Raw genomic sequence first — 57,671 nt, 5'->3', positions numbered from 1 at the left:
CTGAGGGTGTTTTGATCTTGGCTTCGATTTTTACATTGAACATAAAAACGAAACCAACAAGCAAAGGAAGAACCAAGCTGTATTTGTATAGAGATTTCTGGTTGGATGGTTTACTGTTCAGCATCATGATTCGTTTTTTTATGGTTGAAGTAAAAAATGGATTGGTGAATGAAAATTTTGGTGCATTTGTGCTGGTTTTGAGCAACAAATATTGATAGTCCTTTTTTGAATACTGCAGGGATGTCACATTTTGGTCGGCAATAAATTCCAGGTTTTGCTGTATGGCCATCTTATACCACCACATAAATGGATTGAACCATTGAAAAATTAATATTATTTGAGCCATTAATACATCCATAGAATGGAATTGTTTGACATGAACCTTTTCGTGATGAATGATGGACAAAAGGTCATCTTGCGAATAATGGTTTGGGTTATAAATGATATGCTGGAAGAATGAAAAAGGGGCAACATTTTCTTTGGACTCTACCAAACGGAACGGACCAATTTTTACGGATTTGTTTTTATCAATCAATTTTCGCAGGGAATATAGCTGAACTATAAATCTTAGGGTCATAAGCAATACCCCAGCCATATAGGTAGCAAACATAACAATGGACCAGTCGAAGCTTTTTTCTTTGGGAAAGTTGTTGAAAATTGGTTGACCGGTTTGAACTTCTGGATAGGAAAGGACCATTGGCTCTACCCAAACTGTTTTGGTGAAATAAAACAAGGGAGTGCAGAGTGCAAAAATCAATCCAGCCAGTAGAAACCAACGATTGATGACAAAAAAGGTCTCTTTTTTTAATAAGATTTGATAAAAAAACCAAAATAGGACTATTAGTCCAGAGGTTTTTAACAAGTAGATTGCAAATGCTTCCATCTATTTTTTCTTTTCTATGAGATCAATGATTTCCTTCAATTCTTCCACGGATATCTTTTCTTCCTTGGCAAAGAATGAGACAAGGCTTTTGTACGAATTGTCATAGTAATCGGCAATGGTGGAATTGATGAACTTTTTCCTATAACTCTCCTTGGTCACTATTGGAAAATAGCGATGGGTGTTCCCAAAGGCTTCATGCCCCACATAATTTTTTTCTTGAAGATTCCTGATGATGGTCGAAAGTGTATTGTAATGGGGTTTATCTCCTTTCATTTCGACCAAAACCTCTTTTACAAAAGCTTTTTTCAGTTTCCAGAGGATTTTCATGACCTCTTCCTCTTTGTTCGTTAGTTTTTGCATATCATTTTACCTTAAGATTTGAACTTTTCAAGTTTGGCCAAAAGTGAACCTTCCCCAAAACCACTCCATTTATCTATGATCTTACCCGAAGGATCAATAAGAAAGAAGGTTGGGAATCCGTTGACCCCATATTTTATGGCAGTCTTGCTATATCTGCCTTTTCCATCCCACAAACTGGGCCATGTAACACTATCTCTTTCCAAAGATTTTAACCAATCCTCTTTTTTGATGTCATTGGAAAAGCTAACAATGTTTAAAGAGTCGGAATGGGTCTGGTCAATTTCACGAAGTTCTTTGGCGGCCATAATACAAGGCCCACAGTTGTATGCGGTAAAATCCAACAAGATATATTTGCCTTTTCTTAATTCCGACAACTGAATACTATCATTCTCTTGACTTAGGGCGGTGAAGTCGTAATAATCATCGTTTTTTTCCAGAATCTTGTCCTCAAGGAAAATAGAGACAATTTTAGCGTATTTGCTCGCCTTGATTGTTGGTGTATAAGCATTGTAGAATTTTTCAACCGAGTCTTTGGGAATACTGTTTTTAAGATAGCCTAGGTTAATAATGCTAGAATGGGAGTCCGGGTTGTTTCGAATAAAATCAATTTTTATGGCCTTTGTGGTGCTGTCAATGGATTTCATTCTAGAAGATAGATTTTTCCACTTGTTTTCCCTTTGGTCATTGGGGAGCTTAAAGAAATTTCGAACCATGGTATCTCTTTCAATATCCAACTCCCTGGTTAAGCCTTGTAAAGCCATAAAGTCGTTGTGTAAATTAGACCCAGAAACATTCACGTTCCAAGGGAAATCCTTTATGTCTCCGGTGAGGGACATGTGGTCATTTCCCATAAATAAGTTGGTGTATACAAATTGTTGGTCTATCCTTGAGTGAAACCAAACCTGCAAAGGTATATCGGGCAATTCACCCTCGAATTTAAATGTATTGCCCATGACCATGGTACTGTCAAAATCGGAGTCAGTTTCCATATTTTTAAGATACACCATGGTGCTATCAGGAAATCCTGTTACCTGTCCTTCAATGCGATAACCTTGGTTCTCCTTTTTGCATGAAGCGATTATGCCAATAAATAGTAGTATGACAATTGGGATTGATTTTTTCATATTGGACAATCAAGCGATTATAATGTTAGGCCAAAGTATAACTAAATATCAAGTTAAACAACTATTTTTATAGTTAATTAACTATTTAGATAGTTATTTGGAATTTTGACCGATGCCTCCTACATCAAATCTTCTTCTATATTTGCACAAAATTTACCATTTGGGAAATCTACTTTTTATTGTTCTGGGATTGATTCTTCTAATTGTTGGAGGCAATTGGCTGTTAAAGGCAGCGGTCGCATTATCACTTAGACTGGCTATTCCTAAAATTGTTATTGGCATGACGGTGGTTTCCTTTGCCACATCGGCACCTGAGTTAATTGTTAGTATTAATGCTGCATTAGAAGGATTTCCCGACATAGCTCTGGGAAATGTTGTTGGATCTAATATTGCCAACTTGGGTTTGGTACTGGCCATTACGGTACTAATGGGCAACATAGATGTTAGAAAGAATTTTTACACCACAGATTGGCCGGTGATGATGGTTGCTTCATTACTTTTTGTGGGGTTCATCTATTTTGATGGGGTACTTCAGCAATATGAGGGGGTTATAATGGTGGTTTTTCTGTTTTTGTTCCTGGTCTACCTGCTACGCTTTCAAAAAACCGCCGTGGTGGATGAAATGCCCGAAGATGACGAGCTCCTTCCACTATATCAAACCGTGCTCTATCTCGGAATCGGCGGAACGGCACTTTGGGGCGGATCAGAACTACTGATTGATGGTGCAACCGGAATGGCAGAGGCTTTTGGAGTAAGCGATAGAGTTATTGCAATTACAGTTGTATCTGTCGGAACCAGCATTCCGGAAATGGCAGCTTCAATTATTGCGGTATTAAAAAAGGAAAAAGCCATCTCTCTGGGGAACCTGATCGGCTCCAATATATTTAATCTGTTGGCCGTATTGGGAATCACCTCGATAATTACTCCCATAAAGGTTGTTGACGAGGAACTACTTTCCAGTGATGTTTTCTGGATGTTGGGTATTTCGTTCTTGATTTTACCCTTGGTCTTTTTTCCAAAAGGATTGCGATTGGGATGGCGCGATGGTATTATCTTGCTGGCTTTCTATACCACTTTTGTCTATTTGACGCTGGCATAACAAAAAAACCGCCCAAAAAGGGCGGCTTAAACACTATCAACAATTAATTTGTACACTATACATCTGCAGACTTAACAGTTTTGATAATTCTAGCTGCAATTTTGTATGGGTCACCGTTTGATGCTGGTCTACGATCTTCCAACCATCCTTTCCATCCTTTTTCAACAGTAAGGATAGGAATACGGATAGAAGCACCACGGTCAGAAACTCCATAGCTAAAGTCATTGATGGAAGCGGTCTCGTGCAATCCAGTCAAACGTTGGTCATTGAATTCCCCATAAACCTCAATGTGTTCTTTGGCCACAGGTCTAAAGGCTTCACAAATTTTCTCATATGTCTCTTTAGAACCACAAGTTCTTAAAGTAGTGTTAGAGAAGTTGGCGTGCATACCTGAACCATTCCAATCTCCTTTAACAGGTTTTGGGTGGTATTCAATATAGTAACCGTAAGATTCGGTCAAACGATCTAATAAGTATCTGGCGATCCAAATTTCGTCTCCAGCTTTTTGAGCTCCCTTGGCAAACAATTGGAATTCCCATTGACCAGCTGCAACTTCTTGGTTTATACCTTCAAAGTTAAGTCCAGCTTCAATACATTGGTTAGCATGTTCTTCTACCAAATCTCTACCCCAAGTGTTTTTTCCACCTACAGAGCAGTAATATAGACCTTGAGGTCCAGGGTAACCACCAATAGGGAAACCTAGAGGAAGCTGTGTGTTTACATCCATGATAAAGTACTCTTGCTCAAAACCAAACCAGAAATCAGCATCTGGATCGTCAATAGTAGCTCTGGAATTTGATTCGTGTGGAGTTCCATCGGCATTCAAAACCTCTGTCATAACCAAGTATCCATTGATTCTTGCAGGATCTGGATAAATAGCAACAGGCTTTAAAAGACAGTCAGATGATCCGCCTTCCGCTTGTTGTGTTGAACTTCCATCAAAAGACCACATTGGGCAGTCCTCTAACTTACCACTAAAATCCTCTTCAATTTTAGTCTTGCTTCTCAGGTTCGCGGTTGGTGTATATCCATCCAACCAGATGTACTCTAATTTAGATTTGCTCATAATTCCGGTAGTTATTTGTTCTCAAATAATTCAACGACAAAAATATATTTTTCCAATGATAATATTGATTTATAAGGGTTAAAAACCCAAATTATGCATCATTTTTTTTATTACCCCTATTTTTTACGGGGTGAAATGAAAAAAAAGTAATTTTTCAACGATATATTATTAAATTGTTAATTGTAGATTTGTGTTTTAATTGGAAAAAGGATATCAATTATGAGATTTCAGGCCTTACAGGATAGCGGTAAAAGGACTCATATCGAAGTAGAGGAGACTGGAAGACGGTCTGAACTATTCGGTAAAAATGTGTTCAATGAAGAGCGAATGTTGCAATTTTTGACCAAAGAAGCATTCGAAAAAGTAAAATCGGCCATATTTCAAGGAACTAAAATTGATAGAAAGATTGCGGATCAAGTAGCCGAAGGAATGAAAGCATGGGCCTTGTCGGTCGGAGCTACACATTATACACATTGGTTTCAGCCCCTGACAGGAGCCACGGCGGAAAAACATGATGCTTTTTTTGATATTTTACCGGACGGAAGGGCAATGGAAAAATTTGGTGGAGCGCAGTTGGTGCAGCAAGAACCCGACGCTTCCAGTTTTCCAAGTGGAGGATTGCGCAACACTTTTGAAGCAAGGGGATACACTGCATGGGACCCAACTTCTCCTGCTTTTGTGTATAAAACCACTCTTTGTATCCCTACTATTTTTGTCGCTTATACCGGAGAAGCGTTGGACAACAAGGCTCCATTGCTTCGAGCGCTTCATGCGATTGACGAAGCGGCAACCGGAGTAGCACAATATTTCGATAAAAATGTTAGAAAAGTTTATGCCACACTCGGATGGGAGCAAGAATACTTTTTAATAGATAAGGCATTGGCCAAGTCTAGATTGGATATCGTAATGACGGGGCGTACCCTCGTTGGAGCATCAGCAGCAAAGGGACAGCAGTTGGATGACCATTATTTTGGGGTAATTCCAAGTAGGGTGCTTGCCTTTATGAGCGATTTGGAAAAACAGTGCACCAAATTAGGGATTCCTGTAAAAACGAGACATAACGAAGTGGCTCCAAACCAATTTGAATTGGCGCCCGTATATGAAGAAGCCAATCTATCCGTAGACCATAATTTATTGTTGATGGATGTTATGGAAGAGATTGCAGATAAGCATAACTTCATGGTGCTTTTTCATGAAAAACCTTTTGCTGGTGTCAACGGCTCAGGGAAACATAATAACTGGTCGTTGGAAACGGATACTGGGGTCAATTTGCTCAGCCCTGGGTCAACGCCCATGAAAAACCTTCAGTTTCTGACCTTTTTTGTAAACACCATTAAGGCTGTGGACACTTATGAGGAATTACTTCGCTCTTCCATTGCTTCTGCCAGCAATGATCATAGGTTAGGGGCCAACGAGGCACCTCCATCCATCCTTTCTATATTTATAGGGAAGCAATTGAGTGATGTGTTGGACGAATTGGAAGGAGTTTCCAAAGGAAAATTGTCTCCAGAGGAAAAAACAGAGCTCAAGCTGAATGTTGTTGGAAAGATTCCGGAGATTTTATTGGACAACACGGACAGAAACAGAACTTCTCCCTTCGCTTTTACGGGAAACAAGTTCGAAATGAGGGGGGTAGGGTCAAAAACTAACTGTGCTAAGCCAATGACCATTTTGAACACCATCGTGGCCAAGCAGCTTACTGACTTCAAAAAGGAAGTGGATGCGTTGATCGATAAGAAAAACTTGAAAAAGGATGAAGCGGTCTTCAATGTGCTTCGAGAATACATAAAAACCTCAAAGCGAATTCGTTTTGATGGTGATGGATATGGCCAGGAATGGAAGGATGAAGCCAGAAAAAGGAAGCTGAGCAACAACAAAAATACTCCCGAGGCACTTCAGATACTTACAGCCAAAGACAGTATAGCACTTTTCAAGGATATGGCGGTCATGAGCGAAGTGGAGCTCAAAGCCCATCAAGAAGTGGAGCTGGAGGCCTATGTTTTGCACTTGCAGATTGAAGGAAGGGTTTTGGAAGAGATGGTCTATGGGCATATTGTTCCTTCGGCCATTGCGTACCAAAATGTATTGCTTGAAAATGTGAACGGTTTAAGGGAAGTTTATGGCGCAGCCCATAAGAAATTTGCAGAAAGCCAATTGAACATCCTTGAGCAAATAGGGGAGCATATTGTAGCGATAAAAAAGCTTACGGATGAAATGACAATGGTGCGAAAACGAGCAAATGGCTTGTCTACGATAAATAAAAAAGCGCAGTCCTATTGCGACAATGTCAAACCTTATTTTGATACCATCCGCGAACAATCCGACACATTGGAAAAATTGATTTCAGATAACCTTTGGCCATTTACAAAGTATAGGGAGTTGCTATTTGCCAAGTAACGCCTATTTTTGCGCAAAACTCGCATAATGTCTTCAGACACTAGTAAAAGATATGCCCAAAGAGGGGTTTCCGCATCTAAGGAAGATGTCCATAACGCCATTAAGAATATTGATAAAGGGCTTTTTCCCAAAGCCTTTTGCAAAATAGTGCCAGATCATCTCACAGGCAGTGAAGATCATTGTCTGGTAATGCATGCTGACGGTGCCGGTACTAAATCTTCTTTGGCCTATATGTACTGGAAAGAAACTGGGGATGTCTCTGTTTGGAAAGGTATTGCCCAAGATGCGCTGATCATGAACGTTGATGACCTGATCTGTGTGGGTGCTACGGACAATATCATGCTGTCGTCTACAATTGGGAGGAATAAAAATTTGATTCCGGGCGAAGTTATCTCTGCTATTATCAATGGAACCGAAGAATTGATTTCAGATTTAAAAAAGCACGGCATTACCATTCATTCCACAGGAGGGGAAACAGCAGATGTTGGGGATTTGGTTCGCACTATCATAGTTGATTCTACAGTTACAGCAAGAGTCGAAAAGAGCAAGGTGATAGACAACGCAAATATTAAAGCTGGTGATGTTATTGTTGGGTTGGCTTCATTTGGTCAAGCTACTTACGAAACCGAATATAATGGTGGAATGGGAAGTAATGGCTTAACCTCTGCCCGACATGATGTTTTTGCAAAATATTTGGCTGAAAAGTATCCCGAAAGTTTTGATGCTTCAGTACCCGAAGAGCTCGTTTACTCAGGAAATACCAAACTAACGGATACTGTAGAAAATTCCCCTTTGGATGCGGGCAAACTGGTTTTATCTCCCACAAGAACCTATGCTCCTATCATAAAAAAGATTTTGGAAAAGTACTCCTCTAATGAGATTCACGGTATGGTACATTGCAGCGGAGGCGCTCAAACTAAAATTCTTCATTTTGTGGACAGTCTACATATTATTAAAAATAATATGTTCCCAATTCCTCCCTTGTTTAAGTTGATACAAGAACAATCCAGTACCGACTGGAAAGAAATGTATCAGGTTTTTAACTGTGGACATAGAATGGAGTTATATATTGATGAGGCAATTGCAGAAGAGATCATATCTATTTCTAAAAGCTTCGATGTAGATGCCAGAATCATTGGAAAAGTAGAGGCATCTGACCATAAAAAATTGACCATTCAAAGCGAATTTGGCAAGTTCGAGTATTAGTATACGAATCACTTTAAATTAACGTTCTTTCTATAAACCCCACACTATGGAAAGAAAAGATTTTCTGCGAAGTTTAGGAGCAAGTGCTGCATTTGCCTTAACATTCCCTTGTTTAAAAGGTTGCTCAAAAGATGCTGAAGGAGGTGACCGAATTGTGCCTTCGGGGGTTGATTTCACAGTCGATTTGTCCTCATCCTCTGCGGCGGCATTGGCCAGCAATGGAGGATTTATTGAAGTCGCATCTAATGTGGCCGAAAACGGATTGACAGATATTGTGGTCGCCCGTAATCTGGAAGGCAATTTGGTGGCTGCAAGTTTAATTTGCAGTCATAAAGGGTATGCCGAGGTAGAGTTTGTAAGCCAGGATAACGGAATTTTCTATTGTGACGTGCATGGTTCGCGTTTTGGTCAAGATGGAACTCCCTTAAATCAAGTTGATAGCAACCCTGCTAGAGCTTTGAAAGTGTTCAACACCGAACTCGATGGTACAACTCTAAGGGTTTTTGAATAACTTTTGCTTAAAACCTACTTGAGCTATGAAACCTTTATTGCTTATCGCATTCTTACTTATCTATGGTACACTTCAAGCGCAGTGGCAACAAAGCTTTGATGACGCTCTGGAGTTGGCCAATACAAATGAAAAGCCAATAGTTTTGGTATTTTCTGGTTCGGATTGGTGTGCTCCCTGCATTCGATTTAAACGAAATATTTTGGATTCCCAGGATTTTAAGAACTATGCGAAATCCAATTTTGTTCTATACAATGCCGATTTCCCAAGAAAGAAAAAAAACAAACTTCCTCTTGAATTGTCCAATTCAAACAAATCACTGGCTGAGCAATTCAATCCAAAGGGACACTTTCCCTTGGTTGTGGTATTGGATAAAGAAAAATCAGTTTTGGGCAAAACCGGTTTCAATAAAAAAAGCACTCCAATGGAGTTCATTTCACTCTTGAACAGTTTTGTGAAATGAAATTGGTCTGCTCCCTCTTTTCCTGCATTTTTTTATTGGCCACTTATGGCCAACAGAAAGATGTAATGGTAAAAAGAACCATGAAGCTCATGGGAACCCGGTTCGAAATAACGGTTGTGGCCCCAAACGAAGAAATTGGATATATCAATATTGATGAAGCGGCTTCCGAAATTAAGCGTATAGAGAAAATCATATCTTCTTGGGATGAAAATTCGGAAACGGCATCGATCAATAAAAATGCCGGGATCAAACCTATCAAAGTAAGTCCTGAACTTTATGGATTGATTGAGAGGGCCAAAAAGATTTCAGAAATTACGGATGGAGCTTTTGACATCTCATATGCTTCAATGGACAACATCTGGAAGTTTGATGGAACCATGAAGGGATTGCCTTCCGAAGGCGAGATAAAACGTTCCATTGCCAAAATTGGTCATAAAAAAATAATCTTGGATCCTGATGAACAAACGGTTTTTCTTAAAGAAAAGGGAATGCGTATAGGTTTTGGTGCCATAGGGAAGGGATATGCCGCTGATAAAGCTAAAGAACTGATGGTGTCCAAACAGGTAAAAGGAGGTATTATAAATGCATCTGGAGATCTCACCACCTGGGGGACAAAGGTAACAGGGGAGAAATGGCTGGTTGGAATTGCCAATCCTTTGAGCAAAGAAAAAGTGTTTAGTTGGTTGCCCGTGATTGAATCCTCAGTGGCAACTTCAGGGAATTATGAGAAATACATCATAATAAACGACAAAAAATATTCACATATCATTGATCCTCGAACTGGTTATCCTACATCCGGAATCAATAGTGTTTCAGTATTTGCGAAAAATGCGGAGCTGTGCGATGCCTTGGCAACGGCCATATTCATTATGGGAAAGGATATCGGGGTTCATCTCATAAACCAAATTGATGGGGTCGAAGTGGTAGTGGTGGATTCGAACAATAAAATCCACAAAAGCTCAGGGATCTTGTTTGAGAAAAATCAATAAATTTAAACAGACTCTAAGTGTGATTGAGCAAATACTAGGATTTATTGCAAATTGTTTCAATGGTGATTCGAAAGTTATTTATATTATGGCCGCAGTCTTTATCATTATACAGCTACTTGTTGTTATCATCATAAAGTTTAAATAAACGATTGTTGCCTAACTCGTTTTTAATGATTAACTTGAACCATTATTATTAATATTGGTTCAATATGGCAGTTATAAGAAAGTCCATAACATTTACGGAACAACAAGATGCATTTGTCAAAAGTCTTATAGAGCAAGGTTTTTACACCAATGACAGTGAGTATATAAGAGATATTATCCGTAAAGACCAAGAACGTAGAAAGCGAATTGTGGAATTAAACGATGCTTTGACACAGGGTATGGAAAGTGGCCCTACGGATGCAACGATTGATAGTATTTGGGAAGAGGCACTAAGCGAGCATAATGCCAAAAAATAACTATGTAATCAGTGCAAAGGCAAAACAAGATATAAAGTCCATTGCCAAATACACTATCGAGAACTTTGGAGAAACCCAATCTTTAAAATATGCCAGTGGTCTTAGAAAAGTAATGGAAGAACTTGTGCAAAAGCCAGAATTGGGAAGAAACTATGTCGCCGTCAAAAATAGAATGTTACTCCGATACCGCTTTAAATCGCATGTAATTTTTTATTACAAAAAAAAGAAAGATATTTTCATAGTGAGGGTCTTGGGAGGTAGAATGGACTTTCCTAAACATTTGAAATAAAGTTCAATAAAAGGATGCAAAAATTTATCTTTTTCATTGTTTTACTGGTTTTGAGCAGTTCGTGTGTTGCCGTTCGAGAATACGACAAAGTGTATCTCAATGACAGTGAAATGCAATTGGGGGCAAAAACTTCTGAGCGTTTTGAGACCAATTTCCAGATTTATAGAGAGGCGTCGGCAGGAGCAAATGGGGGAAAAACAGGAGGCGGATGTGGATGTAACTAATAAGTGAAAATGGAAAGTGAAAAATTAAAAGTTATAAATGCAAAATTGATAACATCCAACCATCTAATAATCCAACCATCCAATAATCCGAAGGTGTTGTTTTTCCTTTTTTATCTGACTACTTTTTACGGATTAGCCCAACAAACCAATACATCATATGCTAAAAGAGTGCTTGAAACCACCGAAATAGATATGTTGTTCAGTTATTACAGCCAAGATGGCCAAAATGCTGCCGTGACTGGAGGGGAAGGTACAGAGGAATTGACAGATGCCACGTCGACCATAGTGCTGAGAATGCCCATGAACGAAGATGATGTACTCACTGTCGATGTAGGGCTTTCGGCATATACTTCTGCTTCGTCAAGTAATGTCAATCCCTTGGATGGCAATATCAATCCCACACCTTTTGATGCTTCTTCAGGAGAATCCAGAAAAGATTTATTGGCATATATTAATCCAAGCTATCAGCATAGTTCAGAGGACCGAAATTCCATTTGGAGCGCCAATGCGTACTTTTCAGCAGAGTACGACTATTTCTCTATTGGATTTGGAGGCAGTTACTCACGACTTTTCAATGAAAAAAACACGGAACTTACTATTAGTACCAATGTCTTTTTGGATAAGTGGAATGCCATTTATCCTATAGAATTGCGTTCTGGATTCTTTGATAATCGAATTACAGGAAATGGCACCTACAGTCCAGGGTTCGAAGCCTTCGACAAGGAAAACAGAAATTCATATGCCGTATCCCTTAGCTTTTCACAGATTTTGACCAAAAAATTGCAAGGAGCTTTGTTTATGGATTTGGTTTCCCAGAACGGATTGCTGAGTACACCTTTTCAACGGGTATATTTTGGCGACACCGAAGATTTCTTTATTGACGATTTCCAATTGGCAGATGATGTAGAGCGATTGCCGGATTCTCGATTCAAGGTTCCAATTGGAGGGCGTTTGAACTATTATGCCACCGATTTTTTGATTTTACGCTCCTATTACCGCTTTTATTGGGATAATTGGGGTATCACCTCGCATACAGCCAGTATTGAAACTCCGCTTAAATTAACAGATAGATTCACTCTGTACCCTACGTATCGATACTATAACCAGTCTGCTGCAGATTATTTTTACCCCAAAGAAGGAGCTCTATCAACTTTTGAGTTTTATACTTCGGACTATGATTTGTCTAAATACAATGCGCATCAATATGGTGTAGGAATTCAGTACAAGGACATTTTTACCAGTGCTAAGATTTTAACTTTCGGGTTAAAAACAATTGACCTTCGATTTAGTCAATATGATCGCAGTGATGGGCTGAACGCTTTTATTGTGACCTTGGGAACTACTTTTGTTGGGAATTAAGAGGCATTTCCCAAACTTTCAATCCAATCAAAAATTGTAAATTCGCATCTTAACGCGGATGGACCTATGCTTGATAAACTCAATATCGTAAAACAACGTTTTGATGAGGTTTCCGACCTGATCATCCAACCAGATATTATTTCGGACCAAAAAAGATATATAAAGCTTAACAAGGAGTACAAAGATTTGAAAGTACTTGTTGATAAGCGAGGTGAATACATAACCCTTTCCAACAATATTGCCGAAGCAGAAGAAATCATTTCAGATGGAAGTGATGCCGAGATGCTGGAAATGGCAAAAATGCAGTTGGATGAGGCCAAAAGTGCCCTTCCGAAGTTAGAAGATGAGATTAAATTCTTGTTGATACCCAAAGACCCGGAGGATGAAAAGGATGTGGTCATGGAAATCAGGGCAGGAACTGGAGGGGATGAGGCAAGTATTTTTGCAGGCGATTTGTATCGAATGTATGCCAAATATTGCGAATCCAAAGGATGGAAGACCAATATCATGGACTTGAGCGAGGGAACTAGCGGAGGATACAAAGAAATCCATTTTGAAGTGTCTGGGGAGGACGTTTATGGCACATTAAAGTTTGAGGCAGGAGTGCACAGGGTACAACGAGTACCACAGACAGAAACCCAAGGAAGGGTGCATACTAGTGCGGCAACGGTAATGGTAATTCCGGAAGCTGAAGATTTTGATGTTCAGATTGAACCGAAAGATGTAAGAATTGATTATTTCTGTTCTTCAGGTCCAGGCGGGCAATCGGTCAACACTACATATTCAGCAGTCCGCTTAACCCACGTGCCTACCGGATTGGTGGCGCAGTGCCAAGACCAAAAGTCTCAACACAAGAACAAGGAAAAGGCCTTTAAGGTACTCCGTTCGCGATTGTATGATCTTGAACTGGCCAAAAAACAGGAGGAGGATGCGGCCAAGCGTAATTCCCAGGTAAGTAGCGGTGACCGCTCCGCCAAGATCAGAACGTACAATTACCCCCAAGGTAGAGTTACCGATCACAGAATTGGATTGACACTTTATGATCTACAAAACATAATCAACGGCGATATCCAAAAAATCATTGATGAATTGATGTTGGTGGAAAATACGGAGAAACTAAAAGAAGCCTCTGAAATTTTTTAGACTTCAGTTTAACAGAATTTAAAATATCAGTTCGAGCAGCTTGTGCTGAACGAAGTCGAAGTACAGTCGAGAACCGTAATATGAAAATAGAAGACCTAGTAGACCAAATCAAAAAGAAAAAATCCTTTCTCTGTGTTGGTCTCGATACTGATTTAGAAAAGATTCCAAAACACTTATTGGACGAAGATGATCCTATTTTTGCATTCAATAAAGCCATCATTGATGCAACGCATGAATTGTGTGTGGCCTATAAACCGAATATTGCTTTTTACGAAGCTTATGGATTGGATGGGTGGAAATCCTTGGAGAGAACCATGGATTATTTGAATGCGCATCATCCAGAAATTTTTACCATTGCAGATGCCAAAAGAGGAGACATAGGTAACACTTCGACTCGTTACGCCAAGGCATTTTTTGAAACCTTGAATTTTGATTCTATTACCATTGCACCATACATGGGAAAAGACTCTGTGGAGCCCTTTTTGGAATTTGAAGATAAGCATACGATATTGTTGGCTTTGACATCAAATCAAGGAGCGTTCGACTTTCAAACAAAGGAGATACATGGAAAGGAGTTGTATAAAGAAGTATTGGAAGTTTCAAAAACCTACAAGAATTCTGATAACTTGATGTACGTTGTCGGGGCGACCAAAGCCACTTTTTTGAGCGATATTAGGAAGATAGTTCCGAAGAGTTTTTTATTGGTGCCAGGGGTTGGCGCGCAGGGAGGGAGTTTACAAGAGGTCTGCAACTATGGGCTAACAGAAGACGTAGGATTATTGGTGAATTCCTCTCGAGGAATTCTTTATGCTTCACAACAATCCGATTTTGCCCAAAAGGCAGCAGAAAAGGCCGAGGAGATGCAAAGAGAAATGGAGGTTGAAATGGATAAGCTATTCAAGTAAGCTATCCCAAATTCTCAAGTGCTTTTTTAAAATTTTCGGCTTTTCTCTTGAAGAATTCTCCAAGATTGGTATCAATGTAGGTGGCATCCGCCGCCTTTTCGATAAAGTTTCTGTACCTGAATTCTAAGACAGCTACAGCTTCATTTCCGCTTGTAATCGGAGTTACTGCTCCAACTTTGCAATACTGATTTTTCATTTCAAAGATTTGTTATATCAAAGATACGTTGAAAATAGCCGTATAGATTATGAGCTTGTGGTGTATTCAGCTAGAAATCAGGTGTTTTATCTAAAAATTAACGAAATAGAAACATTTTCTTCAGAAAATGGGAAGCTGTTCGATAAAACCTTAGTTGAAATTGGATCTAAAAAAAACAACCCAGATAGCATAACAAAAACAGCCCAAAAGTGATATTGATTGACTAATTCAAATATGTACTTAATGAGACACCAAGCATTTTTCTATTGTCCCTTGGGCTGCTTTTATCATTAAATTAATTGAGGTAAGGATTTTATGAGCTAAGTCTTATCAACTTTTACCCTGCCGATGCAGAAATACCAATGTTTGCTAAATTCGTACTGCAGTTTTTTGGTACTGGGAAGGAGTGAGATTGGTGTCTTTCTTGAATGCTTTGTTAAAAGTAACCTTGTTATTGTAACCTACTTCATAAGCAACATTAATAATGTTAAGTCTTGGTGATTTATCCCTCAACAATAACTCTTTGGCCTCTCTTATACGATACATGTTTACAAATTCATGAAAACTTACATTGAAATGCTCATTTATGATTTGTGAGGCGTTGTGCCGAGTGGTGTCCAATCTTTTTGCTACCATATCAAGATTAATGCTATTTTCTTTATAAATTTTATCAGTCTCGAAAAGGTGGATTAGATTTTCCTTTAACTCATTCGATAAGCTTGGTGTCAATCCAGACTTTTCATACTTTGCAAAAAGCCTGTTTTTATAGGCATACACTCCGCTAAACACTTCAGGTTGAATATTGGCAGAATATCCCACAAAAAGTACCATCAAGGCCATAGCTGCTGTTGAGCTGTCATATATAAAACCAGAATTGATTTGATTTACCACCAAAATCCCATAGGTAGTATATGTTATTACATAAAGTATATGGATTTGGTAGACATTTTTATGCCAAATACGCTTCTTTGAGTCCAAGAGCTTTTCTTTCACGCTCTTTAAATAGACTTTTCGAATGAAATATCCATAAGTAGTAAGTGAAAGCACCTTTAATATGACCAATAACAACAGTTTGTTCGAATCTTGAGGATTCAGTCCACTTTGTATCCGGGATAACATTAAATGAATTTTCCCTTCAGCGGGAACGGCGTATACATTGAAGGTTAAATAACCAACAAGTAATATCGTTGGGATGGCATGCAATAAGTCTATCTTTCTAAACCTATATTTTTGTGAAGTAGTCTTTAGATAAAAATATAGCAATGGTCCATAAAGAAAAGAAGCCCAAGTGGACATTAAATAGGTGTGGGGAAATTCGAACATATAATGAGCCCTGTTGACACTTATGTTAAGAATGAATAGCGAATGGATAAATATGAAGGAGGCGATCAAGAGCCTTGATGCCATATGTATCTGTTTATTCGAAGCTATGATGAAAACCACATAAAAGCCTATAACTGCAACAAAAAAATAGATTAATGCCCAAGTTGAAATTTCAGGTACAATCCTTTCATATATATTCTTGAATTCTTTGGAATCACTAATGCCATCAAATCCCATGTTAAAAAGGAAATTTGGATTGAAATCCAAAGTCAGATAATCTAGAATATAGTTGGATGCCTCAGATGGATGACGAATCGCGGCTTCGCTTAAAGCTAATTTTTTCAGTACATAAACACTTTCAGATTCCTGATTTCCGAGTTCCTTTTTATACATCGAAATAGCTTTGTTGTACCTACCAATGTTATAATAGTAATCGGCCCATTGAAGAGAATCGCTGGAACTTGTTCTAGAGAATTCGTAAGAGTAGGGGTGAGGCCATGTGTTGGCACTGTTTGCCGAATAGCATAAAGAGCTACACATTGCAAAAAGAAGTGCATACAAGTAACATGACCGTCCCATGTTTATATAGATGAATTAGCCTAGTTTCAAATTAACAAGATTAACAGCTCGTAAATGTTAAAAAAAGCTTAAAGAGGTAATCCCCGATAATAATTTACCTAATAATATAAACAAATTTTTGACTTTTGATTTAATATTAAAAGTTTGGTAATTAAGGTGTTAGTAAAACGAAAAAACCGGTGCGAACACCGGTTTAAACTAACTAACTCAAAAAAATGCTAACTCAGATAATTTACTACAAAATTCTTTTATTGCTTTAAATTCAAGGTTAAGGCAACTTTAGGAATTTTTTATAATTACATCGTTCAATTGTCATAATAACGACATTAACCGTCAGATTATTGCTTTATCAATAAAAAAATGCTCTTAATCTTGCAAAGCAAATATTTTTCTTAACAAATCCGTAGTTCTTGAAGACAATTTGGTTCGTATTTCCTTTTCCTCGAGAGCAATCATTGTGAAAACACCATCCAAAGCCTCTTTGGTAGTATAATCGGTTAAGTCTGGATTTACATCATTTGTAAGGGGAAGATTGTTGTACTTTGTTATTATATTACTCCATATTTGATCTGCTCCAACTTTTTTGAAAGAGTTTTTAATAACGGGGTTAAATCGATTGTAAAGCTTTTTTCTGGTATTTTGTTCCAGATACGATGTGGCAGCACTATCGCTTCCAAGCAAAATTTGTTTGGCATCGGCAAATGAAATACCCTTTACCGCATCTACAAAAATCGGTGTAGCTTCCTTTACCGCATCTTCGGCCGCCCTATTAAGAATACGGAGCCCTTCATCAGCGAGTTTGCCCAAACCTACATCCCTTAAAGTTTTGTCAACTTTTTTTAGTTCATCTGGCAGTAAAATCTTCACAAGTTGATTTCTGAAAAAACCATCCTTAGCCGTTAACTTGCTTACTTGTTTTTCAATTCCAAAATTTAGAGCCTCGCGTAGCCCTCTCGCAATTTCTTCATTTCCTATTCCAACAGAGCCCTGCGGTAATTGATTAACTACCTGCTGCAGTTCAGCACACCCAAAGAACTGGAATGTCAAAAAACATAACAGTATTCGTTTCATAGTCATTGTAATTTGTGGTTAATGAGATATGAATTTACTGCTTAAGTCTTAGAACTAGACCAAGTAGTTGGATTATTAGGAAAAAATTACCGTTTTGTTATTGTAAACTATGGTTTTTCTTTCTACATGGAGTTGAACAGCCCGAGAAAGTACTATTTTTTCCAAATCTCGTCCTTTGGCAATAAAATCTTTTATCGAATGCGAATGGGACACAGTAGTCACATCTTGTTCTATTATTGGGCCCGCATCTAACTCAGCAGTTACATAGTGACTAGTGGCCCCGATGATTTTAACTCCTCTTTTAAAAGCAGCATGATACGGTTTAGCGCCCGCAAATGCTGGTAAAAAGGAATGATGGATATTGATGATCTTGTTTGGGAATGTATCAATCAACCCAGGCGAAATAATCTGCATATATCTGGCAAGCACAATAAAGTCAACATCGTGCTCTTTCAACAATTCTAGTTGCTTTTGCTCAGCAATTTCCCTTGAACCTTTAGAAATAGGAACATGATAATACGGAATTTGAAATTGTTCAGCTATGTACTTTAAATCAGGATGATTGCTTAAAATAAATGGAATGTCAACTAACAGTTCCCCAGACTTAAATCGACTTAGAAGATCATAAAGGCAATGATTATATTTAGAGACGAAAATTGCCATTTTGGGCTTTTTTTCATCCAAGTGCATATCCCAACTCATGCGATAGCGTTGGGCCAATGCATCATCAAATGCTTTTCTGAATTGAGAAATGGATATTCCATTGGTAAATTCGCTGGTCAATCGCATAAAAAACACACCAGCCTCTTTATCCACATGCTGATCCAGATACACAATGTTCCCTTGATTTGAATGTATAAACTGGGTAACTGAACTTATAATGCCCGGTTGATCTTGACAATGAATAAGTAAGGTTAATTCCATAATCGTTTTTAACAGGGTAAAATTAGGATAATCCAAAAGCTAACTCAATACAGCTTTTATTTTTATAATATCCTAACCAAAAATGGATATTTATTGCATTTTCTGTAAATTGCATAGCAAAATCACACTGTTTATTATCAATGGCACAAATTATTCCGTACAAACCAATAAACAAGATTCGCATTGTTACTGCGGCTTCACTTTTTGATGGTCATGATGCAGCCATCAACATAATGAGGCGAATTATCCAATCAACTGGAGTAGAGGTGATTCATTTAGGCCATGACCGCAGTGTAGCAGAGGTTGTAAACTGTGCCATTCAAGAAGATGCGAACGCCATCGCTATGACCTCGTACCAAGGTGGTCATAATGAATATTTTAAGTATATGTATGATTTACTCAGGGAAAATGGGGCAAGTCATATCAAGATTTTTGGAGGCGGAGGAGGTGTCATCCTTCCAGAGGAGATAAAAGAATTGATGGATTACGGCATTGAACGTATTTACTCTCCGGATGACGGCCGTGAAATGGGATTGCAAGGAATGATTAATGATTTGGTCAAACGATGTGACAATGAGGTTCCTAACCTCGACTTATCCAAAGGAGAAACATTGGAAACCTTATTGAAAAAGCGTAATGTCAATACCTTGGCAAGATTGATTTCTTTAGCTGAAAATAGGCACAAGGAGTTTGAGAGCCATTTCGCTTCAATTAAAAAAAATATTTCAGAGGTGCCGGTACTGGGTATTACAGGTACAGGAGGCGCTGGGAAGTCAAGTCTGGTTGATGAGCTGGTTCGAAGGTTCTTGGGAGATTTTCCTGATAAAAGTATTGGAATAATTTCTGTGGATCCTTCAAAACGAAAAACGGGAGGCGCATTATTAGGAGATCGTATTCGTATGAACGCTATAAACAACAAGCGGGTTTATATGCGTTCCCTTGCGACTCGACAGTCAAATTTGGCATTGTCCAAACATGTATCCGAGACAATACAGGTACTCAAAGCGGCTGATTTTGATTTAATAATCCTGGAAACTTCCGGTATTGGTCAATCTGATACTGAGATTTTGGAACATAGTGATGTTTCGCTATATGTAATGACACCAGAGTTTGGTGCGGCTACCCAGCTTGAAAAAATAGACATGCTCGACTTTGCCGATGTGGTTGCCATAAACAAGTTTGACAAACGAGGAGCCCAAGATGCCTTACGTGATGTAAAAAAACAATATATGCGAAATCATGGGCTTTGGGATGTTGACCAAAATGATCTCCCCATTTTTGGAACCATAGCTTCGCAATTTAATGATCCCGGTATGAATACTTTGTACAAAGTGACCATGGATACTTTGGTTTCAAAGTCAAACTCCACTTTGGTCTCCAACTTTGTGGTTGGAAAGGAAATGTCGGAAAAAGTATTTGTGATTCCACCCGCCCGAACTCGATATTTATCGGAAATAGCTGAAAACAATCGTGCCTACGACAAAAAGGCTACTGAACAAAGTAAGATTGCCCAACAACTTTATGGCATATTTTTGACCTTATCCTCTGTTTTAGATATTGGTGAGAAGGATTTGGCGTCGCAACTACTCTCAAAATCAGGATTGAATGAAGATAAAATTCAGTTGCTCTCTAAAAATGGAAAAGATAAAGACCTTCTTACTCTTTTGATCAAGGAATTCGATAAAAAGAAAATGAACCTCGATCCCCATCATTGGGATACCATTTTAAAATGGAGTGAAAAGAAAGAAATGTATCGAGCCGAACTTTATTCATTCAAGGTCAGGGGTAAGGAAATCAAAATTAAAACCCATTCAGAATCATTGTCCCATAGTCAAATCCCAAAAGTGGCCCTGCCGAGGTATGAAGCTTGGGGAGATGTGCTCAATTGGAGCCTACAAGAAAATGTGCCAGGTGAGTTTCCATATACTGCAGGATTGTACCCCTTTAAAAGGGAAGGGGAAGATCCTACCCGAATGTTTGCAGGAGAAGGTGGCCCCGAACGAACCAACAGGCGTTTTCACTATGTGAGTTTAAACATGCCTGCCAAGCGCCTTTCCACTGCGTTCGATTCCGTTACCCTTTATGGGAGCAACCCAGATGAAAGACCTGATATATATGGCAAAATTGGAAACGCGGGAGTGTCAGTTTGTTGTTTGGATGATGCCAAAAAGCTTTATTCAGGCTTCGATTTAAGTGACCCAATGACATCGGTGAGTATGACCATTAATGGTCCGGCACCAATGCTTTTGGCCTTCTATATGAATGCAGCGATTGACCAAAACTGTGAAAAGTACATTCTGCAAAATGGTCTTGAAAAAGAAGTTTCCAGAAAAATAGAAGAGATATTTAAGAGCAAAAAGGTTGAAAGACCCAAATACTCAGGGGAACTTCCAGAAGGTAACAATGGATTGGGGTTAATGCTTTTAGGGGTGACCGGAGATCAGGTTTTGCCAGAAGATGTTTATGAAAACATAAAAGAAGAAACCTTAAATCAAGTTCGTGGAACGGTCCAGGCAGATATTTTAAAGGAAGATCAAGCTCAAAATACCTGTATTTTTTCAACGGAATTTGCACTGAGGTTAATGGGAGATGTTCAAGAATACTTTATTGAGAATGAAGTACGCAACTTTTACTCTGTTTCCATTTCTGGTTACCATATCGCAGAAGCAGGAGCCAACCCCATTACGCAGCTGGCATTCACATTGTCCAATGGCTTTACATATGTAGAATATTACTTAAGCAGGGGGATGGACATCAATAAATTTGGGCCAAATCTTTCTTTCTTTTTCTCCAATGGAGTGGATCCTGAATATGCGGTTATTGGAAGGGTTGCACGTCGAATTTGGGCAAAAGCCCTGAAAGAAAAATATGAGGCGGGATCACGCGCTCAAATGCTCAAATATCATATTCAAACCTCTGGAAGAAGTTTGCATGCTCAGGAAATCGACTTTAATGATATTCGAACCACTCTTCAGGCGCTCTATGCCATCTACGACAACTGCAATTCATTGCATACCAATGCTTATGACGAGGCAATTACAACTCCAACCGAAGAATCTGTAAGAAGGGCTATGGCCATTCAGTTGATCATAAATAAGGAATTGGGCTTGGCAAAAAATGAAAACCCAATGCAAGGTTCTTTTATTATCGAAGAACTCACTGATTTGGTTGAAGAAGCTGTTTTGTTGGAATTTGATAGAATAACGGAACGAGGTGGGGTTTTGGGTGCTATGGAGACTATGTACCAGCGTTCCAAGATCCAAGAAGAGAGTTTGCATTATGAAACTTTGAAGCATTCCGGCGCCTACCCTATTATTGGAGTAAATACTTTTCTAAGTGCTAAAGGTTCACCTACTATATTACCTGCAGAGGTGATACGAGCTACGGAAGATGAAAAGAAAAATCAAATCAAGACCCTTCAAAATCTACATGAGCGAAACAAATCTGAAACTAAAAAACAATTGGAGACTCTACAGCAAACTGCTGTCAAAAATGAAAACCTCTTTGAAAAACTAATGGAGGTAACCAAGTATTGTTCCTTGGGTCAGATTACAAATGCCTTGTTTCAGGTTGGCGGACAGTATAGGCGAAATATGTAAAAAAAAGTGTGTGGGGAGGTAGTTAGTCGTTTCCGTTGTTGAACGACTTTCTCCATTTTTTAAAGGAAGACCTAAATCCTTTAATCTCTCTTCGAAGAAGATTCAGGTATTCTTTTTCTTTGACACCATCTTTCTCCAAGCCATTACAGTAAGCAAGAATGTTTCGAGTCATTATGTTGATGAAAGTCAAACTTTTCATTCGAACGGAATACGAATTGCTCAACGCCGCTTGCTCCACCTCTTTTGTGATCAACGAGGCGTCAATCATCAAAGATTTTGAAATATCATTTCTGAAATTGTCGATTTGACGAATGGACAACTTTTCCCTATTGTAAGAAAAATATTGTGCAATGGCTTCGCTCAAGTCACGTAAGGCCAATGATTTGCGATAAACACTTAGGGAATTTAAAGAACTCCTCTCCATTTTTTTTCATGCAATTTTCTACTATAAAATTACGGATGAAAAAGAATATCATAACTTTGCTTTATAAAGCGATAGTCGTAATTTGCTTTTAAATAGAAAATTATGTAATTAAAATTCCTTATTATGAAAATTGACGAATTGAATTGGGAAATTTTAACATATCTACAACAAAATGCACGTGAAACATTTGCCAATATTGGTCGTAAGGTAGGTCTTACCCCTCCGGCAGTTGCCGAGAGGGTAAAAAAGATGGAAGACCTTGGAGTTATAGCTAGTTACAATACCAATGTTTCGTACTCTCAAGCGGGCTATCAACTAAAGGCAATAATAATGCTAAGGGCCTTCATGGGAAAGTTGAAACCTTTTTTGAGTAAGGTCAAATCATACAAGGAAGTAATTAATTGCTATCGTATAACTGGGAATGAAAACATTATCATGGAAGTTGTGCTCAAGGATCAATCCCATTTGGAAAAATTTATTGATGAACTTATTACTTACGGGGAGTGTCGTACGCATATCGTCCTCTCTAATGTCGTTGCCAATGCACCAATTTCCGATGGTAAGGTTTAATGATAAAATTCGATTAATTTTAAATCAGGATAATGTGTAATCTTTTTGGCCGGATTTTTGTTGTGAAAAGAACTATGGGAAACAAATATGTACTGCTTTTTCTTGCCATTTTTGCCTCACAGCAGATATGGTCGCAACAAATGACCCTAAAAAAGGGAACTATTCTTCAAAACTTACCAGTTCACGATTCCATTTCAGATACTTTTTCATTGTATTTGCCAACATATTTTACAACTGAAGAGCAATGGCCGTTACTCATTGTTTGTGATTTAAAAGGCGAGGAGAAAAGAACGCTTTCCATGTTTCTCCATGCTGCAGAGGAAGAGGGTTATATTCTTGCAGCTCCTAAACTATCAGATACGTTGTCGTTATCAAGCAATGTGACTAAGACTGCAAACACAGTACAAGCTATTTCAGGGCTGCTGCCTATACATAAATCAGGTGTTTATACTGCTGGTCAGGGTTCGGGGGCACGTTTTGCCAATTTAGCACCCCTTTTTATAAAACGGGTCAAGGGTACATTATCCATTGGGGCATCTATAGCGAACATTGAATTATTAAGCCCGAAACGCCCATTTCATTTTATTGGCATTATGAACAAAAACGACTACAACTATTCCTCCATGAAACGTGTTAAGAGGGTTTTGGATAGGTTTAAATTTCCTAACCATCTTTTGTTGTATCAACAGACTACAGAATGGCCCGAAATTGGTTTTTTGAGTAAGGCGTTGCAATATTTTACCCTAATGTCAATGCGGCGAAACGAAATTCCTGCTGACTCGGTGTATATCCAAAAGGTTTATAAGGATGACCTTGAAAAAATCAATGATTTAAAGAGCACCAAAAGATTTTTAGCAACCGAACAGCATATTGATGGAATGATGGGTATTTACGGAGTTTATAAAAATTTGGACTCACTTCGAATGATTCAGAGGGAGCTACGAAAAGACCGAATCTTTAAGGGGATGAAAAGAGGTGAAAATGCAGCTGTTTTAAAAGAATCCTTGCTTAAGGAAGATTATGACTATTATCTGGAAGAGGATGTCATAACCCACAACTTCAATAATTTGGGATGGTGGAATTACCAGATGACCGAACTCAATAAATTCATAGCGGGTACAAATCCTTATGAAAAACAAATGGGGAATAGGTTGAAGGGTTATGTGAACGCCTTAGCAGAAGACAACATAGATATTGTAAAATCTGAGGATTTGATTGATGAGGATGCCTTGGCATTTTTATACATGCTAAAAACGGTGTTGGATCCTGAAAATTTTGATTTTTATTTAAAGATAATATCACTCAGTGCAAAGAACGAAGATTTTGGCACGGCCTTGTTCTATTTGGAAGAAGCCTTAAAAAATGGATTCAATGATGCTGACAAGTTGCATAATTTAGAACATACTGCCTTGCTTCGTATTGACCCAAAATTCAATGAGGTGGTTTCCAAATATCTAAAAGGAGCTCGATATCAGGTTAATGAGAAATAAACCTTGGCACCTCGTCAAGGTTCCAATCAATCACGAGTCCACCTGCCAAAGATTCGGCAATTTCCTTTCCATATAAATATTCACATAAATATAGAGCCGCTTCAAAACTTTTGGCTCCACCGGCAGATGTAATAAATTTTCCATCGTGTACAAAAAGTACACTGTCTTTGACATCCAAATGTGGAAACATTGACTTGTATTTAGGAATATCACTTGGAAAAGTAGTTGAGGCGACGTTGTCTAAAATTCCAGTCTTGGCAAGCACAAAAGCACCATCGCAGTGTGAGGTGACAAATAAGGCATCTTTGCTTGTTTTTTTTACGAAATTGAGCATAATGGTGTCTTTGAGGTCAGTATCCAGATGATGCTCAGCACTGGGTACCACTAAAATGTCTATGCGTGGAATGGAATCCTTGGTGTAATCAAAATCAGGGAGAATGCGAACCCCTTCAAACGACTTTATGGGTTTCAGTGTATTTGCAACCGTAAACGTATTCATTGTCCTGATGTTGTCTCGGTACTGGGTATGCTGAAAAATATCAAAAGGAGCGGTAAATTCAGTGTTGTAAACTCCATCCATGATTAAGAAAGCAACATTGTACCGGGTAGAATCCAGCACTGGGAACTCCCTTTTATCCTCTTTCCGTGCAGTTACGGGTTTTTTTTTCGGGGTACAGGAGGAAGTAAAAAATAGTACCACAAAAACAATTATATACTTCATTTTAAAAAGCTTGTTAAAGAGGGACTAAGGTAGTGCTAATAGTTCTAAAGTTCATTTCCACTATTTTTATGGCAAATTATGTTATCACGAATGAAGCGACTGATTTGTTTGATATTGGTTTTGACCGCTAGCTGTAAGTCGGATAAAAAATATCATGTTCAGCAGGAGGTTGAAACGACTTCAACCAGCGTCAAAGGGATTTTGGATTTTCAAAACGGGTTGAATGAAACGTTTAAAAATCCTGAAACTTCTCCGCTACCGGATAGGTTTCGAAAGAACTTTGAGGGATTGGATTTTTTTGAACCGGACACATCTTATATCGTAGTGGCAAAGTTTGAAAGAACGCCAAATGCCATTCCATTTTTCTTGGGCACCACTACGGGGGAAAAAACAGAGGAAGTGGTTTATGGAATTGCGCATTTTGAACTGAATGGCAAAAAGCACCAACTCGAGATATACCAGACTCCTTCGTTGCTTACCCAGGAAAAATACAAGGATTATCTCTTTCTGCCTTTTCTGGACGAAACCAATGGCGCAGAAACGTATGGTGGAGGAAGATATATTGATTTGACCATTCCTGAGGGCGAGACTATAGAAATAGACTTTAACAAGGCTTATAATCCGTATTGCGTCTATAATAAAAAGTACTCCTGCCCTCTTGTGCCAAGGCAAAATTATTTGAGAACCAATGTGAGAGCAGGAGCAAAAGATTTTATTAAACCATAAAGGCCCTATTCTAAGAATAGGGCCTTTGATTACGTTCTGTAAGTTATTTGAGTTAGAACGAATAAATAGCCGCAAAAAGTATAGAGGCCAAGCTTGAGGTCGGGTCGGAATCGTTATCGATGAAAGCATCCTCAGATGCACTGTCTAAACGAATTTCGGGCTTCAATATCAAGTCACCTATTGTTGCACTTCCTGTGAGGGTTAGAGCTAATACGCTGGAGTCTCCATCGGCATCTGAAGCGCCAATTGCTCCAAAGAAATCTCCCTCCATAAAATATTCACCTCTTAATCCAATGGTGAAGTTTTCGGAAGTGGCCAATTGCGGGTAGAGTGCAACTCCTGTAAAGCTTCCGCCATTGTCCTCTTGACTAAAGTGCGCCGCATTGACTCCCAAATAGAAATCTTCACTCACGTCGAATCCACCGGTATAGTCGATTTCAAACCCTCCTTGACTATAAAGAAAATTCAAGAATTGACCAGAATATCCTAGTTGTGCACCAACGGCATAATCTCCCGTTCCATTAAGTTCTGTTAAATCAGTAGGGTTCATGACGGCCAACATGGCACTCCAATCGCTTCCTAGGTCAAAATCAGCTTTTAAACCGGTGTGGCTGAATGGCCCATAAGAGAATAAATAGGAGGTACTATAGTTGAAGTTGGCTGCAGGTGAAATCACTTCGTACCCCAAAAAGGTGTTGAAATTACCAAAGGTTAGGGTCACATCTTCGCTCACATTCCAATACACATATAATTGGTTTATGATTTCTCCTGTGCCCCCTCCCGCAGAGTTAAGGTATTGTGGAGAATTGAAGGTAGCGTCTGAACCTCTTGGTCCAAACACCAAATCGGCAACAAAACCAACTTTTTCGCCTTCGTAACTGGCAATAACATTTGCCATGCCTAGAGAAAATCCATCCAAATTGGCAAAAGAAGAACCCGGGGCAATGGCATCCTCTTCATTGGGAGCGGTAAGGTTGGTCCTATAGTAGGCGTCAACGGTTCCGCTAAATTCGAACTTTGATTTGGCTTCTTCCTCCTCTTGTGCAATGACCGTTGCGGTAAGGCCCATCAAAGTAAAAAAAACCATTTTTTTTATATATTTTGCGCTAATAATCGTTTTCATAATCTTAAGCATTTAGGTGCTTCCATACAGAAGCGTTTAACTATGTTAATTAGAGATTTGTACAAGTGAAAAGGTTATTTGACGGAGCGTTCTGCCAAACGCTCCGTCTTCCTTTATTATAATTAATGTTGATTCATTCTGAAGTCTGCATAGGCGTCCATTCCATGTTCATGGATATCCAATCCTTGCAATTCTTCTTTTTCAGAAACTCGAAGCCCTGATACTTTTTTAATGGTGAACAATATGATGAAGGCTGTTAAAGAACAGAATGCTGCCACTGCACCTACACCTGCAAGTTGAACTAGGAACTGGTCAAAACCAGCTAGCTGACCAAAGATTCCAACCGCTAGGGTTCCCCAGATACCGCATATTAAGTGAACAGCCACGGCGCCAACGGGATCGTCCAATTTTAATCTGTCAATCAATGCGACACCGGCTACGATAATAATTCCAGCCAAAAGACCAATAATTACCGCTTCGTTAGGAGACATTTGATCTGCTCCAGCAGTGATGCCTACCAATCCACCCAAGATTCCGTTTAAGAACATAGTAAGGTCAAAGTTCTTATAGGCAACAAACGAGGTGATAAATGCTGATACCCCTCCTGCGGCCGCTGCCAATGAGGTTGTTACCAAAACCAAGGAAGTAGTTGCTGGGTCTGCGGAGAGCACAGAGCCTCCATTAAATCCAAACCAACCTAACCAAAGAATTAGTACCCCTGCGGCTGCTAAGGGTAAGTTGTGTCCTGGAATTGCTTTTGGTTTTCCATCTTCACCAAACTTACCGATTCTGGCTCCTAAAAGGTAAATTGCAATCAGGGCACCCCATCCACCAACAGAGTGTACAAGGGTAGAACCTGCAAAGTCGTAGAATCCTTCAGCTTCACCAAAAGAAAGTGTGGAAAGGAAACCACCGCCCCATTGCCATGAGCCAACAATTGGATAAATAAAACCAACGTATAAAACGGTGAATATCATGAATCCGCCTAATTTCACACGTTCTGCCACGGCTCCAGAAACAATGGTCGCTGCTGTTGCGGCAAACATTCCCTGAAACAGGAAGTCTGTCCACCAGGTATAACCGCCATCTGCGTATTCTGGGGTCATACCATTTTCAGGAGCTGCTATCCCTGGGTTAATACCAGCGATAAAACCATTAAAATCCCCTGGGTACATTAGGTTGAATCCGAAAGCATAATAAAGCAACAGTCCAACACATATTATAAATACATTCTTAAAAAGAATGTTCACTGTATTTTTTTGTCTGGTAAGGCCTATTTCCAAAAAGGAGAACCCTAGGTGCATAAAAAACACCAGTGCGGTACATACCATCATCCAAACGTTATTCGCTGTAAATAATCCTGCGTCCATAATCTTTAAATATTGTAGTTAATTTGGTGGTTAATTAATTCCGGCGCTTCCGCTTTCCTTGGTTCTGATCCGATAGGCCTCAATGACATCGGAGACGAAGATTTTACCATCTCCAACATTTCCTGTGGATGCAGATTCCAGTAAAGTATTTACCGTCCGCTCAAGAAAACTGTCAGATACCACGATGACCAAGTACCTTCGTTGTATATCTGAAGTACTGTAGGAGATCCCTCGATATACATGCCCTTGTTTTTCATTGCCAACTCCAGTTACATCCCAGTAACTGAAGAAGTTTACCTCGATTTCATGAAGTGCTTTCTTAACTTCATCAAACTTGGATTTTCTAATAATTGCCTCAACTTTTTTCATAATTAAGTAGTTAATTGATTCGTCAAATATATATTAATGGAATCCATGCCCATAAAAAATATAGGGGTAAATGATAATTTTTATGGTTATATAAAAAATACCCCTAAAATTTTAGGGGTATAATATTTTAAAACATGTTTTTTGAAAAATTAATGCCCTATTAATGCTGGGTAGGCACCAAAACATGGGATTCTTTGGTCAAAACATCGATAAGAATGAGTGATCTTTAGGTTTTCGGTTAAAAACCTTGAAAAAAATGATTTGGATTATTCCCCAAGTTTGGAAAGCCAAAGACCAATAGCTACCGCCAATACTCCAATGACTATGCTGGAAATGGTATAAATAGAGAAATGTAGAAGCTCACTATTTTTTAGCAAGCTATGCTTTTCATATGCAAAAGCGGAAAATGTGGTGAACCCACCGCAAAAACCCGTGGCAAGAAAAAGCACACCGTTTTCGGAAAGAAGGTTATTGCGCGCAGATAATCCTAAAAGGAGTCCTATTAGAAAGCACCCCAAAATATTCACTATAAAGGTGCCAAGGAAAAAATTTTGAAAGATAATGTTTAGCGGCTTGGAAATGAGATAACGAAGAGCGCTACCTAAACCACCACCTAAAAAAACCAGAAGAACCTGCTTCATACCCTAAAGGTACAAACTAAACGGCTTTTTTATATGCTGTTTCGGAGTGTTTGTGGGGGAAGGCTTTGGCAATTGATTTCTCCGAAATTTTAATAATAGTTCTTTTGTGCTTTTGTTTATTGCCATTAACGCTAAAAATCAATAAAACCGCATTAATCGCAATCAAAACAAAAAGGATGCTGAAAAATGTTGTCATTTTTTGGCTTGAGATTGTTAATGCAAAAGTACGTCTTTTCTTATAGTGCGCGTGATCCTCTCCAATTAAAGTTGTAAAGTCTCCAATTTTTGTGGTGAACGTAACAATCTTGTTAATTTTTAAGAAAAAACTTAATCAAAAACAGAATGGTTACAAATGTGACAAAGGATATCAAAATCCAGAGAACACCTTTATAGTTCTTTTTATGGAGCCTCTTGTCTTTTCTATATGCAATAACCATTACAAAGATAAAAGCAACTACAAAAAGTGCTGCGAAAATTAGTTGTCCTGTGCTGAACATATTTTCTATTTTTATGCAAAACTAAATCAAATCAAGTGCAATGGAAAGTAAAATAAAAGCGGTAGAACTTTTTCATAATTCTTTTGGATTGGGAGTTTCACAGAAACCCAAAGCCAATCTTGGCCAAGAAAAGAACAGATTGCGGTTCAACCTTATGGATGAGGAGAACCGAGAATATTTAGAAGCAGCAGGCAATGATGATTTGGTCGAGGTGGCTGATGCACTTGGAGATATGCTGTATATTTTATGTGGTACTATTTTGGAGCATGGAATGCAATACAAAATCGAAGAGGTTTTTGAAGAAATCCAACGAAGCAATATGAGTAAATTGGGTCAAGATGGAAAACCCATATATCGTGAGGACGGGAAAGTGCTTAAGGGCCCCAATTATTTTAAACCGGATATTCAGGCAATTTTAGATAAATAAAAAAGGCTCCTTTTGGAGCCTCTTTTATTATTGTACCTGATATCTCCAACCGAATTTATCTTCTGCTCGGTTGTATTGTATGTCTGTAATTCGCTTTTTAAGCCTTGTGGCATAGCTATTTTCAAGTTCTGGTAAATCGTAATCAGAATCCTTGTAGCCAAATGAAGCAATAGGTGATACCACCGCTGCTGTGCCTGCCCCGAACATTTCTTTAAGTTCTCCATTTTTGGCAGCTTCAACAACTTCACTTACCGAAATCTTGCGGACTTCTGTTGGAATTCCCTCATCTTTAGCAATGTCAAGAATGCTTTTGCGTGTAATTCCATCCAAAATACGGTCACTTGTTGGCCCTGTTATTAAAGTGTCACCGATACGAACAAAAATGTTCATGGCACCTGCTTCTTCAATGTATTCATGATTGTTGTCATCCGTCCAAATGACCTGTTGGTATCCTTTTGCAACAGCTAATTGGGTAGGATAAAATTGCCCAGCATAATTTCCTCCTGCCTTGGCGTATCCCACTCCACCGTTAGCGGCCCGAGAATAGTTTTCTTCAATAAGTACTTTTACTTTTCCAGAAAAATAGGCACCTGATGGCGCACAGCAAATAATAAACTTGTATTCATCGGCAGGGGAGGCGTGGAAGCCTTTTCCTGATGCCAACATGAATGGACGCACATATAATGAACTTCCAGGTGTTCGCGGAACCCAATCATTATCCACTTGCAATAATGTGGTCAACCCTTCCATGAAGTATTCCTCAGGAAGTTCGGGTATCGCCAATCTTTTTGCCGATTTGTTCAAGCGCTTAAAGTTTTCAAGAGGTCTGAACAACCAAGTTTTTCCAGCTTCGTCCTTGTATGCCTTCATGCCTTCAAAAATAGACTGTCCATAATGGAATATTTTAGCCGAAGGGTCCAGTGAAATAGGCTGATATGGAATGACCTTTGGTGCTTGCCATGCCCCATCCACATAATCGCAGACCAGCATGTGGTCGGTGTAAACACTTCCAAAGGATAAATTATTAAAATCAACCTGATGAATTTTGGAGCTTTTTGCCTTCTCTACAACCAAAGAATTTGTCATTGTTTCCATATTGAAAAGATTTGAACCGATAAAAGTAAACAATAAGCTAAAGCATTGCGTACTTTTAATTTAAAATTAATCAGTTTTGTGTTGAAATTTTAGGATTTTCCCATTCTTTGGGATTTTTAACATTTTTGATGCAACCTACTCAAAGACAAATGATTTCAATTGTTTAATTATCAGCTTTAAAATGATAAAATTGATTTGAAAAGAAGAATTATAACCACCGCGGATGGTTCAAAAACCATCCAAATAGAGGATTGGGATGAACAGTATCACTCCAAACACGGGGCAATTCAAGAGGCCTATCATGTTTTTATAAAACATGGACTTCGATTGTTTCAAAACGAAAAAATAGACCTCTTGGAAATTGGTTTTGGAACCGGTCTTAATGCGTTGATTACTTTTTTGGAAGGACAAAAACTAGGCTTGCAAATTGATTATGTTGGGGTGGAGGCTTACCCGGTTTCTATGGATGAGGTAATGCAGCTTGATTATTGTAAACAATTGGAGGTGGAAAATCAATATCAAACCTTTTTGGAAATGCATAAATCGCCATGGGAACAGAAAGTTGAAATTGGCGCTGACTTCATCTTGGAAAAGCAGCAAAAGGATTTTAAGGAGATAACCGATGAAAATTTGTTTAACCTCGTTTATTTTGATGCTTTTGGAGCAAGAGTACAACCAGAACTGTGGACAGAGGATGTATTTTCCATAATGTATCGGGCGATGAAATCATCGGGAGTGCTTGTCACCTATGCAGCGAAAGGTAGTGTGCGTAGGGCGATGCAGGCGGTCGGGTTCATGGTTGAAAGGCTCCCGGGTCCCCCGGGAAAGAGGGAAATGTTACGAGCCGTCAAATCATGAAGCGTTTACCAAAACTATGTTAAGTTTCCAAAGCGATATTATGATAAATTAATTTAAAGTTTGAACATTACTGTTAAACCTTATTAATGTTTTTAATATCGAGTACCTTAACCCTTAATTTTACACTAAAATGGTAACTATGAAGGTGTTGATGACCGGAGCAACGGGATTGATAGGCAGGGCTATAACAAAAGCTTTGCATAAGAGAGAAATTACCGTTCATTACCTTACCACGAACTCGAAAAAAATAGTTTGTGAGGAAAATCTTAAAGGTTTTTTGTGGAATCCGTCCAATGGCACCATAGATTTAGAGAGTTTTAATGGTGTAGACGCTATAATCAATTTGGCTGGGTCAAGCATTGCTCAAAGATGGTCTAAAGGAAATAAGGCAAAAATACTGTCCAGTAGGGTCGACAGTCTGAAAACACTTCACGCAGGGTTAAAAAAGGTAGATAGTTCCCAAATTCAATCAATGGTTTCGGCTTCGGCCATAGGAATCTATCCAAATTCTCTTTCCAATTTTTACGATGGGGGAAACACAGAAGTTGATAATAGTTTTTTGGGAGAGGTAGTTGAAAAATGGGAGCAGGAAGCAGATACATTTCGTGATTTCGATTTCAATGTGACTAAAGTAAGGATTGGTGTAGTGCTCTCAATTTCTGGTGGGGCTTTACCGCAAATGGCCCGACCTATTAAAAGTTTTATGGGCGCCGTTTTTGGTAAAGGGGACCAATGGCAATCTTGGATACATATTGATGATTTGGCCGAAATGTTTGCCTTTATAATTGAAAGTAAGTTGAAAGGTGTTTTTAATGGAGTTGCCCCAAATCCCGTTACCCATGAAAAAATGACCAAAGAATTAGCAAGAGTTTTGGGCTACCCTCTTATTCTGCCCAATATTCCGAACTGGTTTATGAAGTTGATTTTGGGAGAAATGTCCTATTTGCTCTTTGCATCACAACGCGTAAGTAGTAAACGAATTGAGAAAAAAGGATTTCAGTTCCAATATCCAAATATCGGAGGTGCTTTGGAACAATTGTATGGTTCAGAAATTAAGAATGGAGAGTCCTCTTTGGGGTCCTTAGAGGACGAATTAGCCTAAGCGTACCAACTTAGATAAAACGATATCCGCTTTTGGTGGATTTTTTTGTGTTTTGTTGTGACATTTTGACATTTTTGGACAATTGGCAGTACTTTTGCCAATTCAAAAAAGATAAAACGTACAAGCATATGAGCAAGAAAGGTAAGGTTGAGGAAATGAACGGTGAGTTAAATGACTCCCAAACAGTTGAAAATCCTGAGCTGAACGATGAAAATATAACAAACGAAGCTACCACCGAACAGGAGGAGGTCTCTGTTGAAGATCAATTGCGTAACGAATTGGCCAAAGAAAAGGACAAGTTTCTTAGGCTTTTTGCAGAATTTGAAAATTTCAAAAAAAGGACTTCCAAAGAACGAATGGACCTTTTTAAGACAGCAGGTCAAGAGGTAATAGTTTCCCTATTGCCCGTTTTGGATGATTTTGATAGGGCTTTGAAAGAGATTTCAAAATCTGATGACAAGGAAATGTTCAAGGGCGTGGAGCTTATCAACAATAAATTAAAGGAAACCCTTAAGGGAAAAGGTTTGGAGCGGATAGAAGTTGGTGAGGGAGATGTGTTTGATGCCGAGGTGCACGATGCTATTACCCAAATTCCTGCTCCCAATAAGAAATTAAAAGGAAAAATCATTGATGTGGTTGAAAAGGGCTTCAAACTTGGAGAGCGTATCATTCGACACCCAAAAGTGGTCGTTGGCAACTAAAAACTTATGAAGGAGGATTATTACGAAATACTAGGGGTTTCCAAAAGTGCTTCGGCAGCTGAAATTAAAAAAGCATACCGAAAAAAAGCCATTGAGTATCACCCTGATAAAAATCCGGGAGATCCCAAGGCCGAGGAGATGTTCAAAAAGGCGGCAGAGGCTTATGAGGTGTTGAGCGATGCAGATAAGCGTGCCAAATATGACCAATTTGGTCATGCAGCTTTTGAAGGTGGAGCCGGATTTGGTGGTGGAGGTATGAACATGGACGATATCTTCAGTCAATTTGGGGACATTTTTGGAAGTGCTTTTGGCGGAGGTGGCTTTGGTGGTTTTGGCGGATTTGGCGGTGGCCAACGCCGGGTAAAAGGCAGTAATCTTCGCATTAGGGTAAAACTTACCTTAGAAGAAGTGGCCAATGGTGTTGAGAAAAAAGTAAAAGTCCGAAGAAAAAAACAAGCTCCAGGAGTTACTTATAAAACATGTCCTACCTGTAATGGAAGTGGTCAGGTGACCAAGATTACCAATACCATACTCGGAAGAATGCAAACAGCCACCACATGTAGTACTTGCGGTGGAGCCGGTCAGAGTATTGACAAACGCCCAAGTGGTGCAGATGCTCAGGGCCTTATTATGGAAGAGGAGACGGTTTCAATACAAATCCCAGCAGGAGTTGAAGAAGGCATGCAGCTTAAGGTTTCCGGTAAAGGGAACGAAGCCCCAGGAAATGGAATTGCTGGAGATTTATTGGTAGCTATCGAGACGGTGGAACATGATACCTTAAAGCGTGAAGGTGACAACCTGCACTACGATTTATATATCAGTTTTTCAGAAGCCGTTTTAGGAAGCTCAAAAGAAATTGACACGGTAGGCGGAAAGGTGAGGATAAAATTGGAACCTGGTATTCAATCAGGCAAAATTTTAAGATTGAGAGGTAAGGGTATTTCTAGTATCAATGGTTACGGAAGCGGTGATTTATTGGTTCATGTGAATGTTTGGACCCCAAAAGAACTAAATCGTGAGCAGAAAGAATTTTTTGAGCGTATGCAAACTGATGAAAATTTTGCTCCTAAGCCCGAAAAAACGGATAAATCGTTTTTTGAGAAGGTAAAAGATATGTTCTCTTAAACTTTAAGGGTACTGTTTAAATAAAAAACGTATATTTGAATCTGATGTTGGGCAACCAATATCTAATTTTCTTTTTCATAGCAATTTTTTTCCCATCCTTGATTTATTGAGGGTGGGTTTTGTTTTTAGAGGGTTTCAATACTTTTTCACCCAAATACATATCTTTGAAAAAATAGTTTAAATGGATGACATCCTTGTTGCCAAAAATGTTTCCAAAACCTACGGAGACTATACGGCACTCGACAATATATCACTCAAAATTCCCAAAAATTGCATCTATGGACTTTTAGGCCCCAACGGGGCAGGGAAAACCACATTTATTCGGATAATTAACCAAATCATTTATCAAGATTCTGGCGAGGTGATTTTTGATGGGAAACCTCTTGCTCCCGAGCATATTTCGCATATTGGATATTTACCTGAGGAAAGGGGACTATACAAAAGCATGAAGGTGGGTGAACAGGCGCTCTACTTGGCTCAGTTGAAAGGGCTTTCCAAAAATGAGTCCAAAAAAAGACTGAAATACTGGTTCGAACGTCTAGATATAGGAGATTGGTGGGGCAAAAAAATTCAGGAACTCTCTAAAGGTATGGCCCAGAAGATACAATTTATTGTTACCATTTTACATGAGCCCAAACTACTGATTTTTGATGAACCATTCAGTGGTTTTGACCCTATAAATGCCAATATTATTAAAGACGAGATTCTCCAGTTAAAAGAAAAGGGAACCTCTATTATCTTTTCTACCCATAGAATGGAATCAGTGGAAGAACTTTGCGAACACATTGCCCTTATCCATAGGTCCGAAAAAATCTTGGATGGTAGATTGTCCGAGATAAAAAAGGCCTACAAAAACAATGTTTTTAACGTTGGGTTACAGATACAACAAGAAGCAGATACTTTTTTAAAGACCTTGGAAGAAAAATTCAGTATTCTATCTTCAAGTTTTGATAGTGATGAGATGCAGTTGAATGTTACCCTGCAATTACCTTCCAATCATACTTCGGATGTTATTGCAGAACTATCCAAAAAGGCCAATATCAATCGTTTTGAGGAAACCATTCCATCCGCTAATGATATTTTTATCCAAACCGTAAATAAAAGGGAGAATGATAAATAAGTTGAGGCTGATTATTAAGCGGGAATATTTGGCCAAGGTCAGAAATAAGTCGTTTATAGTAATGACCATTTTGAGTCCAATACTTATTGTGGGCATGATTGTACTGATAGCGTTTTTGACAGATATCAACGATAGTGAGAAAAGGGTTCTGGCAGTTCTTGACCAAAGTGATTACTTCAAAAAGGAATTTCAGGCAACAAGCAGTACCTCATATGTTCAATTGAACGATATTTCTCTGGAAGCTGCCAAAGACTCGACCATTACAATGGGGTTTTATGGGCTGATTTACATTCCTAAAGGAAAAAACCTGGAACAAGCGACAAATGGAGTTTATCTCTTCACACAGGACAACCCCAATACCCACGTGATAGGAGCAATGGAAAGTATTTTTCAAAAAAGATTACGTCAGGAACGATTGGAAGAACTAGGTGTGTCATCCGAACAATTCTCAGGTATTGAAAAACAATTCGAGATTAACCTCGCAACTTTCGACGGTGAAAAAAGTGTAAAGGGAATTAATGAGATCAAGGCGTTTATTGGCGGAATGTTCGGTTATGCCATTATGATGTTCATTATAATCTATGGCGGCTTTGTGATGCGTAGTGTTATAGAGGAAAAAACCAGTAGGATTATTGAAGTGATTATTGCATCAGTAAAACCTTTTCAGCTAATGCTGGGAAAAATAATAGGGACTTCTTTGGCAGGAATCACCCAATTTGCCATTTGGATAGTTTCAGCTTCCCTCTTGCTTTTTATAGTGGTACTTGTATTTGATATTGACCTTGGCGCAATAGCTGCGGATACAAGCATGGCATCCCCAGCTATGCAAGGAATGCCACAGATTGATGGTGAAATGATGCTTTATGCAAAAGAGATACTGAACATTCCGTGGGTATTGTTAGTGGGCTCCTTTTTGGTGTATTTTATTTTGGGTTATCTGATTTATAGCTCAATTTATGCTGCCATTGGAGCTGCTGTAGATAACGAAACAGATACCCAACAGTTTATCTTTCCAATAATTCTACCTTTAATGTTGGCCATATATATAGGTTTCTTTTCTGTATTTAGTAACCCTCATGGTCCGATTGCCGTTGGGTTTTCACTGTTCCCTTTAACATCACCAATTGTTATGCTCATGAGATTGCCAGGCGGTATTGGTGAAGGAGGCGTACCTTTGTGGCAGTTGTTGCTATCCATTGTACTATTGATCATAACTTTTTGGGGAATTGTTTCTTTAGCAGCCAAAATCTATAGGATTGGAATTTTAATGTATGGTAAGCGGCCTACTTATCGAGAATTGTTTAGGTGGTTAAGGTATTAGAAATCATGCAAGATAATAGCAGTGAAATAAAAGAAATTATCCAAAAAGACATATGGGGTTCTATACAGGATTTCCTCAATTGGGGAATTCATGTTGGCGAGGGGGATAAATCTATTCACCTGACGGTTGGACTGCTAATGCTTCTGACCTTTGCTTTTGTGGTAACCAAATTTCTACTGAAATGGTTGCGATATCTGCTGACCCGAAAAATGGAAACAGAAGACAAACAAAAGTTCACAAGCATCTTCAAGTTTGCCAACTATGTGATCTACTTATTGGTGGTATTGGTGACCTTAAGCGCAGCAGGCATAGATATCACATTGGTAATTACCGCCTCTGCGGCACTTTTTGTCGGCTTGGGATTGGCATTACAAGAGCTTTTCCAAGATATTTTGGCGGGTATTTTCATCATTGTGGACAAATCCTTGCAAGTCGGTGATATTGTTGAGGTGGATAGCAAGGTGGGCAAAGTCTTTGAAATCAAATTAAGGACCACAAGGGCCATCACCAGAGATGATAAGGTCATTATTATTCCCAACCATAAATTTATAAGCGATATAGTCTTTAATTACACCCAAAATCATAAAACCACTAGGGAGAGCGTTAGTGTAGGTGTCGCTTATGGTAGTGATGTTGAACTTGTTACCCAGCTATTGGAACAAGTGGCCGCTGAACAAAAGCGGGTGTTGAAAAATCCAAAGCCATTTGTACTGTTTGACGATTTTGGAGATTCGGCATTGATGTTCTCATTAAATTATTTCACCAACGACATTTTCGGAGACCTTAAGATTAAGAGTCATATCCGATATAACATTAACAGCAAGTTCAAAGAACATGGCATAAGCATTCCGTTCCCACAGCGAGATGTGCATATCATACAGCAAAAAAAGCAATAACATAAAAACCTCTACACTCCATAGCGATTTTACAAAGTTCTTGACTTTCAGTGGATTGATGTTTTCCATGATTATATGCGCCCAGAGCTCAGATGTTTTTAAAATTGACTATTTAAACATTCCTGAAAACGATACCGGTATAAAGACTCAGCGGTATAAGTTCCTATTCAACCTTCCCATCAAACTCAACGAAAAAAAGGACTACTTGGTTACGGGATTAGAGTATAATCGATTCGATATTGGATATTCCCAAGATTTTCCTTTTGATAAAAAAGAGCTGATACGATTTCATGTAGTGGATTTTAACCTTGGTTTCATCACTAAATGGAATCAGAATTGGAACTTGGTTACCATAGTTACCCCTCGTTTGGCCTCAAACTTTACTGAAGGTACCGTTACCGATGATTTTTTCTTTAATGCCACGGCAACATTTTGGAAAGAAAAGGCAGATGCCGATAAACCCTACAGAATTGTACTTGGACTGTCGTACAATAGCACAACCGGACTTCCGGTGCCTTTACCATTGGTGAGCTATTACCGGAGGTTCCATCCAAAGTGGTCATTTACCTTGGGAATCCCACGATCCAACTTCAAACATCACATTACCAAAAAACACACATTCGAAATGGCACTATTCTTGGATGGGTACTTTCTGAACATCCAAGATGATATCGCCTTACCGGATAATCAATTGGGGTCCAAAATTTCGCTTTCTACTTTAGTGGGAGCTGTCGGTTATCAGTACAATATTTCTAAGCGGATGGCTTTATATGGCTATTTTGGGCGCTCTTTTTTACAAGAAGGTAAGTTGAGAAACAATAACAGAGCAGATGTTTTTTTGTTGAATGATGAATCAAATCTTTATATTAGAACTGGGTTCAAGATTGGAATTTTTTAAATAAAAACTATGTCAAAAATATTGGTGATTGAAGACGAATCTGCCATCAGAAGAGTGTTGGTAAAGATTTTGGGAGAAGAAAATGAAGCGTACAAAGTTCATGAGGCCGAAGATGGTCTAAAAGGAATCGAAGCCATAAAGAAGGATGATTTTGACCTAGTGCTATGCGATATTAAAATGCCTAAAATGGATGGTGTTGAGGTGCTTGAAGCCGCTAGAAAGATAAAACCTGAGATACCTTTTATTATGATTTCGGGTCACGGAGATTTGGATACAGCGGTCAATACCATGCGATTAGGGGCCTTTGATTATATTTCGAAACCGCCGGATTTAAACCGTTTATTAACCACGGTTAGAAATGCATTGGACCGAAAAGAGTTGGTGGTCGAAAACAAAATCCTGAAAAAGAAAGTCTCCAAAAACTATGAGATGGTGGGCGAGAGCAAGGAAATTGGTGCAATCAAAGATATGATTGAGAAAGTCGCACCAACGGATGCCCGGGTGTTGATTACTGGCCCTAATGGAACAGGAAAGGAACTTGTTGCCCATTGGCTACATGAAAAAAGCCAGCGTGCCTCCGCTCCGTTTATTGAGGTAAATTGCGCTGCAATTCCTTCAGAACTCATAGAAAGTGAACTTTTTGGCCATGTAAAAGGAGCGTTTACCTCAGCGGTTAAGGATCGTGCAGGAAAGTTTGAAGCAGCGAACAAAGGCACCATCTTTTTGGATGAAATTGGGGATATGAGTCTTTCTGCTCAGGCCAAAGTACTTCGCGCTCTTCAAGAAAACAAGATTTCACGGGTAGGAACCGATAAGGACATTAAAGTAGATGTAAGGGTTTTGGCCGCAACAAATAAAGACCTTAAAAAGGAAATTGCAGATGGGAAGTTTCGCGAAGATTTATACCATCGATTAGCGGTGATTTTAATAAAAGTACCCGCCCTTAACGATAGAAGAAATGATATTCCCATGTTGATTGAGCATTTTTCAAAGAAGATAGCTACGGAACAGGGAACGGCTCAAAAAACATTTTCCAAAAAAGCTATCGAGCTTTTAAAAGGGTATGATTGGACAGGAAATGTACGTGAACTGAGAAATGTTGTGGAACGATTGATCATTCTGGGGAACAAAGAAGTATCCGAGGATGATGTAAAACTATTTGCAAGCAAATAGGCTAATCGTCTTCACATTCCCCAAGGCGTTTTAGGGCATCATGGGCAATGTCTTTCACTCTTTGATGGTATTCCTTTTTGGCCACTGTTAATTCAGTTTTGAGCAAGGTTGACTGTGCATCATTGTGAATACGGGTAATAAAACGGTTTGCCTCTTCACAATCCACCTCTGTCACCACTTTGTCTAAAGAAGTTTCAAAACCCAAAAGACAATTGTGTACTCTTTTTTTCAAATCCCCTTGGGGCAATAGGGTACCTGCCTCATTTTCGGTAACTTCCTCAGTATTCAATACCAATTGATGGCCATATGTGTTAGAAAGTTCTTGCTCAAATACGCGCAGCACTTTAATACCGATTATGGTATTTTCAAGAGCCAAGTGTAGCCATTCCTTCGAGTCGTCAAAAGATTTGGTGGCCGTGGCACTTTTAAGGTGCGACAGCGCTCTTTCCAAGCTTTCAATTGTACCCGAACAGCCACAATCCAAGAAGTTCAATCGTGTTTTTTCAATACCGTTCAATGCTTTGTAAGCGTGGTATTTCGATTTTTCAAAATTTCCGGAAATAATAGCCTTTTGCGTCTGTTCCTTAATAAATTCAAGATTGGAACTGGCATATTCGCAGGCATTTCGGGTAGTGAAAGAAGCCATTAATAACAGGCCTATAATACCTATTACAAAGACTATAAGTAGGATAATCTTCTTTGCTTTCATAACGCTAGATTTGGGACTTTGCGTAATTGATTGTCACTAATTTACGCTCGCTTAACACCGGAGGGCTAAAAAAATCGACAAAAAACCATCTAAAACTATAAAGTGTAAAAAGGATCGGTGAATGGTAGTTTTAAGGCTATGGTTGAAGGAATGACCAAAAAAACCTATATTCAAACCTATGGAAAAAATCAATTTGGAAGAATATAAGGTGAAAAATCTTTCAAAACTGGCAGAAATACCCACTCTGGCAGATTTTGGAGCTTCAGATAAAGAATTGAAAAAGGAATTGGAGGATATCCGTGAAAAATTGGGAAAGTTTCAGGATATATTATATGCTCATGGCAAGTATGGGGTTTTGGTTTGCCTTCAAGGGATGGATACTGCTGGAAAAGACAGTTTGATAAGGGAGGTCTTTAAAGATTTTAACGTTCGCGGCGTGGAAGTACACAGTTTTAAAGTCCCCACCGAGCTCGAAAGAAAACACGATTACCTTTGGAGACATTATATTGCATTACCAGCTAGGGGTAAATTCAGCGTTTTTAACCGAACCCATTATGAAAATGTATTGGTAACAAAGGTACATCCAGAGTACATTTTAGGGGAAAACATTCCGGGAATTGATTCGGTTGAGGATATTGACCAAGAATTCTGGGAAAAACGATATCGCCAAATCAACGATTTTGAAAGACATATTGCTGAAAATGGCACATTGATATTCAAGTTTTTCCTGCATCTTTCCAAAGAAGAACAACGGCAGCGTTTGTTGCGAAGGCTCCGATTAAAAGAAAAAAACTGGAAATTTTCCCCAGGCGACCTCAAGGAACGAAAATTGTGGGATAAGTACCAAATTTGTTATGAAGAGGCCATCAACAAAACCTCCAAAGAGCATGCGCCATGGTTCGTGATTCCGGCGGACAATAAAAAATCGGCAAGGGTCATTGTAGCTTCCATATTGCTCGAAGCGTTAAAAAAGTACAAAGATATTGAGGAACCAGAGCTTGATGATGAAATAAAAAGTAACTTAGAAAACTTTAAAAAAGAACTTGAAAAAGAAACCGAATGAGAACATTCCTACTTTTTACCTTTTTATTGGTATCTGCTCCCATTTTTTCCCAAACTGAAGACGAAAAGCAAATCCGAGCCATATATGATCAGGCGCTTACAGATGGTAAGGCATATGATTGGTTAAATCACCTTTCCAATCAGATTGGGGGAAGGCTTTCAGGTTCCGTCCAAGCCCAACAAGCTATAGATTATACGAAGGGGCAGTTGGATTCCCTTGGTCTGGACAGGGTATGGCTGCAGCCGGTAATGGTACCAAAGTGGGTAAGGGGCACTCCTGAGTTTGCATTTATCGAATCAAAACCTGGTTTGACCACAAATGTTCCTATTTGCGCTCTTGGAGGTTCTGTTGCCACCCCAGATCGTGGCATAAAGGCCAGCGTAATAGAAGTAGAGGGTATTGAAGACCTAGAAAAACTAGGGAGGGAAAAGATCAATGGCAAAATTGTTTTTTACAATAGGCCCATGGACCCTAAGCTGATCAGTACTTTCGCTTCATATTCGGGATGTGTGGACCAGCGCTATTCTGGAGCGGCCGAAGCCGGAAAGTATGGTGCGGCAGGTGTCATTGTGCGTTCCATGACGCTACGTTTGGACGATTATCCGCATACGGGCTCCATGAGCTATGGCGACACCCCAGTTTCTGAAAGAATTCCGGCAGCTGCGATTAGTACCAAAGGTGCCGAGTTGTTGAGTACTACACTAAAATTGAATCCAGATATTAAATTTTACTTTAAACAGAACTGCAAGCAGTTTGATGATGTAGAATCCTATAATGTTATTGGTGAAATAAAGGGTTCCACTTACCCTAACGAAGTCATGGTCGTTGGTGGACACTTGGATTCTTGGGACTTAGGCGATGGTTCTCACGACGATGGCGCAGGTTGCGTGCAGAGCATGGATGTGCTACGCTTGTTAAAAGAAACTGGATACAAGCCCAAACGTACACTTCGCGTGGTATTGTTCATGAATGAGGAAAATGGCTTAAGGGGAGGAAACAAATATGCTGAGGTGGCTCGAAGCAAAAACGAAAAGCACGTGTTTGCATTGGAAAGTGATTCTGGTGGGTTTACACCACGTGGTTTTTCCTTTAATTGTTCCGATGAGAATTTAGCACAGATTCAAAGTTGGAAAGGTCTTTTTGAACCCTATTTGATACATATGTTCGTAAAAGGATATAGTGGTGCAGACATTCGCCCACTACTTGACCAAGACTTGGTCTTGGCAGGTCTACGGCCTGATTCACAACGGTATTTTGACCATCACCATGCGGAGAACGATACTTTTGAGCATGTAAATAAACGAGAACTGGAACTAGGGGCTGCTACCATGGCCAGTTTAGTATACCTGATTGATAAATATGGTACTATTCCATCCAATAAAATAAAGGGATAGGATTTAATCAATACATAGTATTGGGGTTTGAGGACTTTTTGGGAATTTGTTGAATGGCATCCCAATGTTCGCATATTTTTCCATCTTCATCAAATCGAAAGAAATCCATGGTCACGTATTAATCGTTGCCAGGCCAAGTTTGATGGGTGTGAAGTGCTACTAAGTTACCCTTGGCAATACATTGGACAAATTCAATGGACTTATCTGGGTATTCCTGTTGCATTCGTTCAAAATACTATAAAAAACCAATGGTTTTAAGGATAGCATGGAAATTTAGTTTTATTTCATTTGGAATGGATATTTAGGAATTTTGACTTTGATTCAATACAACATCATCCCTAGCCAGAGAAAACCCGTACCTTTGCGGCTTAAAAATTTAAACAAAATAGATACCATGCAAGAAGGAATCTACGCAAAATTCAATACAAACAAAGGGGAGATTTTGGTAAAATTAACCCATGACAAAACTCCGGGTACTGTGGGTAACTTTGTGGCCTTGTCTGAAGGAAATATGGAAAACACTGCAAAGCCTCAAGGAAAACCATATTATGACGGGTTAAAATTCCACAGGGTCATTGCTGATTTTATGATTCAAGGAGGTTGCCCCCAAGGCACGGGAACGGGTGACCCAGGATATAAATTTGATGATGAATTTCATCCTGAATTGACCCATGAGGGGCCAGGTGTGCTTTCGATGGCAAATGCAGGTCCCGGCACAAATGGGAGTCAATTTTTTATTACCCATGTGGCTACTCCTTGGTTGGACAATAAACATACTGTTTTTGGTCATGTAGAACACGGACAAGAAGTAGTGGATGCCATTGCTCAAGGAGATTCCATTGATAGCTTGGAAATCGTAAGGGTGGGGTCAGAAGCTGAAAGCTGGAATGCAATCGAGGCATTTAGGGCTTTTGAAGGTGCCCGTGAAAAAAGAATTGCAGAAGCGAAAGCCAAAGCAGAAGCTGAAATGGAAAAATTGGCTGCTGGTTTTGATAAAACCGATAGTGGACTTCGTTATAAAATGATTCAAGAAGGTGGTGGTATCAAAGCAGAAAAAGGAAAGACGGTTTCGGTACATTATGAAGGGAGTTTGACCAATGGACAGGTTTTTGATTCTTCTTATAGCAGAAATCAACCCATCGACTTTACCTTAGGAGTTGGTCAAGTTATTCCAGGATGGGATGAAGGTATTGGACTATTAAAAGTGGGTGATAAAGCACGTTTTGTAATTCCATCCAATTTGGCATACGGTAGTGCTGGCGCTGGGGGAGTAATTCCACCAGATGCAACGCTAATATTTGATGTGGAATTGATGGATGTAAAATAATACCGTACTCAATCTATAAAAAAGAAAGCCCGCCATAAGCAGGCTTTTTTATTTCGATCTGTTCACACTTACTAATAGTAAGCAGAGATTAAGCGCGAGCAATAAAAGTAAAACTGTAAAAAAGGTGCCCATTGGCGTAGAAGTTTAGTTAGTGTTATTTGTTTGTCACTTTAGTTTAGTAACAATCGAACGGGGAAAAACCCTACTTATTGTATCCAATGCTTACAAATTCATTGAAATACAGATTGTTGGAGTAAATTATTTTTTGGAACTATCAACGCTTAAAAGCAATAGCAATAGATTAATGGCAAGCAAAACAGATAGAATTGCAAAAAAGGTACTCATAGTACAAGTTTATTTAGTGGTTATGGGGGAACACCATTTATAATTCAGAATTAATCAACTCAATTAGCGTCTTAATCCTTAAGAATTGAAAAAATTAATCCTAGGTTCATGAGATAGATTGTAAAAACGTTATTGGTTGCGTAAAAACATTGAGAAAAAATCAACAAAAAAACCTAGGAAAACCCAGGCTCTTGAAAATAGTCGAATTTTTAAATCCGATTAAGTGGTAGGATCGGGCGTTAGACGCAGGTAAGGTTTAATTTCTTCCACTCCTCCAGCAAATATGTCTTTGGCTTCTTCTGTAGGTATGGCAGGACTTACCACAACCTTCTCCCCATGCTCCCAATTCGCAGGAGTGGCAACTTTATGGTGTGCAGTAAGCTGCAATGAATCAACGACACGAAGCAGTTCGTAAAAATTACGTCCAGTAGATGCTGGATAAGTCAATGTCAACTTAACTTTTTTATCTGGTCCAATGATAAAAACAGAACGCACGGTAAGCGTATCGTTAGCATTAGGGTGAATCATATCGTATAGGTTGGAAACCTTTCTATCCTCGTCGGCGATAATAGGGAAGTTGACAACGGTGTCTTGTGTTTCGTTGATGTCTTTTATCCATTCTGCATGGGACGCAACACCATCCACACTCAAGGCAATCATTTTTACATTGCGTTTTTCAAACTCTGCCTTGAACTTGGCAGCAGTGCCCAATTCTGTAGTGCAAACTGGGGTGAAATCGGCAGGATGCGAGAAAAGAATTCCCCATCCGTCTCCCAGGTAGTCATAAAAATTTAGTGCGCCCTGCGAGGTCTCAGCGGTGAAGTCAGGAGCTGTATCTCCCAAACGTATAGCCATAATGTTCTTATTTTGGATTGTTGATATTTTAATTCCTATAAAATTAGTGGATATTTTAAATGGATAATCTTATAGAAGTTAAAAGTCTATTAAACTTTCGTCCATAACAATGACTTTAATCATTAAACGATTGCTTCTCCATTATAAAGTTTGTTATTTTTAAACTATGGATAAAGATACTTTGGAACAACTTCGATACCCGATTGGAACATACCAGATCCCTGCAAACATAACCCAAGAACATTTGGATGAATGGATTGCTGTTTTGGAAAATTTACCTAGACGTTTGGAAACCATGGTAATCCCTCTTTCCGATAAGCAGCTGGAGACTCCATATAGACCAGAAGGTTGGACGGTAAGACAATTGATTCACCATATTTCAGATAGCCATCATCATAGTTACATTCGATTTAAGTGGGCGTTGACCGAAGACAACCCTGTCATAAAACCCTATTTTGAAAAAGAGTGGTCCAAACTGTTCGATGCGCAATCCGCGCCAATCCAAATGTCACTAGATCATCTAAAAGCAGTTCATGCCAAATTGGTGTATTTGCTCAAAGGACTTTCCAACGAAGATTTGCAGCGTAAGTTCATCCATCCGGAGGGGAATGAAGAAACTACCTTGGCAGAAAATATTGGTCGTTACGCTTGGCACGGTAGTCACCATTTTGCCCATATTGAAAATCTAATAAAACGTGAAGGGTGGTGATTTAAAGCTGGGTTGATAAAATCCACATTTCTTTTTCTGATTCCCTTACGTTTGGTAACTCTAACTGTGCTTCTTGTATAACTCTATAGCCATTTTTTATGTAGAAGTTTAAGGCATTCCCTTTTTTCATGGTATAGAGCCAAATTTGATTTTTATGATTTTTCTTCGCCCATTCGGCCACAAAATCCAATGCTATTTTACCAATACCCATTCCGGAATGATTCTTAAGTAGGTATATTTTATTAAGCAAGACATTGTTTTTTGATAGAAAGTCATACTTGCTACTATCGACGGTTATTTTTAAGATTCCGACCGCAGTTTCATTGGCTCTGACAATAAATAATTTTTGATTTGGGTCCGCAAGAGCTTTTTTTACAGCGGAAGTGGTTAAATTCTCATTTAAAAATGAAGAAGCGTCCTCGTTGACCCATAAATGCAAATAATGTTCTTTGTAAGATGTTGTGCCCACGGAGATATAAGTATCCATAGTCTTTAGGGTAACCGCTTCAAAAGAGATGGACATAATTGAAGAAACTATTTGTTTTCACCTCCTTCAGGGCCATAAAACAACACCCATGTTGAAAAATCATTGGTGAAATTTTCGAAGCGATGCTCAACTCCTGCAGGCACAAAAAGGAAATCTCCTGGCCCAAAATCAGTTCGTATTCCCCCATTTACAAATTCTCCTGTTCCCGAAATCACAACATACACCTCGTCTCTAGTGTGTGGTTGCTGAAGGTCGACTTTTTCTGGTTTGTAGACCTCCACGGAAAGTGTCCCATGTTCAAAAAGGGTAAGAAAAGGGGAATTGCCTTCGGCCAATTTTTTTAATGCTTCCTGCGGGTTGATTTTCATAATGTTGTTATTTGATGTGAAACTCGATATGTTTTACACTACATTCCAGTAATTACTGTAAAATCGAGATGTATTTTGTCCAAGGACCGGCTTCATCCTTGTAATTCTTGGCTAATACCCGGGTTATCTGACTTATATGCCCCAAATCATGAGTAACCCAAGTAGCGAGCAGTTGTTTAAGGGTGACTGGTCCAAATTCTGGGTGAATACCTTGCTTTTTTAAGTCCTCATCGACCAGGTTCAGGGCTTTTAATTTTTGAATATTCTCCCGTCTCAACATACTGAATTCGTTTAAAAGTTGCTCGAGGGTCTTGCCTGTACTGTTTTTGAATTGTGCAAATCGGTCAAAAGGTTCGAAGATTTTGTTTTTTCCGTCATCCAGTATGATTTCGGTTCTTGAAATCCAGTCTGTTTTTTCACCATGAATCAAATGACCCACAATGTCATATGGACTCCAAGTATCTCCGCCCTCATTAGTATGAAGCCATGCTTTAGGTAAACCCTTGAGTAAACTCTCAATTACAGAGGGCGTCTTCTCGAGTATTTGAATGCTTTCCGTAAGACTAAATTCCATGGGAATCTTCTAGGGTTATTTTTCAATCCATTTTATATTACAACCAATACTTGGTTTTTGGTTTTTACTTATTTCTTCACCTTTTAGAAGAGCGTCTATAGCATTGCGAAGATCAGAACCAGTGAGTGGGATTCCATTCCCAGGCCTTGAATCGTCTAATTGACCTCGGTAAACGAGTTTAAGGTCAGCGTCAAAAAGGTAGAAATCCGGGGTGCAGGCTGCATCATATGCTTGTGCCACCTCTTGCATTTCGTCATATAGATAAGGGAATGGGTAGCCTTCTTCCAAAGCTTTTTGTTTCATTAAATGTGGGGCATCTTGGGGGTAATTGACAATATCATTGCTCGAAATGGCAATAAAACCAATATCCATGGATTGGTAATCTCTTGCCAATTTGGTAATCTCAGGATTAACATGGATTACAAAAGGGCAATGGTTACAGATGAACATGATTACTGTGCCCTTTTTGCCTTTTATGTTCTCAAGGGAAAGTATTTCATCGGTTACCGTATCCGAAAGCTTAAAATCGGGAGCGCTTGTGCCCAAAGGGAGCATATTGCTTGGAGTTCTGGCCATTTTTTTTGATTTAAAGTTAAACCATTCGTCGTTTTTTTGTTGGGTTGATACGAATTTTACTGATTTTGATTGAGTGCCCAGCTTCATACCTTCAACCTGTACCTTTGACTTTCTTCTACATCATTTCTCCAAAGAAAATAGCATTCATCAAAAGTTTGTTGGTCCCATACCAAAAAGCCCTAAAATTGGTGTTGTCGGTAAATAGAATTACTTTTCCTTTGCCCAAACTGTTTACTTTAAAAGGAACACTGTTTTTTAAAAGTTCGGCATTTTCTTCTGAAATATAACCACTTAATAGTGGATTATTGGTGTACTGAATTGGGTTGTCGTAACTGTTTTTTTCGGGTTCTAAATAAATATTGGTGTTTCTAAAAAGGGCCAACTTGTTGTTCTTATACCCATAGTTGATTGGATGGGAGCGGTCCAAATCAGCTTCAAAAATGGCACCTCCGGTAACTTGAGCGCCTTTAAATTTGCTCTTTTGGTCAAATGCAACATTCTTTGCTTCAAGGGTGTCAACTTTTAGTTCCAAGGGCATTAGCTTGGATTTTTTAAACCATTTGGCAACGGTTCGATACCCAATCAAAGTACCTCCATTTTTTACCCAACTCTTGATTTTATCAGTTCCTTTTTTGTCCAAAATGGTGCTGTTCCACCCACTGGGCACTATTATGTCGGTATATTTGTCCAAATCCACTGAATCAAAATATGCGATGTCCAATTTGGTGATTTTAATGTCGTAGCGAGTGTCGAACAAGTGCCAAATTTCTCCAGCATCATAAGAACGGATACCGTCTCCCACTAAAATGGCTACTTTTTGTTTTTTGATAGGGTCAAAATCATTGCTTCCCAAATCAATGCCTTGAGTCAATCCCGTAGAAACAGCCGTAATTTGAATTTGACTTTCTTTGGCAACCTGTTGAAGAAAGTTGTAAAGTTTTTGTGAATCCAAGTCTTGATTTTGAACAGGAATCATTATGGTTCCATAATCATAATGCTTTCCTTCTAAAGTAAAAGGAGATTTTGCTACTTTGGCCCTCAGACCCTTTGCCAAAATTTTGTTCAATGCTTTTGGGGTGTAGTATTCGTTCCATTCAAAAAGATAGGCATAGTTACTTTTTTTATTAGCAGAACCTTGTGGAGCTTTGAAATCTGTCACTTCCATTCCTGCATTCGACATGCTAGTTAAATTGGCGTAATCTAAATTGAACGCCAATGGGAAAGTCCAAGCTGAAACATCGTAAAAGAGGCTGTCCTTGAAGGTTGTTCTTTTTTCGAATATCGTATTGATCAAACTCGGATTTTTTTGATTGAGAGGCACGATGTACGCAAATCCTTTTTTAAAGTTTTTTCCATCTATCGTGGCGTCAGAGGACAGTTCATAGAATTTTATTTTATGCCTGCTCAAGATTTCGGCCAAATGCCATGTTTTTGAAGCATCTTTGCTATCACCGAAAACGATGCCTTTTGATTTATTCCGAGCGGCCTGCGCACGCATATCGTCATAGAATTTCTTCTGATATTCCAAAATCTTTACGCGCATATGTTTGGCAGCTTCAACCGTGGACAAAGCAGTGGTAAATTGATTTCGAATGGTAAAGGGAAATGTCAGTATACCATTTTCACTTTCCTGAATGTGTCCTCTTGAACTTCCTTGTTCAAAAAGAATACCGATGCTTCCATTAACATCAGGGAATGTAGACCCTTTTCCGTAGTAATAGTCATCAAAATTTTCTTCGGAATAATAAAGCGATCCTATTTTGTCCAAAGCTTTGGCATGATAGGTGGCAATTTCACGAGTCAGTTCTTGATTGATTTTCGGAGTAAGCGGATTGACTCTTGATGGTTCTCCAGGTTGAAAGAAAAAGGTGGAATTGGTACCCATTTCGTGGTGGTCCGTAAGAATGTTCGGTAACCATTTATGGAATGTTTTGATTCTTGCCCGACTTTCCGGAAGCTGAACTGGAAGCCAGTCACGGTTCATGTCAAACCAGTAATGATTGGTTCGTCCTCCGGGCCAGACCTCATGATACTCGCGTTCATTTGAATCAGGATTAAGGTTTTGACTTTTATTGGTGTTGGCCCAATAAGCAAATCGCTGTAATCCATCTGGGTTAAAACTTGGATCCAAAAGAATAATCATATTTTCCAACATGTCTTCAATTTCAGGGCCTTGGGCCGCTGCCAAGTAGTAGGCATATGCCAAAGATGCATTTGAGCCACTGGCTTCGTTGCCATGAATGGAAAACCCTTGGTAAACCACAATGGGCATTTCTGAAATATTTGTAGAATTGTTCCCTTCGGAAAGGGCGATATGCTGTTGCCGAATGGATTCGATATTTTGATGGTTTTTAGGTGTTGTGATGGTAAGTAGGAGAAGTGGCCTTCCTTCAAAAGTTTTTCCTCGATCTTCCAGCGTAACCCTATCACTAGAAGCAGCAAGTTGCTGCATATAAAAGACTAGCTTATCATGTGTTACGTGCCATTCGCCGACTTCATGACCAAGCACTTCTGACGGTTTCGGAATATTCGGATTATAGGTGACATCTTCTGGTAAATAATAGTCTAGGGTGACATTTTGTGCGGAAAGGTTTATACCTAACAGGGTAAACAGCACAAGGCTGATTTGTTTCATCTGATGCTTTTTTGAATTAGTCTAGGCTAAAAATAAAAAACGACCTGCGCATTGCAGGCCGTTTTTATCATTTTTTTAATGAATTGAGCGTTAAATATCGTCAAAATCCACGTCTGTGAAATTTTCAGGTGCCGTGCCATTTTCACTAGCATTGTTTTCTTCCTCTTTTTTGAAATCTTTTTGATGACGTTCAGAAATGACCTCCAATCCTTTCTCATCAATAATATAGTCCATCATTTCTTCCATGATGTTTTTGAAGGATTCAAAATCTTCCTTATACAGATAGATTTTATGTTTTTTGTAATGGAAAGAACCATCATCGTGAGTGAATTTCTTACTTTCTGTGATGGTCAAATAATAATCACCGGCCTTTGTGCTTCTAACATCAAAAAAGTAGGTTCTTCTTCCGGCTCTTAAGACTTTGGAGTAAATCTCTTCTTGATCCATGATATCTTTCTCGCTCATATGGTCTAGTGTATCTGTTTAGTGCAATGTTGTATAATTCTACCAAAAATGTAAAAAAAATGCTAATCCAGCAACTTTTTTCTTATTCTTTCTCAGAGAGTTGGTTCAGATAAAGTTCTTTATAGTACCCTTCAATATTGTTCAGTTGCTCATGGGAGCCTTCTTGTATTATCTTACCGTTTTCCAACACAATTATCTTGTCGGCATTCTTAGCCGAGGAAACTCTATGGCTCACGATTAGGGTAGTTCGGTTTTCGGAAACCTGTTTGAGATTGTTCAATATTTCTTCTTCCGTTTCGGTGTCAACAGCAGATAAACAATCATCAAAAAGATATATTCTAGGGTTTTTGAGCAGCGCTCTGGCAATAGAAACACGTTGCTTTTGACCTCCACTTAATGTAATGCCCCTTTCACCGAGAATGGTATCGTACTTTTTGGAAAACCCATCAATGTTTTCATGAACCACGGCTTTTTTGGCAACCGATGTAATCTCCTCAAAACTGGCATTTTCATTTCCGAAACGAATGTTATTCTCAATGGTGTCCGAAAACAGAAATGCATCTTGCGGCACTGCTCCAATAGAGCTTCGAAGGCTGTTCAAGTTTAATTTTTGAAGCGGTGTTCCATCAATCAAAATTTCACCAGAAGTAACATCATAAAGTCTTGCAACCAAATCTAGAATTGTTGACTTTCCTGAGCCGGTCTTTCCTAAAAAAGCAACTGTTTCCCCAGCTTTTATTTGGAATGAAATGTTTTTAAGTGCTGTAATGTTGGTGTCATCATAGGTAAAGGTCACATTCTTGAATTCGATATTTCCATTGATCGGAGTGGTTTGGATTACCTCGTTTTTAATGGCAGGTTCTTCCTTCAGAAATTCGTTGATTCGTTTCTGTGAAGCTTCGGCCCTTTGAATGATTGAAGTAAGCCATCCTACAATGGCAACTGGCCATGTCAGCATATTTACGTACAGGATAAACTCCGCAATAACCCCAATAGAGTCGATTTTACCATCAATATATTGTTTGCCTCCGATGTAGATGACAAAAATGTTGCTGATACCAATCAAAAGAATCATTAAAGGAAAGAACCAAGCGTTGACCTTGGCAAGGTTCATACTAGTGTTTTTTCCCTCTTCCGCCAAATCTTCCAATTCGGTATTTATTTGTGGTTCTAGGGTGTATGCCTTGATTACGGCAACCCCCGAGAATGATTCCTGGGTAAAGGTGGACAAGGATGATAAGAACTCTTGAACTTTTGTGCTACGCTTGTGAATGATCTTGCTTATTTGGTAGATAAGAACCGAAAGAATAGGTAAAGGAATCAATGTATAAGCCGCTAGGGTAGGGGCCTTAATGAACATCAAAGGTATAATACAGACAAAAGTGGTCAATGTATTCATTCCATACATAATGGCTGGTCCCACATACATTCGAACCTGGTTGATATCCTCGCTTATTCGGTTCATTAGGTCACCTATCCTATTTTTTTTATAGAAGGCAAGGTGTAAGCGCTGATAATGGTCGAAAACTTCATTCTTTAAATCAAACTCAATATAGCGAGATACATTGATAATGGTCTGTCTCATTAAAAATGTGAACAGAGCAGAAAGCAATGCAGCTCCAACAATGATCAAGATATATTCAAACAATTGTTCTTTGGCAACTTCGTTTGAAATGATATCACCTAACGCGTCCTCAGCAGTTTTAATCGATTTACTGACATAAGAGGGCATAACCAATGAAAAAACCCGGGCAATAACGGTTATTACTACTCCCAAAAGCAGCTTGAGCCAGTATTTTTTGAAGTATTTGTTAAGGTGTTTTAGTTCCTTCATTGGAAGAAAGGGCAGGTTTTAGGAGTGGTTTTGTATGACAATTCAGCAAATATATGCCATCGACCACAAAGTAAATGTTATAAAACTGATAAGAAAACAACTTTGGTAGGTAGGATTCAAATATAAGATTACTTTTGCGCTGTGAAAGCCAATCATTGACTTTAAAAGTTCTTTAAAAATGCTTACCAGAAGGCATATCAGAGTAAAAGTAATGCAATGCATATACGCATTGGTACAGTCCAAGGATGATTCTTTGGAGAAACAGCAAAAGTTTCTAAAAGTCAGTATAGAGAATATGTATGTGCTCTATCTGCTAATACTTAGCTTGTTGTCCGAATTGCACCAGTTAGCCGAAAAACATGTTAAACATGCTTCAAAAAAATATCTAGTTTCGGACGAGGACAATTTTCCCGATTCAAAAAAATTCGTGAACAATCGGCTATTGGTTCAGATTTCAGGTAACAAGACACTTCAAAATGAGTTGTCAAAAAGAAAACTGAACAACTGGTACTTGAATGAGGAATACATCAAAATCATTCATAAAGAAATGGTGGCAAGTGATGCGTATAAGCATTATATGTCCAGCGGTCCAAGCGGGTATGAAGAGGACAAGGAGTTGGTCCTTCAGCTGTTCAAGGACATAATTGCCCCTAACGAAAAGATTTATGAATATTTTGAGGATGATAAACTTACTTGGGTAGATGATATTCCTATTGTGAACACGTATTTGGTGAAGCGTTTGGGAAAGGCCAAACCCACTTCTGGTGAAAGCTTTTTTCTGCCAGCCTTGTTAAAGGATCAACAAGACATGGAATATGCCAATCAGTTGTTGACCAAAACCTTGCTGAACGACTCGCAGTGGGAAAAGGAAATCGAGGGTAAAACACCTAATTGGGATAATGATCGTATTGCAGAAATAGATTCCATTATTCTAAAAATGGCAATCTGTGAATTGTTGAATTTTCCATCAATTCCGGAAAAGGTCACCTTGAACGAGTATCTGGAAATCGCCAAAGAATATTCAACCCCAAAAAGCAGCATTTTTATCAATGGTGTCTTGGATAAATTGGCAAAAGAATATAAATCAACCGGAAGGTTGCAAAAAATGGGAAGGGGACTTCTGTAAGCAATATTTCTTTATTTTTGGAAAAATTAAATTTTATCATGAAGAGAATAACAACAATTTTAAGTTTGATTATGGCAGTGGCGCTAGTCGGCGTTTCCTGCAAGGACAAAGCCTCGAACAAAATAGTTGCAGACAATGTTGAAAGTGCTACGGATAGGGACGAAGCCCAAAAGAAACTTCCTGTTATGAGCTTTGAAAAATCAGAGCACGATTTCGGCACAATAACCCAAGGTACACCTCAGGAGACCGTATTTAAGTTTACCAATACCGGTAACGCTCCTTTGATTATCACTGACGCCAAAAGTAGCTGTGGTTGTACAGTGCCAGATTACCCCAAAAACACCCCGATTGCTCCAGGAGAATCAGGTGAACTTGTGGTAAAATTCAATGGTACCGGCCAAAATCAGGTAACTAAAACGGTAACGGTAACAGCCAATACGGAGAAGGGTGCCGAATTATTGAGAATCAAAGCTTTTGTTAATCCAAAAGACGCAGCACAGGCTGGTCCTGTTAAATAAGAGTTAAAGTTTAGATGGAAAACCTAGGACAGTTTTTTCCACTGATATTGATATTTGTGGTAGCATATTTTTTTATGATTCGCCCGCAGATCAAACGTCAGAAGGATGAAAAAAAATTTACTTCGGAGCTCAAAAAAGGTGATAAGGTTATCACCAAAAGCGGACTTCATGGAAAAATAGTGGAATTGAACGATAAAGACTTTTCATGTGTCATTGAAACCATGGCTGGTCGCTTAAAATTTGACCGTTCAGCCATTTCCATGGAAATGAGCAAAAAGTTGGCCGCTCCGGCAAAAAAATAATAACAAGATTCTTTCTTGGATAAAAAAGCACCCAGCCGGGTGCTTTTTTTGTTTCGAAATAAATGGTAAAAAAGTGATAACTTGTTAAATATCAATTTGTACCATGGAAAATAGAAGAAACTTCATCAAAAAGAATGCCTTGTTCATGGGTGGAATGGCTGCATCAACATTGTTTCCTTTGGAACTTTTGGCTGCTGTTCGAAAACCAATAAGCGCCAATGACAGAATCAATGTAGGCCTTATAGGATGCAAAGGAATGGGCTTCTCCAACCTTACATCTATACTCAAAATTCCTGAGATCAATGTTTTGGGATTGTGCGATGTGGATGAAAGTGTGCTTGACCAGCGTGTTGCAGATTTGGAAAAAGCAGACATAAAAAAACCAAAACGCTATAACGATTACCGAAAACTTCTGGAAAACAAGGATATTGATGTTGTAATTGTGGGCACTCCTGATCATTGGCACTGCCTTCAATTGATTGATGCTATTGAAGCGGGTAAGGATGTATACTGCGAAAAACCTATTGCTAATTCCATTGAAGAATGCGATTTGATGCTGAACAAGGTCAATACTAATAACCAAATGGTTCAAATTGGGCAATGGCAACGCAGCCAACCTCATTTTGTAGATGCTATTAACTATGTACATTCTGGCAAGTTGGGTAAAATACGTATGGCAAAAGCTTGGGCATTTCAAGGTTGGATGAAGCCTGTCCCCGTTGTTCCAGATGTTCCCATACCGGAAGGGGTAGATTATAAAATGTGGTTGGGACCGGCTCCTGAACGACCTTTCAACAATAATAGGTTCCATTTTAATTTTAGATGGTTTTGGGATTATGCGGGGGGATTGATGACCGATTGGGGCGTGCACTTGGTTGATTACGCCCTGTATGGAATGAAAGCTTCAACGCCCAGGTCAGTTATGGCATTAGGTGGAAAATTTGCTTACCCTAATGATGCATCAGAAACTCCGGATACTTTACAAACGGTATACGAATTCGATGATTTTTCACTGCTGTGGGAGCACGCTACGGGTATTGACGGAGGCAACTATGGACGAAACCACGGGATTGCTTTTATAGGAAACAATGGTACCTTGGTTTTGGATAGAGGAGGCTGGGAAGTAATCCCTGAGAACAATAGAGACCCCAAAATTGAAGCTATCCCAGTTCAGCCTCGTTCGGGAAATGGATTGGACTTACATATGATAAACTTTGTTGAGGCAGTCAAGAATAGGGATAAGTCCTTACTAAGAGCTCCGATAAAGGTAGGATACGATGCGGCCAAAGTATGCCATATGGGTAATATCGCCTTTAAAACTGGTGAACGATTGTTTTGGGATGAGCAGAAAGCAAGTTTTAATAACAACGAAGCAGATAAGCTTTTAAAAGCTAGCTACCACAATGGATGGGAGTTGCCGACCATGAGTTAACCAAAGTTTTATTTGTACTAGCCACTACTTAACCTGACAGTTGTGGTTAATCTGACACTTGAAAAGAACCTTTAAGCTCATTGTATTCGATGAGCTTTTCTTTTGCTAAAAGTATGGAATCCTCAAAAGTCTGCAAA

58 protein-coding genes and 1 pseudogene (1 of these 59 running past the window's edge) are annotated in these 57,671 nt (G+C 39.0%); 34 read left to right on the top strand and 25 right to left on the bottom strand.

The window, feature by feature from the left end; genetic code table 11:
* The 3 genes in view from E4661_RS15920 to E4661_RS15910 are tightly spaced (at most 11 nt apart) and all read right to left on the bottom strand, a layout consistent with a single transcriptional unit that may run on beyond the window.
* Positions 1-883, bottom strand: partial view of a M56 family metallopeptidase gene (locus tag E4661_RS15920; protein ID WP_136468453.1) — the beginning only. 1,529 nt of this gene lie to the left of the window's left edge; the window shows 883 of its 2,412 coding nt (coding positions 1-883); it begins with the start codon at positions 881-883; the stop codon falls past the left edge of the window.
* On the bottom strand, positions 884-1,243 hold the full coding sequence (locus E4661_RS15915) for a BlaI/MecI/CopY family transcriptional regulator (protein WP_136468452.1): 360 nt from the start codon (positions 1,241-1,243) through the stop codon (positions 884-886).
* Between the two features lie 11 nt (positions 1,244-1,254).
* The gene (locus E4661_RS15910) at positions 1,255-2,367 is read right to left on the bottom strand and encodes a TlpA disulfide reductase family protein (protein WP_136468451.1); all 1,113 of its coding nucleotides are present in this window, start codon (positions 2,365-2,367) and stop codon (positions 1,255-1,257) included.
* Positions 2,368-2,527: 160 nt separating this feature from the next.
* On the opposite strand from E4661_RS15910, the gene E4661_RS15905 reads away from it, so the two are divergent.
* Positions 2,528-3,466 (top strand): calcium/sodium antiporter, encoded by a 939-nt coding sequence (locus E4661_RS15905; RefSeq protein WP_136468450.1) that lies wholly within the window; start codon positions 2,528-2,530, stop codon positions 3,464-3,466.
* Positions 3,467-3,521: 55 nt separating this feature from the next.
* Here the strand turns inward: E4661_RS15905 and E4661_RS15900 are convergent, their stop codons facing one another.
* Positions 3,522-4,532 (bottom strand): glutamine synthetase beta-grasp domain-containing protein, encoded by a 1,011-nt coding sequence (locus E4661_RS15900; RefSeq protein ID WP_136468449.1) that lies wholly within the window; start codon positions 4,530-4,532, stop codon positions 3,522-3,524.
* 219 nt (positions 4,533-4,751) lie between these two features.
* On the opposite strand from E4661_RS15900, the gene E4661_RS15895 reads away from it, so the two are divergent.
* The 11 genes from E4661_RS15895 (at position 4,752) to pyrF (ending at position 14,476) form a co-directional block, all read left to right on the top strand.
* Complete coding sequence (locus E4661_RS15895) at positions 4,752-6,929, top strand: glutamine synthetase III family protein (protein ID WP_417936415.1); 2,178 nt, start codon at positions 4,752-4,754, stop codon at positions 6,927-6,929.
* Positions 6,930-6,956: 27 nt separating this feature from the next.
* Positions 6,957-8,135 (top strand): AIR synthase related protein, encoded by a 1,179-nt coding sequence (locus tag E4661_RS15890; protein ID WP_136468447.1) that lies wholly within the window; start codon positions 6,957-6,959, stop codon positions 8,133-8,135.
* Positions 8,136-8,181: 46 nt separating this feature from the next.
* A complete protein-coding gene (locus tag E4661_RS15885; RefSeq protein ID WP_136468446.1) occupies positions 8,182-8,646 on the top strand; it encodes a QcrA and Rieske domain-containing protein in 465 nt (154 codons plus the stop codon).
* A gap of 25 nt (positions 8,647-8,671) precedes the next feature.
* Positions 8,672-9,106 carry a thioredoxin family protein gene (locus E4661_RS15880; RefSeq protein ID WP_136468445.1) on the top strand — a complete coding sequence of 145 codons (435 nt, stop codon included), beginning with the start codon at positions 8,672-8,674 and terminating at the stop codon, positions 9,104-9,106.
* Entirely contained in the window at positions 9,103-10,095 is a 993-nt protein-coding gene (locus E4661_RS15875; protein ID WP_136468444.1) for an FAD:protein FMN transferase, read from the top strand. Before E4661_RS15880 ends, E4661_RS15875 begins: the two co-directional genes overlap by 4 nt.
* Before the next feature lie 209 nt (positions 10,096-10,304).
* Positions 10,305-10,556 (top strand): type II toxin-antitoxin system ParD family antitoxin, encoded by a 252-nt coding sequence (locus E4661_RS15870; RefSeq protein WP_136468443.1) that lies wholly within the window; start codon positions 10,305-10,307, stop codon positions 10,554-10,556.
* Positions 10,543-10,845 carry a type II toxin-antitoxin system RelE/ParE family toxin gene (locus E4661_RS15865; RefSeq protein ID WP_136468442.1) on the top strand — a complete coding sequence of 101 codons (303 nt, stop codon included), beginning with the start codon at positions 10,543-10,545 and terminating at the stop codon, positions 10,843-10,845. Before E4661_RS15870 ends, E4661_RS15865 begins: the two co-directional genes overlap by 14 nt.
* A gap of 14 nt (positions 10,846-10,859) precedes the next feature.
* Positions 10,860-11,069, top strand: coding sequence for a DUF4266 domain-containing protein (locus E4661_RS15860; protein ID WP_136468441.1), 210 nt, complete (start codon positions 10,860-10,862; stop codon positions 11,067-11,069).
* Positions 11,070-11,078: 9 nt separating this feature from the next.
* A complete protein-coding gene (locus E4661_RS15855; RefSeq protein ID WP_136468440.1) occupies positions 11,079-12,428 on the top strand; it encodes a DUF3570 domain-containing protein in 1,350 nt (449 codons plus the stop codon).
* 66 nt (positions 12,429-12,494) lie between these two features.
* A complete protein-coding gene (prfA, locus tag E4661_RS15850; RefSeq protein WP_136468439.1) occupies positions 12,495-13,571 on the top strand; it encodes a peptide chain release factor 1 in 1,077 nt (358 codons plus the stop codon).
* A gap of 80 nt (positions 13,572-13,651) precedes the next feature.
* The gene (gene pyrF / locus E4661_RS15845) at positions 13,652-14,476 is read left to right on the top strand and encodes an orotidine-5'-phosphate decarboxylase (RefSeq protein ID WP_136468438.1); all 825 of its coding nucleotides are present in this window, start codon (positions 13,652-13,654) and stop codon (positions 14,474-14,476) included.
* Position 14,477: 1 nt separating this feature from the next.
* Here pyrF and E4661_RS15840 read toward each other — a convergent pair whose 3' ends face one another.
* From E4661_RS15840 to purU, 4 genes are all read right to left on the bottom strand, one after another.
* The gene (locus tag E4661_RS15840; RefSeq protein WP_136468437.1) at positions 14,478-14,672 is read right to left on the bottom strand and encodes a hypothetical protein; all 195 of its coding nucleotides are present in this window, start codon (positions 14,670-14,672) and stop codon (positions 14,478-14,480) included.
* A 369-nt stretch (positions 14,673-15,041) separates the two neighbouring features.
* Positions 15,042-16,574: a helix-turn-helix domain-containing protein gene (locus E4661_RS15835; protein ID WP_136468436.1), complete on the bottom strand. Its 1,533-nt coding sequence runs from the start codon at positions 16,572-16,574 to the stop codon at positions 15,042-15,044.
* Between the two features lie 366 nt (positions 16,575-16,940).
* Positions 16,941-17,645, bottom strand: a complete 705-nt coding sequence (locus E4661_RS15830) for a DUF4197 domain-containing protein (protein ID WP_136468435.1) — start codon at positions 17,643-17,645, stop codon at positions 16,941-16,943.
* A 75-nt stretch (positions 17,646-17,720) separates the two neighbouring features.
* Positions 17,721-18,569, bottom strand: coding sequence for a formyltetrahydrofolate deformylase (gene purU / locus E4661_RS15825; RefSeq protein ID WP_136468434.1), 849 nt, complete (start codon positions 18,567-18,569; stop codon positions 17,721-17,723).
* A gap of 140 nt (positions 18,570-18,709) precedes the next feature.
* Here purU and E4661_RS15820 point away from each other — a divergent pair, with 140 nt between their 5' ends.
* Positions 18,710-22,168: a methylmalonyl-CoA mutase family protein gene (locus E4661_RS15820; RefSeq protein ID WP_136468433.1), complete on the top strand. Its 3,459-nt coding sequence runs from the start codon at positions 18,710-18,712 to the stop codon at positions 22,166-22,168.
* A gap of 22 nt (positions 22,169-22,190) precedes the next feature.
* Here the strand turns inward: E4661_RS15820 and E4661_RS15815 are convergent, their stop codons facing one another.
* Positions 22,191-22,592 carry a hypothetical protein gene (locus tag E4661_RS15815; protein WP_136468432.1) on the bottom strand — a complete coding sequence of 134 codons (402 nt, stop codon included), beginning with the start codon at positions 22,590-22,592 and terminating at the stop codon, positions 22,191-22,193.
* 123 nt (positions 22,593-22,715) lie between these two features.
* On the opposite strand from E4661_RS15815, the gene E4661_RS15810 reads away from it, so the two are divergent.
* Both E4661_RS15810 and E4661_RS15805 read left to right on the top strand, forming a co-directional pair.
* Positions 22,716-23,162, top strand: a complete 447-nt coding sequence (locus tag E4661_RS15810) for an Lrp/AsnC family transcriptional regulator (RefSeq protein WP_136468431.1) — start codon at positions 22,716-22,718, stop codon at positions 23,160-23,162.
* 32 nt (positions 23,163-23,194) lie between these two features.
* Complete coding sequence (locus E4661_RS15805) at positions 23,195-24,652, top strand: alpha/beta hydrolase (protein WP_240751500.1); 1,458 nt, start codon at positions 23,195-23,197, stop codon at positions 24,650-24,652.
* On the opposite strand, the gene E4661_RS15800 is transcribed toward E4661_RS15805, so the two are convergent.
* Positions 24,639-25,373 carry a DJ-1/PfpI family protein gene (locus E4661_RS15800; protein WP_136468430.1) on the bottom strand — a complete coding sequence of 245 codons (735 nt, stop codon included), beginning with the start codon at positions 25,371-25,373 and terminating at the stop codon, positions 24,639-24,641. The genes E4661_RS15805 and E4661_RS15800 overlap by 14 nt on opposite strands.
* Positions 25,374-25,463: 90 nt before the next feature.
* Here E4661_RS15800 and E4661_RS15795 point away from each other — a divergent pair, with 90 nt between their 5' ends.
* Entirely contained in the window at positions 25,464-26,099 is a 636-nt protein-coding gene (locus E4661_RS15795) for a DUF1684 domain-containing protein (RefSeq protein ID WP_136468429.1), read from the top strand.
* A gap of 52 nt (positions 26,100-26,151) precedes the next feature.
* Here E4661_RS15795 and E4661_RS15790 read toward each other — a convergent pair whose 3' ends face one another.
* From E4661_RS15790 to crcB, 4 genes are all read right to left on the bottom strand, one after another.
* On the bottom strand, positions 26,152-27,222 hold the full coding sequence (locus E4661_RS15790; protein WP_136468428.1) for a porin: 1,071 nt from the start codon (positions 27,220-27,222) through the stop codon (positions 26,152-26,154).
* Positions 27,223-27,344: 122 nt separating this feature from the next.
* On the bottom strand, positions 27,345-28,592 hold the full coding sequence (locus tag E4661_RS15785; protein ID WP_136468427.1) for an ammonium transporter: 1,248 nt from the start codon (positions 28,590-28,592) through the stop codon (positions 27,345-27,347).
* Between the two features lie 30 nt (positions 28,593-28,622).
* The gene (locus E4661_RS15780; protein ID WP_136468426.1) at positions 28,623-28,961 is read right to left on the bottom strand and encodes a P-II family nitrogen regulator; all 339 of its coding nucleotides are present in this window, start codon (positions 28,959-28,961) and stop codon (positions 28,623-28,625) included.
* Between the two features lie 266 nt (positions 28,962-29,227).
* On the bottom strand, positions 29,228-29,602 hold the full coding sequence (gene crcB, locus E4661_RS15775) for a fluoride efflux transporter CrcB (RefSeq protein ID WP_136468425.1): 375 nt from the start codon (positions 29,600-29,602) through the stop codon (positions 29,228-29,230).
* Between the two features lie 537 nt (positions 29,603-30,139).
* On the opposite strand from crcB, the gene E4661_RS15760 reads away from it, so the two are divergent.
* On the top strand, positions 30,140-30,526 hold the full coding sequence (locus tag E4661_RS15760; RefSeq protein ID WP_136468422.1) for a pyrophosphohydrolase domain-containing protein: 387 nt from the start codon (positions 30,140-30,142) through the stop codon (positions 30,524-30,526).
* A 27-nt stretch (positions 30,527-30,553) separates the two neighbouring features.
* On the opposite strand, the gene E4661_RS15755 is transcribed toward E4661_RS15760, so the two are convergent.
* Complete coding sequence (locus tag E4661_RS15755; RefSeq protein ID WP_205728968.1) at positions 30,554-31,621, bottom strand: branched-chain amino acid aminotransferase; 1,068 nt, start codon at positions 31,619-31,621, stop codon at positions 30,554-30,556.
* A gap of 195 nt (positions 31,622-31,816) precedes the next feature.
* On the opposite strand from E4661_RS15755, the gene mnmC2 reads away from it, so the two are divergent.
* From mnmC2 to E4661_RS15710, 9 genes are all read left to right on the top strand, one after another.
* Positions 31,817-32,479 (top strand): tRNA (5-methylaminomethyl-2-thiouridine)(34)-methyltransferase MnmC2, encoded by a 663-nt coding sequence (gene mnmC2, locus E4661_RS15750; protein ID WP_136468421.1) that lies wholly within the window; start codon positions 31,817-31,819, stop codon positions 32,477-32,479.
* A 139-nt stretch (positions 32,480-32,618) separates the two neighbouring features.
* Positions 32,619-33,581, top strand: a complete 963-nt coding sequence (locus E4661_RS15745; protein ID WP_136468420.1) for a TIGR01777 family oxidoreductase — start codon at positions 32,619-32,621, stop codon at positions 33,579-33,581.
* Positions 33,582-33,709: 128 nt separating this feature from the next.
* Positions 33,710-34,282, top strand: coding sequence for a nucleotide exchange factor GrpE (locus E4661_RS15740; protein WP_136468419.1), 573 nt, complete (start codon positions 33,710-33,712; stop codon positions 34,280-34,282).
* Between the two features lie 6 nt (positions 34,283-34,288).
* A complete protein-coding gene (gene dnaJ, locus E4661_RS15735; protein WP_136468418.1) occupies positions 34,289-35,407 on the top strand; it encodes a molecular chaperone DnaJ in 1,119 nt (372 codons plus the stop codon).
* A 181-nt stretch (positions 35,408-35,588) separates the two neighbouring features.
* Positions 35,589-36,527, top strand: a complete 939-nt coding sequence (locus E4661_RS15730; protein WP_136468417.1) for an ABC transporter ATP-binding protein — start codon at positions 35,589-35,591, stop codon at positions 36,525-36,527.
* Positions 36,520-37,848, top strand: coding sequence for an ABC transporter permease (locus tag E4661_RS15725; protein ID WP_136468470.1), 1,329 nt, complete (start codon positions 36,520-36,522; stop codon positions 37,846-37,848). The genes E4661_RS15730 and E4661_RS15725 overlap by 8 nt, the downstream gene beginning before the upstream one ends.
* 5 nt (positions 37,849-37,853) lie before the next feature.
* Positions 37,854-38,744, top strand: a complete 891-nt coding sequence (locus E4661_RS15720; RefSeq protein ID WP_136468471.1) for a mechanosensitive ion channel family protein — start codon at positions 37,854-37,856, stop codon at positions 38,742-38,744.
* Complete coding sequence (locus E4661_RS15715) at positions 38,713-39,642, top strand: DUF6268 family outer membrane beta-barrel protein (RefSeq protein ID WP_240751499.1); 930 nt, start codon at positions 38,713-38,715, stop codon at positions 39,640-39,642. The genes E4661_RS15720 and E4661_RS15715 overlap by 32 nt, the downstream gene beginning before the upstream one ends.
* Positions 39,643-39,651: 9 nt before the next feature.
* The gene (locus E4661_RS15710) at positions 39,652-40,815 is read left to right on the top strand and encodes a sigma-54-dependent transcriptional regulator (protein ID WP_136468416.1); all 1,164 of its coding nucleotides are present in this window, start codon (positions 39,652-39,654) and stop codon (positions 40,813-40,815) included.
* A gap of 1 nt (position 40,816) precedes the next feature.
* On the opposite strand, the gene E4661_RS15705 is transcribed toward E4661_RS15710, so the two are convergent.
* Positions 40,817-41,524 carry a hypothetical protein gene (locus E4661_RS15705; protein WP_136468415.1) on the bottom strand — a complete coding sequence of 236 codons (708 nt, stop codon included), beginning with the start codon at positions 41,522-41,524 and terminating at the stop codon, positions 40,817-40,819.
* Positions 41,525-41,702: 178 nt separating this feature from the next.
* On the opposite strand from E4661_RS15705, the gene E4661_RS15700 reads away from it, so the two are divergent.
* Together E4661_RS15700 and E4661_RS15695 are read left to right on the top strand one after the other, a co-directional pair.
* On the top strand, positions 41,703-42,587 hold the full coding sequence (locus tag E4661_RS15700) for a PPK2 family polyphosphate kinase (RefSeq protein ID WP_136468414.1): 885 nt from the start codon (positions 41,703-41,705) through the stop codon (positions 42,585-42,587).
* Complete coding sequence (locus E4661_RS15695; protein ID WP_136468413.1) at positions 42,584-43,981, top strand: M20/M25/M40 family metallo-hydrolase; 1,398 nt, start codon at positions 42,584-42,586, stop codon at positions 43,979-43,981. The genes E4661_RS15700 and E4661_RS15695 overlap by 4 nt, the downstream gene beginning before the upstream one ends.
* 7 nt (positions 43,982-43,988) lie before the next feature.
* Here the strand turns inward: E4661_RS15695 and E4661_RS19470 are convergent.
* Positions 43,989-44,216, bottom strand: a pseudogene (locus E4661_RS19470) (nuclear transport factor 2 family protein); the annotation flags it as partial.
* 159 nt (positions 44,217-44,375) lie between these two features.
* Between E4661_RS19470 and E4661_RS15685 the strand changes: the two are divergent.
* Positions 44,376-45,308: a peptidylprolyl isomerase gene (locus E4661_RS15685; protein ID WP_136468412.1), complete on the top strand. Its 933-nt coding sequence runs from the start codon at positions 44,376-44,378 to the stop codon at positions 45,306-45,308.
* Between the two features lie 564 nt (positions 45,309-45,872).
* Here the strand turns inward: E4661_RS15685 and E4661_RS15680 are convergent.
* Complete coding sequence (locus E4661_RS15680; protein WP_136468411.1) at positions 45,873-46,511, bottom strand: peroxiredoxin; 639 nt, start codon at positions 46,509-46,511, stop codon at positions 45,873-45,875.
* A 163-nt stretch (positions 46,512-46,674) separates the two neighbouring features.
* On the opposite strand from E4661_RS15680, the gene E4661_RS15675 reads away from it, so the two are divergent.
* The gene (locus E4661_RS15675; protein ID WP_136468410.1) at positions 46,675-47,217 is read left to right on the top strand and encodes a YfiT family bacillithiol transferase; all 543 of its coding nucleotides are present in this window, start codon (positions 46,675-46,677) and stop codon (positions 47,215-47,217) included.
* A gap of 1 nt (position 47,218) precedes the next feature.
* Here the strand turns inward: E4661_RS15675 and E4661_RS15670 are convergent, their stop codons facing one another.
* The 7 genes from E4661_RS15670 to E4661_RS15640 form a co-directional block, all read right to left on the bottom strand.
* Positions 47,219-47,740: a GNAT family N-acetyltransferase gene (locus E4661_RS15670; protein ID WP_136468409.1), complete on the bottom strand. Its 522-nt coding sequence runs from the start codon at positions 47,738-47,740 to the stop codon at positions 47,219-47,221.
* Positions 47,741-47,751: 11 nt separating this feature from the next.
* Positions 47,752-48,072, bottom strand: coding sequence for a cupin domain-containing protein (locus E4661_RS15665; RefSeq protein ID WP_136468408.1), 321 nt, complete (start codon positions 48,070-48,072; stop codon positions 47,752-47,754).
* A 52-nt stretch (positions 48,073-48,124) separates the two neighbouring features.
* The gene (locus E4661_RS15660; protein WP_136468407.1) at positions 48,125-48,646 is read right to left on the bottom strand and encodes a DinB family protein; all 522 of its coding nucleotides are present in this window, start codon (positions 48,644-48,646) and stop codon (positions 48,125-48,127) included.
* Positions 48,647-48,661: 15 nt separating this feature from the next.
* Entirely contained in the window at positions 48,662-49,222 is a 561-nt protein-coding gene (locus E4661_RS15655) for a thioredoxin family protein (RefSeq protein WP_136468406.1), read from the bottom strand.
* A gap of 115 nt (positions 49,223-49,337) precedes the next feature.
* Entirely contained in the window at positions 49,338-51,857 is a 2,520-nt protein-coding gene (locus tag E4661_RS15650; protein ID WP_136468405.1) for a M14 family metallopeptidase, read from the bottom strand.
* A gap of 90 nt (positions 51,858-51,947) precedes the next feature.
* Positions 51,948-52,322 (bottom strand): PUR family DNA/RNA-binding protein, encoded by a 375-nt coding sequence (locus E4661_RS15645; protein WP_136468404.1) that lies wholly within the window; start codon positions 52,320-52,322, stop codon positions 51,948-51,950.
* An 82-nt stretch (positions 52,323-52,404) separates the two neighbouring features.
* Positions 52,405-54,156 carry an ABC transporter ATP-binding protein gene (locus tag E4661_RS15640; RefSeq protein ID WP_136468403.1) on the bottom strand — a complete coding sequence of 584 codons (1,752 nt, stop codon included), beginning with the start codon at positions 54,154-54,156 and terminating at the stop codon, positions 52,405-52,407.
* A gap of 178 nt (positions 54,157-54,334) precedes the next feature.
* Here E4661_RS15640 and nusB point away from each other — a divergent pair, with 178 nt between their 5' ends.
* The 4 genes from nusB to E4661_RS15620 all read left to right on the top strand — a co-directional run bounded on the left by nusB (position 54,335) and on the right by E4661_RS15620 (position 57,534).
* The gene (nusB, locus tag E4661_RS15635) at positions 54,335-55,282 is read left to right on the top strand and encodes a transcription antitermination factor NusB (protein WP_136468402.1); all 948 of its coding nucleotides are present in this window, start codon (positions 54,335-54,337) and stop codon (positions 55,280-55,282) included.
* A 38-nt stretch (positions 55,283-55,320) separates the two neighbouring features.
* Complete coding sequence (locus tag E4661_RS15630) at positions 55,321-55,800, top strand: DUF1573 domain-containing protein (protein ID WP_136468401.1); 480 nt, start codon at positions 55,321-55,323, stop codon at positions 55,798-55,800.
* Between the two features lie 14 nt (positions 55,801-55,814).
* Positions 55,815-56,102, top strand: a complete 288-nt coding sequence (yajC, locus tag E4661_RS15625) for a preprotein translocase subunit YajC (protein WP_136468400.1) — start codon at positions 55,815-55,817, stop codon at positions 56,100-56,102.
* Between the two features lie 103 nt (positions 56,103-56,205).
* Positions 56,206-57,534 (top strand): Gfo/Idh/MocA family protein, encoded by a 1,329-nt coding sequence (locus E4661_RS15620; RefSeq protein ID WP_136468399.1) that lies wholly within the window; start codon positions 56,206-56,208, stop codon positions 57,532-57,534.
* Positions 57,535-57,671: the final 137 nt, after the last annotated feature.

This window comes from Flagellimonas onchidii (assembly GCF_004804315.1).
In the GTDB taxonomy this organism is placed as follows: Bacteria; Bacteroidota; Bacteroidia; order Flavobacteriales; family Flavobacteriaceae; genus Flagellimonas; species Flagellimonas onchidii.
This window is presented reverse-complemented; position numbering and strand designations above follow the sequence as displayed.

Bases quoted from the DNA above. Each gene is read 5' to 3' on its own strand.
- E4661_RS15665 (WP_136468408.1), bottom strand. From the start codon at position 48,072: ATGAAAATCAACCCGCAGGAAGCATTAAAAAAATTGGCCGAAGGCAAT.
- E4661_RS15715 (WP_240751499.1), top strand. From the start codon at position 38,713: ATGTGCATATCATACAGCAAAAAAAGCAATAACATAAAAACCTCTACA.
- E4661_RS15645 (WP_136468404.1), bottom strand. From the start codon at position 52,322: ATGAGCGAGAAAGATATCATGGATCAAGAAGAGATTTACTCCAAAGTC.
- E4661_RS15810 (WP_136468431.1), top strand. From the start codon at position 22,716: ATGAAAATTGACGAATTGAATTGGGAAATTTTAACATATCTACAACAA.
- E4661_RS15895 (WP_417936415.1), top strand. From the start codon at position 4,752: ATGAGATTTCAGGCCTTACAGGATAGCGGTAAAAGGACTCATATCGAA.
- E4661_RS15760 (WP_136468422.1), top strand. From the start codon at position 30,140: ATGGAAAGTAAAATAAAAGCGGTAGAACTTTTTCATAATTCTTTTGGA.
- E4661_RS15710 (WP_136468416.1), top strand. From the start codon at position 39,652: ATGTCAAAAATATTGGTGATTGAAGACGAATCTGCCATCAGAAGAGTG.
- E4661_RS15740 (WP_136468419.1), top strand. From the start codon at position 33,710: ATGAGCAAGAAAGGTAAGGTTGAGGAAATGAACGGTGAGTTAAATGAC.
- E4661_RS15620 (WP_136468399.1), top strand. From the start codon at position 56,206: ATGGAAAATAGAAGAAACTTCATCAAAAAGAATGCCTTGTTCATGGGT.
- E4661_RS15745 (WP_136468420.1), top strand. From the start codon at position 32,619: ATGAAGGTGTTGATGACCGGAGCAACGGGATTGATAGGCAGGGCTATA.
- E4661_RS15730 (WP_136468417.1), top strand. From the start codon at position 35,589: ATGGATGACATCCTTGTTGCCAAAAATGTTTCCAAAACCTACGGAGAC.
- E4661_RS15700 (WP_136468414.1), top strand. From the start codon at position 41,703: ATGGAAAAAATCAATTTGGAAGAATATAAGGTGAAAAATCTTTCAAAA.
- crcB (WP_136468425.1), bottom strand. From the start codon at position 29,602: ATGAAGCAGGTTCTTCTGGTTTTTTTAGGTGGTGGTTTAGGTAGCGCT.
- prfA (WP_136468439.1), top strand. From the start codon at position 12,495: ATGCTTGATAAACTCAATATCGTAAAACAACGTTTTGATGAGGTTTCC.
- E4661_RS15675 (WP_136468410.1), top strand. From the start codon at position 46,675: ATGGATAAAGATACTTTGGAACAACTTCGATACCCGATTGGAACATAC.
- E4661_RS15695 (WP_136468413.1), top strand. From the start codon at position 42,584: ATGAGAACATTCCTACTTTTTACCTTTTTATTGGTATCTGCTCCCATT.
- E4661_RS15855 (WP_136468440.1), top strand. From the start codon at position 11,079: ATGGAAAGTGAAAAATTAAAAGTTATAAATGCAAAATTGATAACATCC.
- E4661_RS15755 (WP_205728968.1), bottom strand. From the start codon at position 31,621: ATGGAAACAATGACAAATTCTTTGGTTGTAGAGAAGGCAAAAAGCTCC.
- E4661_RS15650 (WP_136468405.1), bottom strand. From the start codon at position 51,857: ATGAAACAAATCAGCCTTGTGCTGTTTACCCTGTTAGGTATAAACCTT.
- E4661_RS15790 (WP_136468428.1), bottom strand. From the start codon at position 27,222: ATGAAAACGATTATTAGCGCAAAATATATAAAAAAAATGGTTTTTTTT.
- E4661_RS15655 (WP_136468406.1), bottom strand. From the start codon at position 49,222: ATGGCCAGAACTCCAAGCAATATGCTCCCTTTGGGCACAAGCGCTCCC.
- E4661_RS15630 (WP_136468401.1), top strand. From the start codon at position 55,321: ATGAAGAGAATAACAACAATTTTAAGTTTGATTATGGCAGTGGCGCTA.
- E4661_RS15780 (WP_136468426.1), bottom strand. From the start codon at position 28,961: ATGAAAAAAGTTGAGGCAATTATTAGAAAATCCAAGTTTGATGAAGTT.
- E4661_RS15900 (WP_136468449.1), bottom strand. From the start codon at position 4,532: ATGAGCAAATCTAAATTAGAGTACATCTGGTTGGATGGATATACACCA.
- E4661_RS15890 (WP_136468447.1), top strand. From the start codon at position 6,957: ATGTCTTCAGACACTAGTAAAAGATATGCCCAAAGAGGGGTTTCCGCA.
- E4661_RS15840 (WP_136468437.1), bottom strand. From the start codon at position 14,672: ATGAAAAATCAGTATTGCAAAGTTGGAGCAGTAACTCCGATTACAAGC.
- dnaJ (WP_136468418.1), top strand. From the start codon at position 34,289: ATGAAGGAGGATTATTACGAAATACTAGGGGTTTCCAAAAGTGCTTCG.
- E4661_RS15915 (WP_136468452.1), bottom strand. From the start codon at position 1,243: ATGCAAAAACTAACGAACAAAGAGGAAGAGGTCATGAAAATCCTCTGG.
- E4661_RS15805 (WP_240751500.1), top strand. From the start codon at position 23,195: ATGTGTAATCTTTTTGGCCGGATTTTTGTTGTGAAAAGAACTATGGGA.
- E4661_RS15795 (WP_136468429.1), top strand. From the start codon at position 25,464: ATGAAGCGACTGATTTGTTTGATATTGGTTTTGACCGCTAGCTGTAAG.
- E4661_RS15685 (WP_136468412.1), top strand. From the start codon at position 44,376: ATGCAAGAAGGAATCTACGCAAAATTCAATACAAACAAAGGGGAGATT.
- E4661_RS15820 (WP_136468433.1), top strand. From the start codon at position 18,710: ATGGCACAAATTATTCCGTACAAACCAATAAACAAGATTCGCATTGTT.
- E4661_RS15835 (WP_136468436.1), bottom strand. From the start codon at position 16,574: ATGGGACGGTCATGTTACTTGTATGCACTTCTTTTTGCAATGTGTAGC.
- E4661_RS15875 (WP_136468444.1), top strand. From the start codon at position 9,103: ATGAAATTGGTCTGCTCCCTCTTTTCCTGCATTTTTTTATTGGCCACT.
- purU (WP_136468434.1), bottom strand. From the start codon at position 18,569: ATGGAATTAACCTTACTTATTCATTGTCAAGATCAACCGGGCATTATA.
- E4661_RS15670 (WP_136468409.1), bottom strand. From the start codon at position 47,740: ATGTCCATCTCTTTTGAAGCGGTTACCCTAAAGACTATGGATACTTAT.
- E4661_RS15660 (WP_136468407.1), bottom strand. From the start codon at position 48,646: ATGGAATTTAGTCTTACGGAAAGCATTCAAATACTCGAGAAGACGCCC.
- E4661_RS15705 (WP_136468415.1), bottom strand. From the start codon at position 41,524: ATGAAAGCAAAGAAGATTATCCTACTTATAGTCTTTGTAATAGGTATT.
- nusB (WP_136468402.1), top strand. From the start codon at position 54,335: ATGCTTACCAGAAGGCATATCAGAGTAAAAGTAATGCAATGCATATAC.
- E4661_RS15880 (WP_136468445.1), top strand. From the start codon at position 8,672: ATGAAACCTTTATTGCTTATCGCATTCTTACTTATCTATGGTACACTT.
- E4661_RS15640 (WP_136468403.1), bottom strand. From the start codon at position 54,156: ATGAAGGAACTAAAACACCTTAACAAATACTTCAAAAAATACTGGCTC.
- E4661_RS15885 (WP_136468446.1), top strand. From the start codon at position 8,182: ATGGAAAGAAAAGATTTTCTGCGAAGTTTAGGAGCAAGTGCTGCATTT.
- yajC (WP_136468400.1), top strand. From the start codon at position 55,815: ATGGAAAACCTAGGACAGTTTTTTCCACTGATATTGATATTTGTGGTA.
- E4661_RS15800 (WP_136468430.1), bottom strand. From the start codon at position 25,373: ATGAAGTATATAATTGTTTTTGTGGTACTATTTTTTACTTCCTCCTGT.
- E4661_RS15870 (WP_136468443.1), top strand. From the start codon at position 10,305: ATGGCAGTTATAAGAAAGTCCATAACATTTACGGAACAACAAGATGCA.
- E4661_RS15815 (WP_136468432.1), bottom strand. From the start codon at position 22,592: ATGGAGAGGAGTTCTTTAAATTCCCTAAGTGTTTATCGCAAATCATTG.
- E4661_RS15860 (WP_136468441.1), top strand. From the start codon at position 10,860: ATGCAAAAATTTATCTTTTTCATTGTTTTACTGGTTTTGAGCAGTTCG.
- E4661_RS15785 (WP_136468427.1), bottom strand. From the start codon at position 28,592: ATGGACGCAGGATTATTTACAGCGAATAACGTTTGGATGATGGTATGT.
- E4661_RS15830 (WP_136468435.1), bottom strand. From the start codon at position 17,645: ATGAAACGAATACTGTTATGTTTTTTGACATTCCAGTTCTTTGGGTGT.
- E4661_RS15865 (WP_136468442.1), top strand. From the start codon at position 10,543: ATGCCAAAAAATAACTATGTAATCAGTGCAAAGGCAAAACAAGATATA.
- pyrF (WP_136468438.1), top strand. From the start codon at position 13,652: ATGAAAATAGAAGACCTAGTAGACCAAATCAAAAAGAAAAAATCCTTT.
- E4661_RS15720 (WP_136468471.1), top strand. From the start codon at position 37,854: ATGCAAGATAATAGCAGTGAAATAAAAGAAATTATCCAAAAAGACATA.
- E4661_RS15910 (WP_136468451.1), bottom strand. From the start codon at position 2,367: ATGAAAAAATCAATCCCAATTGTCATACTACTATTTATTGGCATAATC.